At 72.0% G+C, this 57,534-nt stretch carries 49 protein-coding genes and 1 pseudogene (2 of these 50 only partly in view); 29 read left to right on the plus strand and 21 right to left on the minus strand.

What is annotated here, in order from left to right:
* Both ACFZAX_RS24715 and ACFZAX_RS24720 read right to left on the minus strand, forming a co-directional pair.
* On the minus strand, positions 1-1,127 hold the 5' portion of the coding sequence (locus tag ACFZAX_RS24715; protein WP_390964233.1) for a TerD family protein. Its footprint begins 124 nt before the window's first position; the window shows 1,127 of its 1,251 coding nt (coding positions 1-1,127); it begins with the start codon at positions 1,125-1,127; the stop codon falls past the left edge of the window.
* A 151-nt stretch (positions 1,128-1,278) separates the two neighbouring features.
* Positions 1,279-2,088 (minus strand): NAD-dependent epimerase/dehydratase family protein, encoded by an 810-nt coding sequence (locus ACFZAX_RS24720; RefSeq protein ID WP_390964404.1) that lies wholly within the window; start codon positions 2,086-2,088, stop codon positions 1,279-1,281.
* Positions 2,089-2,343: 255 nt separating this feature from the next.
* Here ACFZAX_RS24720 and ACFZAX_RS24725 point away from each other — a divergent pair, with 255 nt between their 5' ends.
* The 14 genes from ACFZAX_RS24725 to ACFZAX_RS24790 all read left to right on the plus strand — a co-directional run bounded on the left by ACFZAX_RS24725 (position 2,344) and on the right by ACFZAX_RS24790 (position 19,990).
* Positions 2,344-3,303 carry a 5-dehydro-4-deoxyglucarate dehydratase gene (locus ACFZAX_RS24725; protein ID WP_390964235.1) on the plus strand — a complete coding sequence of 320 codons (960 nt, stop codon included), beginning with the start codon at positions 2,344-2,346 and terminating at the stop codon, positions 3,301-3,303.
* Positions 3,300-4,490, plus strand: coding sequence for a hypothetical protein (locus tag ACFZAX_RS24730; protein ID WP_390964237.1), 1,191 nt, complete (start codon positions 3,300-3,302; stop codon positions 4,488-4,490). Before ACFZAX_RS24725 ends, ACFZAX_RS24730 begins: the two co-directional genes overlap by 4 nt.
* Positions 4,491-5,028: 538 nt before the next feature.
* Positions 5,029-5,706, plus strand: a complete 678-nt coding sequence (locus tag ACFZAX_RS24735) for an FCD domain-containing protein (protein ID WP_390964239.1) — start codon at positions 5,029-5,031, stop codon at positions 5,704-5,706.
* Between the two features lie 26 nt (positions 5,707-5,732).
* A complete protein-coding gene (locus ACFZAX_RS24740; RefSeq protein WP_390964241.1) occupies positions 5,733-6,635 on the plus strand; it encodes a dihydrodipicolinate synthase family protein in 903 nt (300 codons plus the stop codon).
* A complete protein-coding gene (araD, locus tag ACFZAX_RS24745; protein WP_390964243.1) occupies positions 6,632-8,359 on the plus strand; it encodes an L-arabinonate dehydratase in 1,728 nt (575 codons plus the stop codon). The genes ACFZAX_RS24740 and araD overlap by 4 nt, the downstream gene beginning before the upstream one ends.
* Before the next feature lie 129 nt (positions 8,360-8,488).
* The gene (locus tag ACFZAX_RS24750; protein ID WP_327175087.1) at positions 8,489-9,418 is read left to right on the plus strand and encodes a sugar ABC transporter permease; all 930 of its coding nucleotides are present in this window, start codon (positions 8,489-8,491) and stop codon (positions 9,416-9,418) included.
* Positions 9,415-10,323: an ABC transporter permease subunit gene (locus tag ACFZAX_RS24755; protein WP_390964246.1), complete on the plus strand. Its 909-nt coding sequence runs from the start codon at positions 9,415-9,417 to the stop codon at positions 10,321-10,323. Before ACFZAX_RS24750 ends, ACFZAX_RS24755 begins: the two co-directional genes overlap by 4 nt.
* Positions 10,324-10,329: 6 nt before the next feature.
* Entirely contained in the window at positions 10,330-11,490 is a 1,161-nt protein-coding gene (locus ACFZAX_RS24760; protein ID WP_390964248.1) for a Gfo/Idh/MocA family oxidoreductase, read from the plus strand.
* Complete coding sequence (locus ACFZAX_RS24765; RefSeq protein ID WP_390964250.1) at positions 11,487-12,311, plus strand: DUF6807 family protein; 825 nt, start codon at positions 11,487-11,489, stop codon at positions 12,309-12,311. Before ACFZAX_RS24760 ends, ACFZAX_RS24765 begins: the two co-directional genes overlap by 4 nt.
* Positions 12,308-13,849: a family 43 glycosylhydrolase gene (locus ACFZAX_RS24770; RefSeq protein WP_390964252.1), complete on the plus strand. Its 1,542-nt coding sequence runs from the start codon at positions 12,308-12,310 to the stop codon at positions 13,847-13,849. The genes ACFZAX_RS24765 and ACFZAX_RS24770 overlap by 4 nt, the downstream gene beginning before the upstream one ends.
* Positions 13,850-14,160: 311 nt before the next feature.
* The gene (locus tag ACFZAX_RS24775) at positions 14,161-16,191 is read left to right on the plus strand and encodes a pectinesterase family protein (protein ID WP_390964254.1); all 2,031 of its coding nucleotides are present in this window, start codon (positions 14,161-14,163) and stop codon (positions 16,189-16,191) included.
* A 62-nt stretch (positions 16,192-16,253) separates the two neighbouring features.
* Positions 16,254-17,588 carry an extracellular solute-binding protein gene (locus ACFZAX_RS24780; protein ID WP_390964256.1) on the plus strand — a complete coding sequence of 445 codons (1,335 nt, stop codon included), beginning with the start codon at positions 16,254-16,256 and terminating at the stop codon, positions 17,586-17,588.
* Positions 17,589-17,732: 144 nt separating this feature from the next.
* Entirely contained in the window at positions 17,733-18,557 is an 825-nt protein-coding gene (locus ACFZAX_RS24785) for a GDSL-type esterase/lipase family protein (protein WP_390964258.1), read from the plus strand.
* Positions 18,558-18,664: 107 nt separating this feature from the next.
* Entirely contained in the window at positions 18,665-19,990 is a 1,326-nt protein-coding gene (locus tag ACFZAX_RS24790) for a polysaccharide lyase family 1 protein (RefSeq protein ID WP_390964260.1), read from the plus strand.
* Positions 19,991-20,143: 153 nt separating this feature from the next.
* Here the strand turns inward: ACFZAX_RS24790 and ACFZAX_RS24795 are convergent, their stop codons facing one another.
* A complete protein-coding gene (locus ACFZAX_RS24795) occupies positions 20,144-20,857 on the minus strand; it encodes a hypothetical protein (protein ID WP_390964262.1) in 714 nt (237 codons plus the stop codon).
* Positions 20,857-21,432 carry a SigE family RNA polymerase sigma factor gene (locus tag ACFZAX_RS24800; protein ID WP_390964264.1) on the minus strand — a complete coding sequence of 192 codons (576 nt, stop codon included), beginning with the start codon at positions 21,430-21,432 and terminating at the stop codon, positions 20,857-20,859. Before ACFZAX_RS24800 ends, ACFZAX_RS24795 begins: the two co-directional genes overlap by 1 nt.
* Before the next feature lie 233 nt (positions 21,433-21,665).
* Between ACFZAX_RS24800 and ACFZAX_RS24805 the strand changes: the two genes are divergently transcribed.
* Positions 21,666-23,144, plus strand: a complete 1,479-nt coding sequence (locus ACFZAX_RS24805) for a solute carrier family 23 protein (protein WP_390964266.1) — start codon at positions 21,666-21,668, stop codon at positions 23,142-23,144.
* Between the two features lie 204 nt (positions 23,145-23,348).
* Positions 23,349-24,179: a glycoside hydrolase domain-containing protein gene (locus tag ACFZAX_RS24810; protein WP_390964268.1), complete on the plus strand. Its 831-nt coding sequence runs from the start codon at positions 23,349-23,351 to the stop codon at positions 24,177-24,179.
* 73 nt (positions 24,180-24,252) lie between these two features.
* Here the strand turns inward: ACFZAX_RS24810 and ACFZAX_RS24815 are convergent, their stop codons facing one another.
* On the minus strand, positions 24,253-25,704 hold the full coding sequence (locus ACFZAX_RS24815) for a penicillin-binding transpeptidase domain-containing protein (RefSeq protein ID WP_390964269.1): 1,452 nt from the start codon (positions 25,702-25,704) through the stop codon (positions 24,253-24,255).
* Positions 25,705-25,805: 101 nt separating this feature from the next.
* On the minus strand, positions 25,806-26,576 hold the full coding sequence (locus ACFZAX_RS24820; protein WP_358761354.1) for an IclR family transcriptional regulator: 771 nt from the start codon (positions 26,574-26,576) through the stop codon (positions 25,806-25,808).
* Between the two features lie 180 nt (positions 26,577-26,756).
* Between ACFZAX_RS24820 and ACFZAX_RS24825 the strand changes: the two genes are divergently transcribed.
* Together ACFZAX_RS24825 and ACFZAX_RS24830 are read left to right on the plus strand one after the other, a co-directional pair.
* The gene (locus tag ACFZAX_RS24825; RefSeq protein WP_390964271.1) at positions 26,757-28,268 is read left to right on the plus strand and encodes an aldehyde dehydrogenase family protein; all 1,512 of its coding nucleotides are present in this window, start codon (positions 26,757-26,759) and stop codon (positions 28,266-28,268) included.
* Positions 28,269-28,273: 5 nt separating this feature from the next.
* Positions 28,274-28,885: a DUF1349 domain-containing protein gene (locus ACFZAX_RS24830; RefSeq protein WP_390964273.1), complete on the plus strand. Its 612-nt coding sequence runs from the start codon at positions 28,274-28,276 to the stop codon at positions 28,883-28,885.
* Positions 28,886-29,071: 186 nt separating this feature from the next.
* Here the strand turns inward: ACFZAX_RS24830 and ACFZAX_RS24835 are convergent, their stop codons facing one another.
* A complete protein-coding gene (locus ACFZAX_RS24835) occupies positions 29,072-29,608 on the minus strand; it encodes an AAA family ATPase (RefSeq protein WP_390964274.1) in 537 nt (178 codons plus the stop codon).
* 126 nt (positions 29,609-29,734) lie between these two features.
* On the opposite strand from ACFZAX_RS24835, the gene ACFZAX_RS24840 reads away from it, so the two are divergent.
* On the plus strand, positions 29,735-30,220 hold the full coding sequence (locus tag ACFZAX_RS24840; RefSeq protein ID WP_390964275.1) for a GNAT family N-acetyltransferase: 486 nt from the start codon (positions 29,735-29,737) through the stop codon (positions 30,218-30,220).
* Between the two features lie 16 nt (positions 30,221-30,236).
* On the opposite strand, the gene ACFZAX_RS24845 is transcribed toward ACFZAX_RS24840, so the two are convergent.
* Positions 30,237-30,920, minus strand: coding sequence for a 2-phosphosulfolactate phosphatase (locus ACFZAX_RS24845; RefSeq protein ID WP_390964277.1), 684 nt, complete (start codon positions 30,918-30,920; stop codon positions 30,237-30,239).
* Between the two features lie 246 nt (positions 30,921-31,166).
* Between ACFZAX_RS24845 and ACFZAX_RS24850 the strand changes: the two genes are divergently transcribed.
* Positions 31,167-31,898, plus strand: a complete 732-nt coding sequence (locus ACFZAX_RS24850) for a DsbA family protein (RefSeq protein WP_390964279.1) — start codon at positions 31,167-31,169, stop codon at positions 31,896-31,898.
* Positions 31,899-32,009: 111 nt separating this feature from the next.
* Here the strand turns inward: ACFZAX_RS24850 and ACFZAX_RS24855 are convergent, their stop codons facing one another.
* Positions 32,010-32,606 carry a hypothetical protein gene (locus tag ACFZAX_RS24855; RefSeq protein ID WP_390964281.1) on the minus strand — a complete coding sequence of 199 codons (597 nt, stop codon included), beginning with the start codon at positions 32,604-32,606 and terminating at the stop codon, positions 32,010-32,012.
* Between the two features lie 223 nt (positions 32,607-32,829).
* On the opposite strand from ACFZAX_RS24855, the gene ACFZAX_RS24860 reads away from it, so the two are divergent.
* On the plus strand, positions 32,830-33,924 hold the full coding sequence (locus ACFZAX_RS24860) for an aminotransferase class V-fold PLP-dependent enzyme (protein ID WP_390964282.1): 1,095 nt from the start codon (positions 32,830-32,832) through the stop codon (positions 33,922-33,924).
* Between the two features lie 22 nt (positions 33,925-33,946).
* Here the strand turns inward: ACFZAX_RS24860 and ACFZAX_RS24865 are convergent, their stop codons facing one another.
* The 4 genes from ACFZAX_RS24865 to ACFZAX_RS24880 form a co-directional block, all read right to left on the minus strand.
* Positions 33,947-34,999 (minus strand): substrate-binding domain-containing protein, encoded by a 1,053-nt coding sequence (locus ACFZAX_RS24865; protein WP_390964283.1) that lies wholly within the window; start codon positions 34,997-34,999, stop codon positions 33,947-33,949.
* Positions 35,000-35,067: 68 nt separating this feature from the next.
* A complete protein-coding gene (locus ACFZAX_RS24870; RefSeq protein ID WP_390964285.1) occupies positions 35,068-35,970 on the minus strand; it encodes an ABC transporter permease subunit in 903 nt (300 codons plus the stop codon).
* Positions 35,967-36,893, minus strand: a complete 927-nt coding sequence (locus ACFZAX_RS24875; protein ID WP_390964286.1) for an ABC transporter permease subunit — start codon at positions 36,891-36,893, stop codon at positions 35,967-35,969. Before ACFZAX_RS24875 ends, ACFZAX_RS24870 begins: the two co-directional genes overlap by 4 nt.
* Positions 36,890-38,209, minus strand: a complete 1,320-nt coding sequence (locus tag ACFZAX_RS24880; RefSeq protein ID WP_390964288.1) for an extracellular solute-binding protein — start codon at positions 38,207-38,209, stop codon at positions 36,890-36,892. The genes ACFZAX_RS24875 and ACFZAX_RS24880 overlap by 4 nt, the downstream gene beginning before the upstream one ends.
* Positions 38,210-38,515: 306 nt before the next feature.
* On the opposite strand from ACFZAX_RS24880, the gene ACFZAX_RS24885 reads away from it, so the two are divergent.
* Positions 38,516-40,549, plus strand: a complete 2,034-nt coding sequence (locus tag ACFZAX_RS24885) for a beta-galactosidase (RefSeq protein WP_390964291.1) — start codon at positions 38,516-38,518, stop codon at positions 40,547-40,549.
* Between the two features lie 201 nt (positions 40,550-40,750).
* The gene (locus tag ACFZAX_RS24890) at positions 40,751-42,247 is read left to right on the plus strand and encodes a glycosyl hydrolase 53 family protein (RefSeq protein ID WP_390964406.1); all 1,497 of its coding nucleotides are present in this window, start codon (positions 40,751-40,753) and stop codon (positions 42,245-42,247) included.
* Positions 42,248-42,747: 500 nt separating this feature from the next.
* Here ACFZAX_RS24890 and ACFZAX_RS24895 read toward each other — a convergent pair whose 3' ends face one another.
* Positions 42,748-43,362 carry an RraA family protein gene (locus ACFZAX_RS24895; RefSeq protein ID WP_390964293.1) on the minus strand — a complete coding sequence of 205 codons (615 nt, stop codon included), beginning with the start codon at positions 43,360-43,362 and terminating at the stop codon, positions 42,748-42,750.
* A 355-nt stretch (positions 43,363-43,717) separates the two neighbouring features.
* On the opposite strand from ACFZAX_RS24895, the gene ACFZAX_RS24900 reads away from it, so the two are divergent.
* Complete coding sequence (locus tag ACFZAX_RS24900) at positions 43,718-44,122, plus strand: GNAT family N-acetyltransferase (protein ID WP_390964294.1); 405 nt, start codon at positions 43,718-43,720, stop codon at positions 44,120-44,122.
* A 118-nt stretch (positions 44,123-44,240) separates the two neighbouring features.
* Positions 44,241-45,092 carry a rhodanese-like domain-containing protein gene (locus ACFZAX_RS24905; protein ID WP_390964296.1) on the plus strand — a complete coding sequence of 284 codons (852 nt, stop codon included), beginning with the start codon at positions 44,241-44,243 and terminating at the stop codon, positions 45,090-45,092.
* 93 nt (positions 45,093-45,185) lie between these two features.
* Here the strand turns inward: ACFZAX_RS24905 and thpD are convergent, their stop codons facing one another.
* The 5 genes from thpD to ACFZAX_RS24930 form a co-directional block, all read right to left on the minus strand.
* A complete protein-coding gene (gene thpD / locus ACFZAX_RS24910) occupies positions 45,186-46,079 on the minus strand; it encodes an ectoine hydroxylase (RefSeq protein ID WP_390964298.1) in 894 nt (297 codons plus the stop codon).
* A 2-nt stretch (positions 46,080-46,081) separates the two neighbouring features.
* A complete protein-coding gene (locus tag ACFZAX_RS24915) occupies positions 46,082-46,480 on the minus strand; it encodes an ectoine synthase (RefSeq protein WP_327175054.1) in 399 nt (132 codons plus the stop codon).
* A 97-nt stretch (positions 46,481-46,577) separates the two neighbouring features.
* Positions 46,578-47,843: a diaminobutyrate--2-oxoglutarate transaminase gene (ectB, locus tag ACFZAX_RS24920; protein WP_390964300.1), complete on the minus strand. Its 1,266-nt coding sequence runs from the start codon at positions 47,841-47,843 to the stop codon at positions 46,578-46,580.
* Between the two features lie 151 nt (positions 47,844-47,994).
* The gene (gene ectA, locus ACFZAX_RS24925; protein ID WP_390964407.1) at positions 47,995-48,459 is read right to left on the minus strand and encodes a diaminobutyrate acetyltransferase; all 465 of its coding nucleotides are present in this window, start codon (positions 48,457-48,459) and stop codon (positions 47,995-47,997) included.
* Between the two features lie 530 nt (positions 48,460-48,989).
* The gene (locus tag ACFZAX_RS24930) at positions 48,990-50,096 is read right to left on the minus strand and encodes an aminotransferase class V-fold PLP-dependent enzyme (RefSeq protein ID WP_390964408.1); all 1,107 of its coding nucleotides are present in this window, start codon (positions 50,094-50,096) and stop codon (positions 48,990-48,992) included.
* 117 nt (positions 50,097-50,213) lie between these two features.
* On the opposite strand from ACFZAX_RS24930, the gene ACFZAX_RS24935 reads away from it, so the two are divergent.
* Together ACFZAX_RS24935 and ACFZAX_RS24940 are read left to right on the plus strand one after the other, a co-directional pair.
* Complete coding sequence (locus ACFZAX_RS24935; RefSeq protein ID WP_390964302.1) at positions 50,214-51,338, plus strand: amidohydrolase family protein; 1,125 nt, start codon at positions 50,214-50,216, stop codon at positions 51,336-51,338.
* Positions 51,339-51,485: 147 nt separating this feature from the next.
* Positions 51,486-51,747, plus strand: a pseudogene (locus ACFZAX_RS24940) (cupin domain-containing protein); the annotation flags it as partial.
* Here the strand turns inward: ACFZAX_RS24940 and ACFZAX_RS24945 are convergent.
* Positions 51,735-53,729 (minus strand): PH domain-containing protein, encoded by a 1,995-nt coding sequence (locus tag ACFZAX_RS24945; RefSeq protein ID WP_390964304.1) that lies wholly within the window; start codon positions 53,727-53,729, stop codon positions 51,735-51,737. The pseudogene ACFZAX_RS24940 and the gene ACFZAX_RS24945 overlap by 13 nt on opposite strands.
* 1 nt (position 53,730) lies before the next feature.
* Between ACFZAX_RS24945 and ACFZAX_RS24950 the strand changes: the two genes are divergently transcribed.
* On the plus strand, positions 53,731-54,966 hold the full coding sequence (locus tag ACFZAX_RS24950) for an SCO1860 family LAETG-anchored protein (protein WP_390964306.1): 1,236 nt from the start codon (positions 53,731-53,733) through the stop codon (positions 54,964-54,966).
* 138 nt (positions 54,967-55,104) lie between these two features.
* Here the strand turns inward: ACFZAX_RS24950 and cobC are convergent, their stop codons facing one another.
* Positions 55,105-56,679 (minus strand): Rv2231c family pyridoxal phosphate-dependent protein CobC, encoded by a 1,575-nt coding sequence (cobC, locus tag ACFZAX_RS24955; RefSeq protein WP_390964308.1) that lies wholly within the window; start codon positions 56,677-56,679, stop codon positions 55,105-55,107.
* Positions 56,680-56,854: 175 nt separating this feature from the next.
* Between cobC and ACFZAX_RS24960 the strand changes: the two genes are divergently transcribed.
* Positions 56,855-57,534, plus strand: the 5' portion of a protein-coding gene (locus ACFZAX_RS24960) for a ZIP family metal transporter (RefSeq protein ID WP_390964310.1). Its footprint extends 43 nt past the window's final position; the window shows 680 of its 723 coding nt (coding positions 1-680); its start codon is at positions 56,855-56,857; its stop codon lies off the right edge, out of view.

The following is a 57,534-nucleotide window of genomic DNA, read 5'->3' on the forward strand; positions in this document are numbered from 1 at the left end:
GTCTGCGGCTCCGTGCTGCTCAGGTCGAAGCGGACCAGCTCCTCGCCGGTGGCCGCGTCGAGCAGCCGGCAGTACGCCTTCGCCACCTCGGTGAACTTCTGGCCGGTGAAGGAGTTCACCGTGAAGACGAGGCCGGTGGCCTCCGCGGGGATGCGACCGAGGTCCACGACGATCACCTCGTCGTCCCCCGCCCCCTCACCGGTGAGGTTGTCGCCGGAGTGCTTGATCGCGCCGTTGAGGATGGACAGCTTGCCGAAGTAGCAGCTGTCCAGGTGCTTGCGGTCGGGGCCGTAGGCGATCACCGAGGCGTCCAGGTCGATGTCCTTGCCCCGGAACGCGGGCTCCCAGCCGAGGCCCATCTTGACCTGCGAGAGCAGGGGACGGCCGCCCTTGACCAGCGAGACCGTCTGGTTCTTCCGGAGGCTGACCCGGCCCTTGTCGAGGTTGATCTTCCCGGAGGCCGCGGGGGCCGGCGGGGCGGCCGGGGGCGCGGGCGGCACCGGCGGCATCGGCGGCGCGACCCTCGGGTCCGCGGGCGCGGCCTGCGGGGACGCGGGTGCGGCCGGGGGAGCCGTCTGCGAGGACGCCTGCGCTGCGGGGGCCGGGGGAGCGGGCTGGGCGGCGGGCTCCTCGACCGTCACGCCGAAGTCCGTGGCGATGCCGGCCAGGCCGTCGGCGTACCCCTGGCCGACCGCGCGGGCCTTCCAGGCGCCCTGGCGGCGGTAGATCTCGATGACCACGAGCGCCGTCTCGGTACCCAGGCGCGGCGGGGTGAAGGTCGCGAGGGCGCTGCCGCTGTCGGCGTCGCGCACGGTGGCGGTGGGCTCGATGCCCTGGAAGGTCTGGCCCGCCGCGTCGGGGCTCGCGGTGACGACGATCTTCTCGATCCCGGGCGGCACCGCCGCGGTGTCGACCACGATCGAGTCCGGCGCCGTGCCGCCGCCGGAGCGGTAGGTCACGCCGGGACCCGAGGGCTGGTTGTAGAAGATGAAGTCGTCGTCGGAGCGGACCTTGCCGTCGGCGGAGAGCAGCAGGCCCGAGACGTCGAGCCGCACCGGGGCGGCGACGTCCACCGCCACGCGGACGGCGGAGAGAGGGATGTTCGAGCCGGGGGTCATTGCGGTCATGACCGGGGTAACGAACGACCCGGCTTTGCCGTTCCCTTACCTTCCGTCCCTTCCGTGCCCTCCACATCAGTACCCGTACGGGGGAGCGCGCCGGAGGGGGCCGCGCGCCCCTCCGGCCGGGCCCCGGGGGCTCTTCGCCGGTTTCGGAGGCTCAGTACGGCCAGATCGGCGGGTCGGTGACGAAGGGGCCACCGACGTGCGTCTGGGCCGGGTCGGCCGGGTCCAGCTCACCGAATTCGGCGACCAGCTTCTCCGCGAACCGCTCCGAGTCGTCCTGCGGCTCGTACCCGAGCGCCCGGGCGGTCGACAGGTCCCACCACAGCCGGGTGTTGGCGGAGGAGCCGTAGACCACCGTGTGGGCGACGTCCGGGGCGGTGAGCGCCGCGTGGAAGAGGCGGGCGCCGTCCTCGGGGCTCATCCAGACCGAGAGCATCCGCACCGACGTCGGCTCGCGGAAGCAGGAGCCGATGCGGACCGAAACGGTCTCGATGCCGTGCTTGTCCTGGTAGAGCTGGGCCAGGTCCTCGCCGAAGGACTTGGAGAGGCCGTAGAAGGTGTCGGGGCGCCGGGGCGTGCCGACCGGGATGAGCGGCTCACCGGCGGCCGGTGCGGGGGTCCAGCCGATCGCGTGGTTGGAGGAGGCGAACACGATCCGGCGCACGCCCTCCTCGCGGGCCGCCTCGTACAGGTTGTACGTGCCCTCGATGTTGGCGCGCAGGATCTTGTCGAAGGAGGCTTCCAGCGAGATGCCGGCGAGGTGGATGATCGCGTCGACGCCCCGTACCGCCTCGCGCAGCGCCTCCCGGTCGGCCAGGTCGCCGACGATCGCGTCGGGCTCGCCCTCGACGGGCATGAGGTCGAAGAGGCGCAGCTCGTATCCGTACGCCGGGAGCAGCTCGCGCATCAACGTGCCGAGACCGCCGGCGGCTCCGGTGAGCAGAATCGTGCGGGGAGCGGGCAAACCGGGCACTGGGCCTCCTCAGCGCGGCGGGGAGTGCACCGCAGCACGCCAGATTCATGGACGACATTCACATGCGTGGACAACGTAGGGACGGGTGGTGTTCTTCGTCAAGGGGGGAGGGGTGCGTCGAACTCGCTTCACCCGTCGCGGCTTCCGCCTTGACCGGCCCCCGGAGGCTGCCCTAGCGTGACGACGTTCATGAATATGGACATCAATCAGAATTGTGTACGCCTGGAACCCGCTCAGGGAGCGCCCGTGACCTCAGCCCCCCTCGCCGCCCGGCTCACCGCAGTCGCCGGGCCGCTCTTCTTCCCCGTCACCGCGTACGGCCCGGACGGGGACGTGGACCTCGCCGCGTTCCGCCGTCACGTCCGTGCGGGCATCGACGCCGGCGCGGCGGCGGTCTTCGCCTGCTGCGGCACCGGTGAGTTCCACGCGCTGACCCCCGCCGAGTTCGGGCGGGTCGTCGCCGCGGCCGTCGAGGAGACCGCCGGACAGGTACCCGTCGTCGCCGGCGCCGGCTACGGCACCGCGCTGGCGGTGGAGTACGCCAAGCTCGCCGAAGCGGCCGGCGCGGACGGGCTCCTCGCCATGCCCCCGTACCTCGTCGTCGCCGACCAGCGGGGACTGCTCGCGCACTACACCGCGCTCGCCGCGGCGACCCGGCTGGAAACGATCGTCTACCAGCGGGACAACGCCGTCTTCACTCCCGAGACCGTGGTCGCCCTGGCCCGCACGCCCGGCATCATCGGCCTCAAGGACGGGGTCGGCGACCTGGACCTGATGCAGCGCATCGTCAGCGCCGTCCGCACCGCGCTGCCCGGCGGCGACTTCCTGTACTTCAACGGCCTGCCCACCGCCGAACTCACCGGGCTCGCCTACCGGGGCATCGGGGTCACGCTCTACTCCTCCGCCGTCTTCGCCTTCGCCCCCGACATCGCGCTCGCCTTCTACCGCGCCCTCGCATCGGGCGACGACGCGTTCGCCGACGCCCTGCTGGACCGGTTCTACCGGCCGCTGGTCGAACTGCGCGCCAAGGGGCGCGGCTACGCCGTCTCCCTGGTCAAGGCCGCGGTGCGGCTCCAGGGGCTCGACGTCGGCGAGGTGCGCACCCCGCTCACCGAGCCGCCCGCAGCGCACGTCAAGGAGCTCGCCCAGATCATCGACGACGGCCGGGCCCTGCTGGCGGAGCGCGCCGTGGGAGGCGGCGCGTGAAGACCTCGGCGTTCCTCTACCCCTGGGACGTCGTCGGCGACCCGGACGCCGCCGCCCGTATCGCGGACCTCGGCGTCCAGCAGGTGACCCTCGCCTCGGCGTACCACTCCACCCGGGCGCTCACCCCGCGTCACCCGGCGACCCGGATCGTCACCGCCTCGTACGCGGCGGTGCTCTACCCGCCGGACGAGAAGCGGTGGGCGGGGCGGGAGCCGGCGCCCAGGCGACAGAAGTGGACTCCGGGCGAGGACCCTTGGGGCGTCGCCGCCGAGGCGCTCTCCGACGCCGGTCTGGAAGTGCACAGTTGGGTCGTCCTCGCGCACAACTCCCGCCTCGGTGAGGAGTTCCCCCGGACGTCCGTGGTCAACGCCTACGGGGACCGCTATCCGTGGGCCCCGTGCATCGCCCGGCCGGAGGTCCGCACCCACCTCGTCGACCTGGCCGCCGAGGCGGCCACCCGGCCCGGCGCGCGCGGCACCGAGCTGGAATCCTGCGGCTGGTACGGTTTCGCGCACCTGCACGGCCACGACAAGGTCCAGGGGGTGACGCTCGGCGAAGCGGCCCAGTACCTGATGTCGCTCTGCTTCTGCGCCGCGTGCGCCGCCGGGTACGCGCGGCACGGGCTCGACCCGGACGGAGCGCGCGCCGCCGTGCGCCGCGCGCTGGAACCGGTGTGGACGGGGGTCGAACCCGCATCGGGCTGGGCCGGGGTGGAGGAGCTGCTCGGCGCCGGAACCGCGGCGGCCACCCTCGGATGGCGCCGCGAGGTCGCCCACGGCCTCCAGGGGGCCGCCGTCGACGCCGTACGGGAGGCCGCGGCCGGAACGCCGGGCGAGGAGGGCTTCCAGGTCCTGTTGCACGCGGACCCGGCGTTCCACCGGACCGGCGCCAACGTCGGCGTCGACCCCGCGCACATCCTCTCCGTCGCCGACGGCGTGGTGCTGCCGTGCACCGGGGGCGACGCCGCCCGCGAGGCGGTCCTCGGGCCGTTCGCGGACCACCGGGGCGTGCTCGCCGCCAACTTCGGCGTGGTGTCCGGCATGGGCGGCAGCCCTGCCACCCTGGAACGCGACGCCGCCCACGCCGCGTCCCTGGGGGCCACCGAACTCCGGCTCTACCACGCCGGACTGGCCTCCGACGCCGACCTCGCGGCCGTCTCCGGCGCGCTGGGACGCATCGCCGGATGAGCCGGACCGGCCGCACGGGCTGACGCCCGCCGGGGCGTGAGCGGGCCCGTACCGGATTCCGGTACGGGCCGCACCGGCCGCCCCGACACGACGACCGGCGGGAGACCTGACCTCCCGCCGGCCGTCGGCATGCCCGCGTCGAGGGGCGCGTGCCGCCCGAAGAGCCCCGTGCCGAAACCCGTACGCCGTACCGCAGGTGGCCGTCAGCGCTCCGCCCCACCGTGGCGCGCAGCCCCTTCCCGCACCCCGTCCCACCGCGGTGCGCAGCCTCTTTCCGCGCTCCGTCCCGCCGTGGTGCGCAGCCCCTTCCCGCGCCCCTTCGGCGCCCGCCTCCGCGCCCGCTTCGACCTGCGCTCCAGCGGTCCGTGGATCGCGTACCGGTCAACGCCGGTGCCCGCCGAACCGCATGGCGCTCGCGAAGTCGAGCGAACTTCTTCTGTCCGAAGCGTTGACGAAACATCTCGCCCGCTTTAGCTTCATCGCGTCGTACTTCGTACGTCATATATGAGACGCGATACGCGAGATGCGAGAGCCCTTCATGACTTTTGCGCCCACCCCGATCCCGTCCAGGACGCAGTTCGTGCTGGAGGCGATCAAGCACGCGATCCTGACGGGCCGGCTCCAGCCGGGGCAGGCACTCGTGGAGACCGAACTCGCCGCGCGGTTCGGTGTGTCGAAGACGCCGGTACGCGAGGCGCTGAAGACGCTCGCCGGTACCGGCCTGGTGGTCATGAGCCAGTACAAGGGCGCCACCGTCCGCCTCGTGGACGCCGAGATGGCGCGCGAGGTCTACGACGTACGGCTGTTGCTCGAACCGGAGGCGCTGCGCCGCACGATCGCCTGCGGAGCGTCCCTGGACGCGGCCCAAGAGGCCCTGGAACGGGCCGACTCGGCGCCCGACAAAGCCGAACGCTCGTTGGCCAACCGGGACTTCCACCGCGCTTTGTACCTGCCGTGCGGCAACCCGCTGCTGGGCCGGATGCTCGACGAGGTCCGCGACCAGGCGGCGCTCGTCTCCACCGTGGCCTGGGCGAGCAACCCGTCCTGGGAGCGCGAGGCGGCCGAGCACCGGGAGATCCTGCGGCTCGCGCTCGGCGCGGACGCCGCGGGCGCGGCGGCCGCTCTCCACGGACACATCGCGTCGTTCGTGCGCCGCGCCTTCCCCGACGGCTCAGCCGGCACCGCCGCCGACGCCATCGAGGGCGGTCAGGCGTGAACCACATCGACGAAAGGCCAGTTGGCATGGACCTCATCCCGCTCAAGGCGGCCCTCGCCGACGTCGTGGCGATCCCCGTGACCCCGTTCGCGGAGGACGGGACGATCGACAAGGACACCCACCGGGCGCTGCTGCGGCGGCTCCTCGACGGCGGCGTCCGCATCGTCACGCCCAACGGCAACACCGGGGAGTTCTACGCGCTCACCCCGAAGGAGCGGCGGGCCGTCACCGAGCTGACCATCGACGAGGTGAGAGGCCGGGCCACCGTCCTGGTCGGTGTCGGGCACGACATGCCCACCGCCGTCGCCGCAGCCGAGCACGCCCGGGACGCGGGCGCCGAACTGGTCATGGTGCACCAGCCGGTCCACCCGTACGTCTCCCAGGACGGCTGGGTCGACTACCACCGCGCGATCGCCGAGGCCGTCCCGGAGGCCGGGGTCGTCCCGTACATCCGCAACCCGCTGCTCGCCGGTGAGAAGCTCGCCGAACTCGCCGACCACTGCCCCAACGTGATCGGCGTCAAGTACGCCGTCCCGGACGCCGCCCGCTTCGGCGCCTTCGCCCGGGACGCGGGGCTGGACCGGTTCGTGTGGATCGCCGGCCTCGCCGAGCTGTACGCCCCCTCGTACTTCGCCACCGGCGCCACCGGCTTCACCTCCGGCCTCGTCAACGTCGCCCCCGCCGTCTCGCTCGGCATGCTGGAGGCGCTGCGGGCCGGCGACTACGCCGCCGCGATGAAGATCTGGGAGCGCATCCGCCGCTTCGAGGAGCTGCGCGCCGACCGGCAGTCCGCCAACAACGTCACCGTGGTCAAGGAGGCGCTCGCGGTCCTCGGCCTCTGCCGCCGCGACGTCCGCGCCCCCAGCCGGGTCCTGCCCGAGGCGCAGCGCGCCGAGGTCGCCGACCAGATCGCCGGGTGGTCGGTGTGAACACCCGCATCGCTCCCGAGGAGCTCCGCAGCCACCAGTGGTACGGCACCGACGGACTCCGCTCGTTCAGCCACAAGGCGCGCACCCGGCAGCTGGGGTACCTCCCCGAGGAGCACCTCGGCAAGCCGGTGATCGCGATCCTCAACACCTGGTCCGACATCAACCCCTGCCACGTCCATCTCCGCGACCGGGCGCAGGCCGTCAAGCGCGGGGTGTGGCAGGCGGGCGGCTTCCCGCTCGAATTCCCCGTCTCCACCCTGTCGGAGACGTTCCAGAAGCCGACCCCGATGCTCTACCGCAACATGCTCGCCATGGAGACCGAGGAGCTGCTGCGCTCCTACCCGGTCGACGGGGCCGTGCTGATGGGCGGCTGCGACAAGTCGACACCCGCGCTGCTGATGGGCGCCGCCTCCGTCGACCTGCCGACCGTCTTCGTACCGGCCGGACCGATGCTGCCGGGCCACTGGCGCAACGAAGTCCTGGGCTCCGGCACCGACATGTGGAAGTACTGGGACGACAAGCGGGCCGGGATCATCGGCGACTGCGAGATGGCCGAACTGGAGAACGGGCTCGCCCGCTCCCCGGGCCACTGCATGACGATGGGCACCGCGTCCACCCTGACGGCCGCCGCCGAGGCGCTGGGCGTCACCGTCCCGGGCGCCTCCTCCATCCCGGCCGTCGACTCCGGCCACGACCGGATGGCCGCGCAGTCCGGTCTCCGTATCGTCGAACTGGTGTGGCAGCAGCGAACGCTGTCGCAGATCCTCACCCCGGAGGCGTACGAGGACGCCGTCGCCACCGTCCTCGCGCTCGGCGGCTCCACCAACGCCGTCATCCACCTCATCGCGATGGCCGGCCGCTCCGGCATCAAGCTCTCCCTCGACGACTTCGACCGCATCGCCCGCACCGTGCCGGTGCTCGCGAACCTCCGCCCCGGCGGCAAGTACCTCATGGAGGACTTCCACTTCGCCGGCGGACTCCCCGGCTTCCTCTCCCGGCTCACCGACGTCCTCCACCTGGACCGGCCCACCGTCGCCCACGACACCCTGCGCGAACAGCTCGACGGGGCCCTCGTGCACGACGACGACGTCATCCGGGACCGCGGGAAGCCGCTCGCCGACGAGGGCGGGGTCGCGGTGCTCCGCGGCAACCTCTGCCCGGACGGCGCGGTCATCAAGCACATCGCGGCCGAGCAGCACCTGCTCCGCCACACCGGCCCCGCCGTCGTCTTCGACGACTACCGGGAGATGCAGCGCACCATCAACGACCCGGCCCTGGCCATCACCCCGGACCACGTGCTGGTGCTCCGCAACGCCGGACCCAAGGGCGGACCCGGGATGCCCGAGTACGGCATGCTGCCGATCCCGGACTACCTGCTGAAGCAGGGGGTGCGCGACATGGTGCGGATCTCCGACGCCCGCATGAGCGGCACGAGTTACGGGGCGTGCGTGCTGCACATCGCGCCCGAGTCGTTCGTCGGCGGCCCGCTCGCCCTCGTCCGCACCGGCGACCTCATCACCCTGGACGTGACGGCCCGCCGCCTCAGTCTCGACATCGACGACGAGGAACTGGAGCGCCGCCGCGCCGCCTGGACCCCGCCGCCCGCCCGGTACGGCCGCGGCTACGGCGCGCTCTACCAGGACCAGATCACGCAGGCCGACACCGGCTGCGACTTCGCCTTCCTGGCCCGCGAGGGCGACGTACCCGACCCGTACGCCGGCTGACACCGGCTCCGCAGCATCCCGGCGCACCCCCTCCTCCCCAGAAGCCCTCCGGGGCCTCGCACGGCAAGGAGAAAGCGCTTGCAGCAGGACCGCACCACGACCGGAAACACGAGAGAACGGAGAGGTGTCATGGCACAAGCTGCCGCCGTGGCCAAACCGCCCAAGGTGCCCAGGCGCCGTTCGGCGAACCCCCGCAAGCTGCCCTATCTGCTGATCGCGCCCGCCGGTCTGCTGATGGTGGGGTTCATCGCCTATCCGGTCATCAGCGTCTTCTACTACAGCCTGCAGAACTACAACGTCACGAAGCCCTGGCGGAACGGCTTCGCCGGCCTGGACAACTACACCAGGATCTTCACCGACGACGACCAGTTCTGGACCACTCTCGGTTTCAGCGCCCAGTGGGTCGTCACCCAGGTCAGCCTCCAGCTCGTGCTGGGACTCGCCCTGGCGCTCATCGTCAACCAGTCCTTCATCGGCCGCGGCATCTCCCGCGCGATGGTCTTCTCGCCCTGGGCCGTCTCCGGCGTGCTGACCAGCACCATCTGGATCCTGCTCTACAACTCCTCGACGGGATTCAGCCGTTACCTCGCGGACGCCGGAATCGGCGACTACGGCACCTCGGTCCTCTCCGACACCGGGACCGTCTTCTGGGCCGCCACCGTCTCCGAACTCTGGCGCGGCGTCCCCTTCTTCGCCATCCTGATCCTCGCCGACCTCCAGTCCGTCTCCAAGGAGCTCTACGAGGCGGCCTCGGTGGACGGCGCCGGACGGTTCCGGCAGTTCTTCCACATCACCCTGCCGCACCTGCGGGACGCGATCGTCCTCTCCACACTGCTCCGCGCGGTCTGGGAGTTCAACAACGTGGACCTGCTGTACACCCTCACGGGCGGCGGCCCGGCGGGCGTGACCACCACACTCCCGCTCTACGTCGCCAACACCGGCATCGACGGACACGACTTCGGCTACGCGTCCGCGCTGACCACCGTCGCCTTCGTCATCCTGCTCTTCTGCTCGATCGTCTATCTGCGCCTGAGCAAGTTCGGAGGCGACCACAAATGACTGCCGCACTCGCCGAGAAGACCGGCACCGCCCCGCCTCCGGTCGCCGACGTGCCGCCCCCGGCCGGCAACCGCCGCCGTGGCCGCGAGCGCTCGTACGACGACGTCCCGCGCTGGCAGATCTACGTGCCCCTCGGCATCTATCTGCTCTTCACGCTCATCCCGTTCTACTGGATGCTCCTCTTCGCCGTCCGTCCCGCGGGCTCCACCTCGCTGGTGCCCTGGCCGATGACCGGCGAGCACTTCGAGAAGGTATGGACGGAACGCAGCTTCGCCGTCTTCTTCCAGAACAGCATGATCGTCGGCATCGCCACCCTGATCGCCACCACCCTGGTCGCGCTGGCCGGCGGATACGCCCTGGCCCGCTTCGACTTCAAGATCAAGGGCGCCTTCATGCTGGCGCTGCTCTGCTCGCAGTTCATCCCGGGCGCGCTGATGCTCGTACCGCTCTTCGAGATCTTCAAGAACCTCCAGATGATCAACTCGCTGGGCAGCGTGGTCATCGCGGAGACCGTCTTCCAGCTCCCCCTGTCGATCATCCTCATCAGCGGGTTCATCAAGAACGTGCCCGTCACGCTGGAGGAGGCCGCGTGGGTGGACGGATGCTCGCGTTTCCGCGCCTTCTGCGCCGTCGTCCTCCCGCTGCTGCGGCCCGGGCTGATCGCCGTCGGGTCCTTCGCCTTCGTGCACAGCTGGAACCACTTCCTGTTCGCCCTGATGTTCCTCAGCGAGCAGGACAAGCAGACGATCCCGGTCGGCCTGAACACCCTCATCGGCGCGGACAGCGTCGACCTGGGCGCGCTGGCCGCGGGCGGAGTCATCGCCGCGGTCCCCGTGGTGATCGTCTTCGCCTTCATCCAGAAATGGCTGATCACCGGCTTCAGCGCCGGTGCGGTGAAGGGCTGACCCGCGATGACCACCCCCCTCCCCCTCGTCCTCGCCGGCGCCAGGGGCCACGGCCGCTGGCACCTCGCCAACATCGAACGCCTCCAGCGCCAGGGCGTCGTCCGGCTCGCCGGGGTCTGCGAACTCACCCCCCTGACCGAGGCCGAACTCGGACCGTTCGCCGGTCAGCACGTCCGGCAGTCCTCCGACTTCGGGGAGCTGCTCGACTCCACCGGCGCCCGCGCGGCCGTCGTCTGCACGCCGATCCCCACCCACACCGACCTCGCCCTCACCGCCGCGCGGCGCGGCGTCCACCTCCTCCTGGAGAAGCCCCCGGCGGCCACCTTCGCCGACTTCACCCGGATGAGCGACGGTGTACGGGAGGCGGGCACCGCCTGCCAGATCGGCTTCCAGTCCTTCGGCTCGCACGCCGTGCCCGCCATCCGCGCACTCGTCGCGGACGGCGCCATCGGGTCGCTCCGGGGAATCGGCGCGGCCGGCGCCTGGGTGCGCGAGGAGGCCTACTACCGGCGTGCGCCCTGGGCCGGGCGCCGCCGGCTCGGCGGCGCCGACGTGGTCGACGGGGTCCTCACCAACCCGCTCGCCCACGCCGTCGCCACCTCCCTCGAACTCGCGGACCGGGGCACCGCGGCCGACGTCGCCGACATCGAGACCGAGCTCTTCCGGGCCCACGACATCGAGGCCGACGACACCAGCAGCCTCCGCGTCACCACCGCCGACGGCCTGACCGTCACGGTCTGCGTCACCCTCTGCGCCGAACGCGCCGCCGAACCGTACGTCGTCGTCCACGGCGACCGGGGCCGGATCACCTTCTGGTACAAGCAGGACCGGGTCCTCCTCCAGCGCGCCGGACACGGCCCCGAGGAGACCGTGCACGGCCGCACCGACCTGCTGGAGAACCTCGCCGCCCACCTCGACCACGGCACCCCCCTCCTGGTCCCCCCGCACCGCACCGGCGCCTTCATGCGCGTGGTCGAGGCGGTACGCACCGGAGCCGAGCCCACCGCACTGCCCGCCGACGCCTGGTACAGCGAACCCGCCACCCAGGGGCCCCGGCGCGTGGTCAAGGGCATCGATGCCGTGGTCGACGCGGGCGCCGACTCCCTCTCCCTCTTCTCCGAACTCGGCGTCCCCTGGGCCCGCTCCCGCGAGGTGAGCGCCTCGTGACCACGCTCCGCCTCAGCTGCGCGGGCCGCCCCGTGGGCCGCTACGGCCACCACGCCGACGACCACGGCCGCCCCTACCTGCACCCCGTCACCACCCTGGGGGGCACCCCCGTCACCGAGGAGCACCCCGCCGACCACCTGCACCACCTCGGCGCCTCGGTCGCCGTACCCGACGTCGCCGGGTACAACTTCTGGGGCGGACGCACCTACGTCCGCGACCAGGGCCCCACCGCGCTCGACAACCACGGGGTGCAGCGGCACCTCGGGTGGAAGCTCCGCGACCCGGACGGCTTCGTCGAAGAGCTCGGCTGGGAGGCCGGCGGTACCGAACTGCTCCGTGAGCACCGCACGGTGGCCGTCGTCCCGCTGACCGGCACCGCCTGGGCGCTGGACTTCTCCTTCTCCCTCACCAACCGCGGCGGTACCGCCCTGTCCATCGGCAGCCCCGCCACCAACGGCCGGCCCGGCGCCGGGTACGGCGGCTTCTTCTGGCGGGCCCCCAAGGAGGACCGGGCACCCGAGGTGTTCAGCGCCACCCGCGAGGGCGAGGAGGCGGTGCACGGCGCACGGGCCGACTGGCTGGCCCTGGCCGGCGACGGCTGGACCCTCGTCTTCGCCGGGGCGACCGGGGAGACCCGGCGAGACCCGTGGTTCGTCCGCACCGCGGAGTACCCGGGCGTCGGCTCCTCCCTCGCGGCCGAGGACCGGCTGCCGGTGGATCCCGGTGCGACCGTCGTACGGCGGATCGTCACCGTCGTCGCGGACGGGAAGCTCGGCCGCGACGAGGCGGCGGCCCTCGTCCGCAAGGTGGTGACGGCATGAACCCCGGCCCCTGGACCGCCGACCTCGGCGACGGCACCTACCGCAACCCGGTGCTCAACGCCGACTGGTCCGACCCGGACGTCGTCCGCGTCGGCGACGACTACTACCTCACCGCGTCCAGCTTCGGCCGCGCCCCGGGGCTGCCGCTGCTGCACTCCCGGGACCTGGTCAACTGGTCCCTGATCGGACACGCCCTCGACACCCTGGAACCGGCCGCCGACTTCGCGGTCCCGCGCCACGACCGGGGCGTCTGGGCGCCCTCGATCCGCCACCACGCGGGCCGGTTCTGGATCTTCTGGGGCGACCCCGACCACGGCATCCAGCAGATCAACGCCGAGGACGTACGCGGGCCGTGGAGCGCGCCGCACCTGGTGAAGGCGGGCAAGGGCCTGATCGACGCCTGCCCGCTCTGGGACGAGGAGACGGGCGAGGCCTACCTCGTCCACGCCTGGGCCAAGTCCCGCTCCGGGATCAAGAACCGGCTCACCGGCCACCGGATGAGCGCCGACGGCCGTGAACTCCTCGACGAGGGAACGACGTTGATCGACGGGGACCTGATCCCCGGCTGGTTCACCCTGGAAGGCCCCAAGGCCTACCGGCACGAGGGCGAGTTCTGGATCCTCGCCCCGGCGGGCGGGGTGACGACGGGCTGGCAGGGCGCGTTCCGGTCGAAGGACTTCTTCGGTCCGTACGAGGAACGCGTCGTCCTGGCCCAGGGCCGCACCACCGTCAACGGCCCCCACCAGGGCGGCTGGGTCCGCACCCCGGCGGGCGAGGACTGGTTCCTGCACTTCCAGGAGCGGGGCGCGTACGGCAGGGTGGTCCACCTCCAGCCGATGCGCTGGGACGGCGAGGGCTGGCCGGTCCTCGGCGACGAGGGTGAACCGGTCCTCACGCACGCCAAGCCGATCGCACCCCGGCAGCCGGTGGAGGCACCGGCGTTCGCCGACGGCTTCCCCGGCGGCCGGTACGGCAGGCAGTGGCAGTGGACCGCCAACCCGCGGGCCGGCTGGACCGTCGAGCACGCCGGGGACGGCCTGCGCCTGGCCTGCGTCCGCACCCCGCACGCGCACGACCTGCGGACCCTGGCGAACGTACTCGTCCAGCGGCTGCCCGCCGAAGAGTTCACCGTGGAGGTGGAACTCGCCCTCGGCAGCGACGTACCCGGAGCCAAGGCCGGACTCGCCGTCCTCGGCGACGCGTTCAGCTGGATCGGTCTCGAACGGGGCGAGGACGGCGCGGTGTCGCTCACGCACCGGTACGCGGAGAGCGTCGCCGAACACGAGCGGGACGCCGCACCGGGCCGCCCCGCACCCGAAGGGCGGGCCCGGCTCCGCGTCGAAGTGAGCGCCGGAGCCCGGTGCCGCTTCCACGCCGACACCGGGGACGGCTTCCGCCCCTCCGGCCAGGTCTTCGCCGCCGAACCGTGGCGCTGGGTCGGCGCCCTGCTCGGCCTCTTCGCCACCGCCCCCGCCGGTACGGGCCCCGCGGGCACCGCCGAGTTCACCGCCTTCGGCACACCCGCACCGCCCGCCTGACCCGCACCACCGCTGTACCCGCCGGACTGCCTGCCCCGTACGACCGCATGACCGCACCACCCGCACCACCCGCAGCACCCGAGAAACCCGCACCGCCGCCCGTACGCGCACCGCCGCACGTACGGGCACCACCGCACACCGGTCGCCCCGCACCACCGCACGTCACGCACCTTCGCACCGGCACCTCGCACCGTCCGCACCTCACGCACCGCCGCACCTCACGCACTGCCCGCACGGCCACACCTGCACCACACGCACGGAACGCCGCACCGCAGCACGGACACATCTGCACCGCACGTATGGGAGCCGCAATGACGCACCTCCGTACCTCGCGCACCCGGGGAAGCACGCTCGCCGCGGTGCTCGCCCTGGCCGGGGCCTTCCTCCTGCCCGCGAGCCCGGCAGCCGCGGCGGCCCCGGCAGCCGCACCCGCCCCGCCGTCCGCACCGGCCGGCGCGGGGCCCGCCGCACAGCACGGCACCTGGTCCGACACCCCGCACGGGTTCGCCTCCCTGGCGGGCGGGACCACCGGAGGGGCGGGCGGCCCGGTCGTCACCGTCACCACCCCCGCCGGTCTGGCGCAGTACGCCGGTGCCGAGGGGCCGTACACCATCCGGGTCGCGGGCTCACTGGCCGTCGAACCCTTCGGCCACGACATCGACGTGACCTCGGACAAGACCATCGTCGGCGTCGGGGACACCGCCGAGATCGTCCACGGCGAACTCCACCTGAACCCCGGCACCCACAACGTGATCATCCGCAACCTCACCATCCGCGACTCGTACATCGAGGGCGACTGGGACGGGAAGACCACGGACTTCGACGCCATCCAGATGGACACCGCCGACCACGTCTGGATCGACCACAACCGCTTCACCCGCATGGGCGACGGGCTGCTCGACATCCGCAAGGACAGCCGGTACATCACCGTCTCGTACAACCAGTTCGCCGACCACAACAAGGCGTTCGGGATCGGCTGGACGACGAACGTCACCACCGAGATCACCATCGACCACAACTGGTTCACCGGCACCAAGCAGCGCAATCCCTCGGCCGACAACTGCGCCTACGCCCACCTCTACAACAACTACGTCTCCGCGCAGGTCGCGGACGGCGACCCGGTGTGGACGTACGGCAACTGGGCGCGCGGCGCCACGAAGATGGTGATCGAGAACAGCTACTACAGGGACGTCCAGCACCCGTACCAGGCCGACGCCACCGCCCAGCTCGTCCAGCGCGGCTCGATCCTGAAAAACACCACGGGCCGAACCGACGCCCGGGGCGCGGCCTTCGACCCGCACGCCTTCTACCCGTACCGGCTGGACCGTGCCGCCGACGTGCCGGGGATCGTCACCCGCGACTCCGGCCCGCAGAAGGACATCGGCACCGACACCGTGCTGCGGGTGCCCGCCGACTACGCCACCGTGCAGGCGGCCGTCGACGCCGTGCCGCAGGGCAACGACGGCCGGATCACCGTGCGCCTGGCGCCCGGCACCTACCGGGAGCACGTCCGTGTCGGCAAGAACCAGCCGTACGTCTCCCTCGTCGGCACCGGCAAGCGCCGCTCCGACACCCTGATCGTCTTCGACACCCCGCAGGGCGCACTCAAGCCGGACGGCACCACCCAGGGCTCCACCGGCAGCGCCACCGTCCTGGTGGAGGGCCACGACTTCACGGCCGAGAACCTCACCTTCTCCAACGACTTCGACGAGGCCGCCGTGGAGATCAGCGGCGAGCAGGCGCTCGCCGTGAAGACCACCGGCGATCGCCTGACCTTCAAGAACACCGCGTTCCTCGGCAACCAGGACACCCTGATGACCGACACCCCGGCGCTCACCCAGAAGGCCCGCGTCTACGTCACCGACTCGTACGTCGAAGGCGACGTCGACTTCCTCTACGGCCGCGCCACCACCGTCGTCGAGAAGTCCGTGATCAAGGCACTCAGCCGCGGCTCGGACACCAACAACGGCTACATCACGGCCGCTTCGACCTGGAAGGAGAACCCGTACGGCATCCTGATCACCCGCAGCCGGGTCATCAGCGACGCCCCCGCGGGCACCTTCCACCTCGGCCGCCCCTGGCACCCGAGCGGCAACCCGGACGCGATCGGCCAGGTGCTGATCCGCGAGACCTCGCTGCCCGCCGCCGTCAAGGCGAGCCCCTGGTCCGACATGAGCGGCTTCCCCTGGCGGGAAGCCCGGTTCAGCGAGTACCGGACCCACGGTCCCGGCGCCGCCGCCACCACGGACCGCCCCCAGATGTCCCCGGCCGACGCCGCGCTCCACGAGGTGGACGACTACCTCGCGGGCGACGACGGCTGGGCACCGCACCGCCGGCGCTGACGCCCCCCACCTGCACGGCGTACACGGCACACCTGTACCCACCCACAGAGAAGAGCAGAACCATGAGCATGTTCAAGAAGTACCGGGGGCGCGCCGCGGCAGCGGTCTCGCTGACCGCGATGCTCGCCCTGACGGCCACCGCCTGCGGCGACGACGGCAGCGGGTCCGGCACCGAGGGCAGCGGCAAGGGCGAGATCACCTTCTGGGACAACAACGGCGGACCGCGCACCGCCATCTGGACCGAGATCATCAAGGATTTCGAGAAGGAGAACCCGGACATCAAGGTGAAGTACGTCCCGATCCCGATCGCGGACGTGCAGTCCAAGTACGACACCGCGATCGCCGGCGGCGGCCTGCCGGACGTGGGCGGCGTGGGCACCGCCTACCTCGCCAACATCGTCTCCCAGGAGGCGCTGGAGCCGGTCCAGGACCGGATCGAGAAGTCCTCGCTGAAGGGCAAGCTCGTCGAGGGCATGGTCGCGAGCGTCAAGGACGCCGGCGGCCGGGGCGACGACATGTACTCCGTGCCGACCTCCGCGAACAACGGAACGCTCTGGTACAGAACCGACCTGTTCAAGGCCGCGGGGCTGGAAGCCCCCGCCACCTGGGCGAAGTTCTACGACGCGGCCGACAAGCTGACCGACTCCAAGAACAACAAGTTCGGCTACACCATCCGAGGCGGGGCGGGCTCCATAGCCCAGGCCCTGGACGCCGCCTACGGCCAGTCCGGCATCACCGACTTCTGGAACGGAGACACGACGACGGTCAACGACCCGAAGAACGTCGCCGCGCTGGACAAGTACGTCGGCCTGTTCAAGAAGGCGACGCCGTCCGCCGACGTCAACAACGACTTCACCAAGATGGTCGCGCAGTGGGACACCGGCACCATCGGGATGCTCAGCCACAACCTCGGCTCCTACCAGGACCACGTGAAGGCGCTCGGCGCGGACAAGTTCGCCGGCATCCCGAACCCGGTCGGTGACAGCGGCACCCGCGTCCAGGTCTCCAACCCGGTCGACGGACTCGGCCTCTTCCGCAGCAGCAAGAACAAGACCGCCGCCTGGAAGTTCATCGAGTTCGCCGCCTCGCACGCCTCCAACAGCAAGTGGAACGAGTCGGCCGGCGCCATCCCCGCCAACACCGAGGCCGCGCAGGACCCCTGGATCACCGCCTCCGAGCCGACCGCGCTCGCGGCGAAGGCCCTCACCGACGGCTCCACCAAGATCGTGAACCTGCCCTACTACCTGCCCGACTGGAACAACATCAGCAAGGCCGACAACGAGCCCGAGTTCCAGAAGCTGCTGCTCGGCAAGGTCTCCGCGAAGGACTTCCTCGACAAGATCGCCAACGAGCTGAACGCCGCCCAGAAGGAGTGGAAGGAACTGGGCAACGGCTGATCCACGCCCGCCCGTTCCTCGCACCCCACCACCCCGTGTGCCGGGGCCGGCGGCGGCCCGGGACCACCCACCGCCGCCGGCCCTCTCCACCCAGCCCCCTCCACCCCGCCCTTTCCCCCTCCCGTCCAGTGAGGCAGGTACACCGTGTCACTCACCCGCAGACGGACGGTGGCCGCACTCGCGGCCCTGCCCCTGGCCCTCGCCGCCACACCGGCGACGGCGAAGAGCGCCGGACGGCGCCCCCGCCCCCGCACCCTGCACATCGCCGGCGACTCGACTGCGGCCCAGAAGTACGCGGACGCGGCGCCCGAGACCGGCTGGGGCATGGCCCTGCCGTTCTTCCTCGGCCCCGGCCTTCGGGTCGCCAACCATGCGATGAACGGCCGCAGTTCGAAGAGCTTCATCGATGAAGGGCTGCTCGCCGCACTGCTCGGGGACGTCCGCGCCGGTGACTTCCTGCTCATCCAGTTCGGGCACAACGACGAGAAGACCACCGACCCGCTGCGCGGCACCGACCCCTGGACCACCTACCAGGACCACCTGCGGACGTACGTCACCCAGGCCCGCGCGCGCCACGCCCGGCCCGTCCTGCTCACCCCGATCGAGCGCCGCCGCTTCGCCGAGGACGGCACCGCCAGGCCGAGCCACGGCGAGTACCCGGCCGCCATGCGGGCTCTGGCCGCCGAGGAACGCGTACCGCTGATCGACGCCCAGGCGCTCACCCTGGCCCGCTGGCAGCAGCTGGGTCCGGACGCCACCCAGGACTACTTCAACTGGCAGGCGCCCGGGGAGTCCCCCAACTACCCGGACGGGGTGCAGGACAACACGCACCTCCAGCCGCGCGGCGCCGTCGACGTGGCCCGGACGACCGCCCGCGCCCTCCTGGACGCCCGCGTACTCGCGCCCGGCGAGGTGCGCCGGCTCGACGCACCCGTCCCCACCGAGTGGATCACCTGGCCGCAGCCATGACCCCCGATCTCCGCCCCACCGGACCACCGCACCACCCCCGGCACCGCCCGTCCCCCCACTCCGTCGCACACCTCACCCCCATCCGTCGCAACGAACGAAGGAACCCCATGCCCGCACGCATGCGTCACATCCGTGCCATCACCGTGGTGATGGGCTGCGCCTCCCTCGCCCTCGCGGTGTCGCTGCCGGCCCAGGCCGCCTCCCGGCCGCACACGAAGCCGGTCGAGCGCGCCGTGCTCCCCGCCCACGACGGCTGGGCCGCCGCGGACGGCTCGACCACCGGCGGTTCGAAGGCCACCCGCGACCACGTCTACACGGTGACCAACCGCGCGGAGCTGATCGCGGCGTTCGAGGACGCCGGTGACGCGCCCAAGATCGTCAAGATAGCCGGGACCGTCCACGGCAACGCGGACGTGAACGGCACCCCCATCGGCTGCGAGGACTACTACACCGGCGGCTACACCCTGGAGAAGTACCTCGCCGCCTACGACCCGGCGGTCTGGGGCACCGACGCCGTGCCCAGCGGCCCGCTGGAGGACGCCCGCGCCGCCTCCGCCGCCCTCCAGGCGGCGGCCGTCAACGTCGAGGTCCCCTCGAACACCACCCTGATCGGCGTCGGCGACGACGCCACCGTCATCGGGGCCAGCCTCCAGATCAAGAACGTCTCGAACGTCATCGTCCGCAACCTGGCCTTCGAGGACACCTACGACTGCTTCCCGCAGTGGGACCCGACCGACACCGACACCGGGGCCTGGAACTCCGAGTACGACAACCTCGTCGTCACCGGCTCCTCCCACGTCTGGGTCGACCACAACACCTTCAGCGACGGCGACCGCCCCGACTCGGCCCAGCCGCACTACTTCGGCACGGTCTACCAGCAGCACGACGGGCTCTTCGACATCGTGCGCGGCGCCGACCTGGTCACCGTCTCGTGGAACGTCCTCAAGGACCACGACAAGACGATGCTCATCGGCAACAGCGACAGCGCGGGCGCGACCGACCGGGGCAAGCTCCGGGTGACCCTGCACCACAACCTCTTCCAGGACGTGAAGGAGCGCGCCCCGCGCGTCCGCTTCGGCCAGGTCGACTCGTACAACAACCACTTCGTGGCCACGGCGGGCAGCCCGTACGGCTACACCTACGGCATCGGCATCGAGTCCCAGCTCGTCGCCGAGCACAACGCGTTCACCCTTCCCCCGGGCTACGACCCGGCGCTCGTCCTCAAGAAGTGGAAGGAGTCCCCGCTGACGGCCGGCGACAACTACGTCAACGGGAAGAAGACCGACCTGATCGCCGTCCACAACGCGGGCGTCCCCGCCGAACAGCTTGCCTCGGGCGCCGGCTGGACCCCCGTCCTGCGGACCAAGGTCGACTCGCCGCGCGCCGTTCCCGCGCTCGTGGACCGCGAGGCCGGAGCCGGCGGCCACTGCTGACCCCGTCCGCCCGGGGCCGCCGCCCGGCGGCCGGCCCCGGGGCGGACCTCCACCGGCGGGAGAGGGTGCGGACTGTGCGGGTCCGCGCCCTCTCCCGCTCCACGCTCCGGCGAGCCCGAGCCCGAGCCCGCCGCGTCCTCGGGCCGCGCCCGCTCAGCCGGTGGGCGCGAACACCCCGCCGCTCGCCGACACACCGGTGTCGAAGGTGCTGTGCACGGTGAAGTCGTCGCCGCTCGCGTCCCGTTCGCCCTCCGCGTGGTTGTACTGCCCCGCGAAGGTGAGGGTGGTCGCCGGGGCGGTACGTCCCGGGAGCAGCGTCCAGCGGAACACGAGGAAGCCGCCCTCCTCACCGATGGAGAGCGTGTAGTCCTCCTTGTGGCCGGACGTCCACGCGTCCGTCTTGGTCACCCCGCCGGTCAGCGCGACCCGCAGCTCCACCGTGAGGGAGGTGAGCGGCCGGGTCGCGGTCACCAGCACGTCGCTCTGCGCCCAGTACGCGTTGGACCCGGGGTCCACCACGCCCCGGGTGGACACCGGGCCGTTCGCCGCCGGGAGCTGGGCGCCGCGCTCCCCGGAACGGGCGGCCGCCGTCCCCGTACGGCTGGGCGAGGCCGCCGCCGGCTGCCCGGAACCACCGTCGCGGGTTGTCCCCGCGACGGCGAGAGGAACCGCCAGGAGCACCCCGCAGACCGCCGCCGTCGCCGCCGCGATCCGCAGCCTCGGCATCGGCGCGCGCGGCGGGCGGGCGACGCGTCCGGGCGGCGGGTCCTGCGTCATGCCACGCTCGACCCGCGCCCACATCCGCTCGCGGTCCGGGCGGTGCTCCCGCGCCGCGCCGCGCAGGCGCTCCCGCAGCTCCTCGTCCATCAATGCCTTCCTCCGCCGGGCTGCCCCGCCACGGCCACCCGTGCCGGAGCCGGGCCCGCCCCGGGGCCGAGCAGCCGCTGCAACTCCGCCAAGCCCCGGGAGGTCTGGCTCTTGACCGTACCGACCGATATCCCGAGGACCAACGACGTGTCCCGCTCGGACAGGTCGAACGCGTGCCGCAGCACGACGCAGGCCCGCTTCCTGAACGGCAGCTTACGCAGGGCCTCTTGGACGTCCACCACGGTGGTCACGTCGGGATCCTCCACGGCGAACCCGTCGCCGGCCCCGGAGCGCGGCGCCCAGAACAGCGCGATCCGGCGGCGCTCGCGCACCGCGCCCCGGATCCGGGTGCGCGCCAGGTTGGCGACGACCCCGCGCGCGTACGCGACGGGATGATCGGCCTCCCTCATCCGGTCCCAGCGGTGCCAGAGGGCCATCAGAGCGTCGGCGGCCAGGTCATCGGCCGCGTCCGCCTCGCCTGTCAACAGGTATGCGAGACGAGCCAGTTCGGCGTAGTGCGCCTCGAAGAACTGATGGAACTCGGCGGCAGCGGCAGCGTCGACCACAGTGCCCACGGGTACCTCTCCCTGCTCTCGAATCCCGGTACGCGAACCGCGGTGGCTGTGTACGTTCCCTCAGCGGCACCCAGGGGTGCGAGCGGTGCGAGAGCGTACCAGCGCACCCCGGAAGCGCTGTGAAGCGGGTGTCACCCCAAGTAAGGCGTAACACGGCGAAAACCTGAACCCCCTTTCCACGGGGGAACATGCAGTCACTCGTCCCGCGGACCACCGACATCCCGAGGAGCGCCATGCCGGAAGCACCACAGGCACCCGCAGCACCCGAAGTACCCGCAGCACCCGCACCGCTGGGGACCGCTGCCCCGAAGAACGCGCTGGACCGCTACTTCGCGATCACCGCCCGCGGATCGAGCATCGCCCGCGAGATACGCGGCGGCTTCGCGACCTTCTTCACGATGGCGTACATCCTGGTCCTCAACCCGATCATCCTCGGCTCGGCCGAGGACAAGTTCGGCGCCCACCTCTCCACGCCCCAACTCGTCACCGTCACCGCGCTGGTGGCCGCGGTGATGACCGCGATCATGGGGCTCGGCGGCAATCTCCCGCTCGCCATCGCCGCAGGCCTCGGCCTCAACGCGGTCGTCGCGTTCCAGATCGCCCCGCTGATGAGCTGGCCCGACGCGATGGGCCTCGTCGTCCTCGAAGGGCTCATCATCTGCGTGCTGGTCGTCACCGGGCTGCGCGAGGCCGTGATGCGCGCGATCCCGGCCGCCCTCAAGCAGGCGATCAGCGTCGGCATCGGGCTCTTCATCGCGTTCATCGGCTTCGTCGACGCCGGGTTCGTCACGCGCATCCCCGGTGAGACCGGCTCGACGCCCGTACAGCTCGGCTCGGTCGGCCACCTCACCGGCTGGCCGGTGCTGGTCTTCTGCGTCGGCGTGCTGCTCACCGTCGCGCTGATGGCCCGCAAGGTGAAGGGTGCCATCCTCATCAGCATCGTCGTCAGCACCGTCCTGGCCGTCGTCGTCAACTCGATCGCCGACATCGCGCCGACCGCCTGGGGCCTGACCGTCCCCGAGGTGCCCGAGGACCTCGTCGCCGCTCCCGACTTCGGGCTCGTCGGCTCCTTCAGCCTCTTCGGCGCCTTCCAGCAGGTCGGCGTGGTCACCATCGTCCTGCTGATCTTCACCCTGATCCTCAGCGACTTCTTCGACACCATGGGCACGGTCGTCGGCGTCTCCCAGGAGGCCGGGCTGCTCGACGAGAAGGGCGACGTACCGAACATCGGCCGTGTCCTCCTCATCGACGGGGCGGCCGCCGCCGTGGGCGGAGCCGCCTCGGCCTCCTCCAACACCGCCTACATCGAGTCGGCGGCGGGCGTCGGCGAGGGCGCCCGCACCGGCTTCGCCTCCCTGGTCACCGGCGCCCTCTTCGCCGTCGCCCTCTTCCTGACCCCGCTGGCCACCGTCGTCCCGGCCCAGGCCGCGGCCCCGGCGCTCATCGCGGTCGGCTTTTTGCTGATGGCGCAGGTCCGCCACATCGAGTGGGAGAGCTACGAGATCGCCATCCCGGCGTTCCTGACGATCGCCGTCATGCCGTTCACCTACTCCATCACCAACGGCATCGGCGCGGGCTTCCTCGCCTACGTCGTCATCAAGGCGGCCCTCGGCAAGGCACGGGAGGTCCACTGGCTGCTCTGGGCCACCTCGGCGCTGTTCGTCGTGTACTTCGCGATCGACCCGATCGAGCAGTTGCTCGGCGTGAGGTAGGTCCCCTGGCGCACAGTCGGCCGACCCGGCGGCGGGCGTCCGCGCCGAAGGGCGGACCCGCCGCCGGTCATGCCGGTGAAGTCGGATATCGTGCCACCCGCTCCGCACGCCCGTCCACGGGCGCCGTCACCGTGTCCCGGCAGCACTCCGACCACGCCGGGCACGGCTCGCGGCCGGAGGAACGAATCCGAATGGGGTGGGGGATTGTCCAAGCACCGTTTGTCCAAGAAGGGCCGTTACATCGCCTGGGGGGCGGCGGCCACCGTCGCCGTCGTGGGGTCCGGGGTCGTGGCCCAGACCTCTATGGCGGCCACCACCTGGCCCGCGCAGAAGACCTTCACGGGCCAGGCCTTCGACACCTGCACCGCGCCGTCGCTCGCCGCGATGAAGGCGTGGAAGGCCGACAAGTTCTACGGCGGCGCCGCCGTCTACATCGGGGGCAGGAACCGGGGCTGCGCCCAGCCCAACCTGACCTCGTCCTGGGTGAAGTCGGTCAACTCCGCGGGATGGAAGCTCATCCCGCTCTACGTGGGCGCCCAGCCGCCGTGTCAGAAGAGCTCGAACCCGGAGAAGCTGACCGCTGCCACGGCCGCATCCCTCGGCGTCAAGGACGGCAACGACGCGGTCGCCAAGGCCGCGGCGCTCGGCATGAAGGCCGGCAGTCCGATCTACCTCGACATGGAGCCGTACACGATCACCGACAAGGCGTGCAACGACGCGGTCCTGACCTACGTGCGCTCGTTCACCAAGACCCTGCGCGCCAAGACCTACCGCGGCGGGTTCTACGGCTTCAGCAGCTCCAGCGCCAAGGCGATCGCCACGGCGACCAACAAGACCGATCTGCCGGGCAACCTCTGGTACGCCCTCTGGGACGGCAAGTCCACCACCACGACCGACTGGCCGTGGAGCAAGACGCTCTTCACCGACCACAGCCGGGCCCACCAGTACAAGGTCAACAGCAAGGAGAAGCGCGGCGGGTACACCCTCACCGTCGACCGCGACGCCTGGGACGCCCCGGTCGCCATCGTCGGCTGACCCGCGCCACCCGCTCGACCCGTACCGCACGGAGAAACGGGCCGGGCCCCGTACCACGGGGCCCGGCCCGCCCTCATCGCGCGAGCGCCGCCTTCATCATCTTCTGCGCGACCGGCGCCGCCAGGCCGTTGCCGCTGACCTCGGAGCGGGCCGCCCCCGAGTCCTCCACGACCACGGCGACCGCCACCTCCTTGCCGGAGGCGGCGTCCTTGGCGTACGAGGTGAACCAGGCGTACGGGGTGTTCCCGTTGTCCACGCCGTTCTGGGCCGTACCCGTCTTGCCGCCCACCTCGGCGCCGGCGATCCGCGCGTTGGTGCCCGTACCGTCCTCGACCACCGTCACCATCGCGCTGCGCACCTGGGCGGCGGTCCGCTCCGACACCACGCGCTCGGTGTCGCCGTCCGCGTACTCCCGCAGCGGCGAGCCCTTGGCGTCGGTCACCGAGGAGACCATGTGCGGGGCGGCGAGTTCACCGCCGTTGGCGAGCGCCGCGGAGACCATGGCCATCTGCATCGGGGTGGCCGTCACCTCGAACTGGCCGATGCCGGTGAGCGCGGTCTGCGCGCTGTCCATCTTCTTGGGGTACACGCTCGCCGAGGCGCGCACCGGCACGTCCAGCTTCTCCACGTCGAACCCGAACTTCTCCGCCATCGCCCGCAGCTTCTTCTGCCCGAGGTCGGCCGCCACCTTGGCGAAGACGTTGTTGCAGGAGTACTGGAGCGCGGTGCGCAGGGTGGCGTTCTCGCAGGGCGCGGAGGCGCTCTCGTTCCGCAGGACGGTCGTGGTGCCGGGCAGGGTGAAGGGGTCGGGGCTGTCGGTGGCCTGGTCCACTGAGTCGTACAGGCCGTTCTCCAGCGCGGCCGACGCCACCACCAGCTTGAACGTCGAACCCGGCGCCAGCGGCTGCCGCAGCGCGCGGTTGACGAGCGACTTGTCGGGGTCGTCCAGCAGCTTCTGCCAGGCGGCCTGGTCCGTGGTCCCGCTGATCGTCGACGGGTCGTACGACGGGGTGGAGACCATGCCGAGGATGCGGCCGGTCTTCGGGTCCATCGCGACCGCCGCGCCCTTGTCGTCGCCGAGCGCCTCGTACGCGGCCTTCTGCACGTCCGGGTCGATCGTCGTCAGCACGTCGCCCGGCTCGGCCTGCTCGCCGGTGATCACGTCGGCGGGGTCCTTCAGCCGGTCGTCGGTGCCGTCGAGCACCGAGCTGTAGATGCCCTCCAGCTGGGTGGCGCCGTACGCCTGCGAGCTGTAGCCGGTGACGGCGGCATAGAGCGCGCCGTTCTCGTAGGTGCGCCTGTACGCGAGATCTCCGCTCTCCGTCCTCTGCGATCCGGTGACCGGGGAACCGGCCACGATGATGTCACCGAGCGGCCGCGCGTACTGCGCGATGGTGTTCCGCCGGTTGTCGTCGTTCTCCGCGAGCGCCTTCGCGTCGTACACCTGCACCCAGCTCGCCCGCGCCAGCAACGCGAGCACCAGGAGCAGACAGAAGACCGAAGTGCGCCTGATCGTCTTGTTCATCCCGTTGAGGGACGAGCGGCGGAGCGCCGGATGTTCCCGGTCGTGCCGCTTCTCACCGATTTCTCAGGCGGCCCGACCGGCGGTACGGGGGATGCGTCCCGTCAGAGGCGGCGGGTCGCCAGCGTCAGCCGGTCGCGGGCGTCGAAGAGGGCGTCCTTCACCGTCTGCTCGTGGGCGGGGGTGAGGCGGGCCACCGGAACCGAGCAGCTGATGGCGTCGCGCGAGGGAGTCCGGTACGGGATCGCCACACCGAAACAGCGCAGCCCCAGCGTGTTCTCCTCGCGGTCCACGGCATACCCCTGTTCGCGGATGGTGTGCAGCTCCTCGATGAGCCGCTCGCGGTCGGTCAGGGTGTGCTCGGTCAGCGCCGGGAGCGTCTCCGGGAGCATCTTGCGCACCTGCTCGTCGCTGTAGGTGGCCAGCAGCGCCTTGCCCAGGGAGGTGGAGTGGGCGGGCAGCCGGCGGCCGACGCGGGTGAAGGGGCGCAGGTAGTGCTGGGACTGCCTGGTGGCGAGGTAGACCACGTTGGTACCGTCGAGCCGGGCCAGGTGGATGGTCTCCGTGGTGTCGTCGGAGAGCCGGTCGAGGGTGGGACGGGCCGCCGCCACCACTTCGTCGCCGTCGATGTACGAGGTGCCGACCAGCAGGGCGCGCACCCCGATGCCGTACCGGGTACCGGTGGCGTCGGTCTCCACCCAGCCGAGCTCGACGAGGGTGCGCAGCAGCATGTAGAGACTGGACTTGGGGTAGCCCACCGCCTCCTGCACGGCGGCGAGGGAGTGCATCCCGGGGCGCCCCGCGAAGTACTCGAGGAGCTCCACCGTCCGTACCGCGGACTTGACCTGCGCCCCACCAGACTCGGCAGCCGACATCGCCCTCGCCCCTTCCACACTTCTTCGAAATCCCGTGACTTCGCTGTGACTTCTTGCCTGTGACTTCTTGCCAACGCGGAACGCCCGGAAATAGAGTTCCAGGACATTCACGATGAGGAACGCTGTTCAGAATACCGAACAACTTCCTGGCGTGTGGCAGAGAGTACGGAAGGGAAAACGGTGGCAGCAGCACCAGTCTGGAGCGTCGACCCCCGCACCGGGAACCCGCGCGAGCAGGTTGCGGTGGAGGCTACAGCGGAGGAGGTCGACCGTGTGGTACGGGCGGCGCACGCCGTCCGCGACGCCCTCGCCGACCGCACCGTCCGCGCCGCCTTCCTGCGCACCGCGGCCGACCTGCTCGCCGGGGCCCAGGATTCCGCCGTCGCGACCGCCGATGCCGAGACCGCGCTCGGAACGGCCCGGCTGACCGGCGAACTCGCCCGCACCGCGGAGCAGTTGCGGGCCTTCGCCGAGGTCGTCGACGAGGGCGCGTTCCTCGACATCCACATCGACCACGAGGACGCCGGCCGCACCCCGCCCTGGCCCGACCTGCGCCGCTGGAAGATCCCGCTCGGGGTCGTCGCCGTCTACTCGGCCAGCAACTTCCCGTTCGCCTTCTCCGTCGCCGGCGGCGACACCGCGAGCGCACTGGCCGCGGGCTGCCCGGTCGTCGTCAAGTCGCACCCCGACCACCCGGCCACCTCCGAGCTGGCCGCCTCCGTGCTCCGCCGCGCCGCCGCCGCGCACGGGCTGCCCGAGGACGTCGTCCAGCTCGTGCACGGCTTCGAGGCCGGCGTCGAACTCGTCCGCCACCCGCTGATCTCCGCAGCCGGCTTCACCGGCTCGATCCGCGGCGGACGCGCCCTCTTCGACGCGGCGGCGGCCCGCCCCGCGCCCATCCCCTTCCACGGCGAACTCGGCTCCCTCAACCCCGTCGTCGTCACCGAGGCCGCGGCGGCCGAGCGCGGCGAGCAGATCGGCGCCGGACTCGGCTCCTCCATGACCCTGGGCGCCGGGCAGTTCTGCACCAAGCCCGGCCTGGTCCTGGTCCCGGCGGACGAGAACGGCGACGGACTGGTGAAGACCCTCACCGCGACCGTCGGCGACACCGTCCCCGCCGTCATGCTCGACCACCGGATGCGCGACGCCTTCATCGCCGGAGTACGCGACCGGGCCGCCCTCCCCGACGTGGAAGCGCCCGTCACCCCCGGCGACGGCGGCGAACACGCCGTCGCCCCCGGCTTCCTCACCGTCCCGGCCGCCCGGCTCACCGAGGACGGCCCGCACGAAGCGCTCCTGGAGGAGTGCTTCGGCCCGGTCACCGTCGTCGCCCGGTACGCCTCCGAGGACGAGGTCACCGCCGTGCTCGGCCGCCTCCCCGGCAACCTCACCGCCACCCTGCACATCTCCGCCGAGGAAGAGGCCGGCGGCGCCGCCGGGCTCCTCGCCGCCCTCACCCCGCTCGCCGGGCGCGTCCTCGTCAACGGCTGGCCCACCGGCGTCGCCGTCGCCCCGGCCCAGCACCACGGCGGCCCGTACCCGTCGACCACCTCCACCTCGACCTCGGTCGGCGCCACCGCCATCGAGCGCTGGCTGCGCCCGGTGACGTACCAGTCGACTCCCGAGGCCCTGCTCCCGCCCGAGCTCCGCGACGACAACCTGCTGGGCCTGCCCCGCCGGGTGAACGGATGACGACCATGACCCTGAGACTTCCCGAACTCCCCTTCGATCTGGAGCCGTTCGGCCCCGAGGGCAAGTGGACCTACGAGGACGGCGTACTGACCGGCCGCGCGGGCGGCCGGCAGGACCGTTTCGTACCGCCCGGCGGCGACTCCCTGGAACCGGCCGGCGACGCACCGCGCCTGCTGGGTACCGCGCCCGCCGGTGACTTCCAGCTGCTCGCCCGGGTCAAGGTCGGCTTCGCCGGCGCCTACGACGCGGGCGTCCTCTACCTGCACGTCGGAGAGCACGACTGGGCGAAGCTCTGCCTGGAACTCTCGCCCGCCGTCCCCACCATCTGCACGGTGGTCACCCGGGGCGTCTCCGACGACGTCAACTCCTTCACCGTGGACGGCGACACCTTCTGGCTCCGCCTCACCCGCAACGGCGGCGCCTTCGCCTTCCACGCCTCGCCGGACGGCGTCACGTGGACCTTCGTCCGCGTCTTCGCCCTCGGCGACCCGGCGGGCACGGCCTCGGCCTCGGTCGGCTTCCTCGTCCAGGCGCCCGTCGGCGACGGCTGCGAGGCGTCCTTCGACGAGATCGCCTTCCGCTCGCAGGGCGTCGCGGACCTGCGTGACGGCAGCTGAGCCGCGCTCGTCGCCACCGCCCCGGCCCCTGCCCGCCGCCTCCGTCCGGCGGGCAGGGGCCGGTCCCGTTCCCCGACATCCCCGCGCTCGAACCGGGTTGACAGCCGCTCCGAGACCGCGAGTGCGTCGACGGACGGGTGGGCAGTGAACTCGTAGCCGTACCTCACCCGCCCGGCTGCCGGCCCCTCAGCGGTCCACCGCCGGGAGCCGGTCCAGCCCGGACTCCCGCAGCACCCGGTCCACCGTGTCCGCGAGGGCGCTCGAAGCGCCGACGACGGTCTCCGTACCGCCGGGCAGCAGATCGAGCGGGCGGTACCAGGAGAGCAGGTCGTCCGCACCGACCACCTCGGCGATCGGCTTGGTGGCGTGCCGCCGCAGCGTCTCCTCGAACGGCACGTCCAGGTAGTACCCGTGCGTCGGACCGCGGTGGTCCGAGCGCAGCCGGGCGAGCATCCGGCCGTAGTGGTCGGCGTACAGGATGCCTTCCAGGACGACGTGGAACCCGGCGTCCAGGGCGTACCGGACCACCGCGTCGATCAGGCCGATGTTCGCCGCCCCGGGCCGGTCGCGCTCCCGCAGCACGGTCCGCCGCAGATTGTCCTGGCCCACCAGCGCCACCCCCCGGCCGAACCGCTCCCGCACCCCCGCCGCGACGGCGGACTTCCCCGAGGCGGAGTTGCCGCGCAGCACGACGAGACGGGTCTGGGCGGTGCCGGTTCTCATCCCGGGAATTGTACGGATGCCGGTTCCCGGGCCCATGGTGGTACGAGGCGGTGCCACTACGCCGGTAGCCCGCGCCGGTACGCGCCGGCGCGGAACCGGCCCCGCGCGCCCCACGTCCTCTGCGGCATGCCCCTCCTCATCCGCACCGCCACCGCCGCCGACCTGGACGCGATCGTCCGCCTGCACACCGAGGCCCGCGCGACCTACTACCGCGGACATCTCGCGCCCGACGCGTACGCGGGCCCCGAGGAGGCCGGCCGGTCCGCCGCGGGCTGGGCGCGCGCCGTGGGCGCGGACCACGCCACCGTTCTCTGCGCGGAACGCGGCGGCGCTCTGGTCGGCGTCGCCGGCCACGCCGTACGCGACGGCGGCACCACCCTCACCCAGCTGCACGTGGACCCCTCGCAGTGGCGTACGGGCGTGGGCACCGCCCTCCACACCGCGTGCACCGACGCCTGGCGCCGGGCCGGCGTCCGTACCGCACGCCTGGAGGTGTTCGCCCCCAACACCCGCGCCCGGGCCTTCTACGCCCACCACGGCTGGACCGCCGACCCGGACACCCCGCGCGACGGCACCCACCTGGTGCTCCGGCTCCTTCTCGGCGACGGCTGAAACCACCGCTCCCGGCTCAGGGCCGAGGCGCCGGGTGCGGGCGCAGGACCATGAGCGAGTCCTCCACGCCCGCCACCATGGCGAACGGGAACCGGTCGAGTTCGAGGCAGAGAGCGACGTCATCGGGGTGGGCCCCCTCGCGCACCCCTTCCCTCAGCTCGGCGGCGGCGAGGGACTTCTCCCCGCGGCGGAGGAACTCGTCGGCGTTCCTTCTGGCCCCGTTGGCCCGCCCCGCGATGTACTGCGCGCACGCGAGATCCTCCTCGGCCCTCCCGCCCTCGCCCGTGACGACGAACGTGACGCTGCCGGTCCCGGTGGCCCGTAGGACCTCGGCCGTCGCCTCCGCCACCACGAAGCCCGCGCACAGCACCAGCGGCGCGTCCCTGACCGCGAGCGCGCCGACCGTCCCCGCCGTGGTCTTCTGCACCACGGTCCGCCCGTCGAGGTCCACGGAGCGCAGCAGAGCGGGCGAGTTGACGGCGTCGAACCCGGGCGCGGGCGGGCCGTCCTTCAGCGTCACCCACTCCGGGTGGCGGGACTTGAGCGTCAGGGACTCTTCCAGCGACCCGCAGAGCACGATCTTCTCGGCTCCCCGGGCGAAGGCCCACGCGGCCACCGTGAAGGCGCGCATCACGTCGACCACGACCGCCACGGACGGGGTGTCCGTCAGGTCATCGATTCCGAGAAAGGAGGCGTCCATGCGGTCATGATCGTGGGGACCACGACTCCCGTCACCCGAAGAGTGGTGCGCATCACACCAGGTGGTGACGGGGAACCGGGAGGCGGCAACCCGGACCGTGACGCGATGCCCGGCGGGAATCCGGGTGGGGACGACGGTGTTGTTCCCCCTGGCGCGGAGGGCTCTCCGCGCGCGTTACCGAGCCCGTCCGGGGAGCGCTCCGCCAGGGGAGAGCTACCTCACGGGAAGAGCTGGAGAGAAGAGAGAATGCGCGTCGAGATCTGGAGCGACATCGCCTGCCCGTGGTGCTACATCGGGAAGGCCCGCTTCGAGAAGGGGCTGGCGGGATTCGCCCACCGCGACCAGGTCGAGGTGGTGCACCGCTCCTTCGAGCTGGACCCGGGGCGCGCCAAGGACGACATCGCACTGGTCGTGGACATGCTCGCGCAGAAGTACGGCCGCACCCGCGAGGAGGTCCTCGCGATGGAGGGCAACGTCGCCGCGAACGCGCAGGCCGAGGGGCTCGGGTACCGCAGCGAGGGCCGTGACCACGGCAGCACCTTCGACATCCACCGGCTGCTCCACCTCGCCAAGGCGCGCGGGCTCCAGGACGAGCTGCTGGCCCTCGCCTACCGGGCCAACTTCGCCGAGGAGCGCTCCGTCTACGACGACGCGGTCCTGGTCGAGCTGGCCGTCGAGGCCGGTCTCGACGAGGCCGAGGCCCGTGCGGTGCTCGCCGACCCGACGGCGTACGCCGACGACGTACGCGCCGACGAGCGCGAGGCGTCCGAACTCGGCGCCAACGCCGTCCCGTTCTTCGTGCTCGACCGGCGGTACGGCATCTCCGGCGGCCAGCCCTCCGAGGTGTTCGCCCAGGCGCTGGAGCAGGCGTGGAAGGACCGCGAGGCCACCGCCCTCACCCCGGTCGGTGACGACGCCGCCGCCTGCGACGCCGACGGCGCCTGCGAGGTCCCGCAGCCGGGCGCGGCGACCACCTGACGGCCGCGCGCGGCGCTGTCGCGGTGGGGGCAAGGCCCGGGGGGGACATGCCCCCGTCCCCACCGCACCGCGCGGGTCGTGTCAGGTGGCTGACGACTTGCGTTCGGTTGCTCAGTTCCGCTGATCCAACGCGTCGGCGAAGGCGCGGAGGGCATCGGCCAGCTCCCGGTCGGTGGGCAGTTCATCCACCTTCTTCTCCAGCTCGTCGATGCGCGCCGTCAGATCCTCCAGGCTCGGCGGAGCCGTGGATCCCCCCGTGGGGTCCGGGGACCCCGACGGTTCCGTTCCGCCCGAGCCGCCGGTGTCCGATCCGCCCGTCTCCGAACCGTCCGAGCTCCCCGTGTCCGCACCCGCGGCGCTGCCCCCGTCGGGAGAGCCGCCATCGGTGGAGCCCCCGTCGGTGCCCCCCTCGTCGGTGCCCCCCGAGCCGCTGACGGAACCACTGTCGCCGCCGCCGGCGTCCGCGCCCTCCGTGACCCCGGCGGTGTCCGAGCCTCCCGTGTCCCCGCCGGTGTCCACGCCCCCGGTGACCCCGCTGGAGTCCGGGTCGGGTGTCGCCGTCACCGGGGTCATGTGCGCCGGACGAGAGCGTCCGCCGTCCTCGGCGGCCACGGCGATCGCCCCGCCGACCCCCAGCACCAGCGCCACGGCCGCGCCGACGAGTGCCACTGTCGTCCTCCGCGCCTGAACCTTCCTCATGTGCGTCATGCGACGGACACTAGCCACGGATCCCCGTGGAAGGATTTGTTCCGAGGAATCGACGCCCCGCCTCCGCCCCGCGCGGGTGCGGGCAGGGAGGGGGCGGACGTCCTCCGCCGGGCCCGGACCGCTCTGCCGGGCCGGTACACACGGGTTGTCGCGCCCGGTCGCCCCGGTGATTCGCTCTCCGGCTCGTTGACGGCCGGGAGGAAGTCGGCTCAGGCTGGGGCGTATGGAGACCACCCCGTTGCACCGGACGACCGAGCCGGGCGAGACAACTCCGCTGGGCCGCGCCGCAGCCGCCGAGTTCGCTCCCACCACCACCTACCTCAACACCGCCTTCGCGGGCCTGCTGCCCCGCCGCACCGTCGCCGCCGTCACCGACCTGGCGCGGGCCAACGCCGAGGGCGGGCCCGTGGGGGCCGGGGAGTCGGAGGTGGTGGACGCCGCGCGGGCCGGGTTCGCCCGGCTGGCCGGAGTCGGAGCCGACCGGGTCGCCGTCGGGACCTCGGTCGCGGTGCACGTCGGGCTGATCGCGGCCTCGCTGCCCGCGTACGCCGAAGTGCTGTGTCCGGAGGGTGAGTTCAGCTCGGTGGTCGCCCCCTTCGCGCACCGGAGGGACCTGCGCGTGTCGTACGCCCCGCTCGCGGAGCTGGCCGACGCGGTGCGGCCCACCACCGCACTGGTTGCCCTCTCCGCCGTGCAGTCCTCCGACGGCCGGGTCGCCGATCTCGCCGCCGTACGGGCCGCAGCCGCCGCGTACGGCGCCCGGGTACTGCTCGACACGACGCAGTCGGCGGGCTGGCTGGCCGTGGACGCCGGGGAGTTCGACTACACCGTGACCGGCGGGTTCAAGTTCCTGCTCTGCCCGCGCGGCGCCTCGTTCCTCACGGTGACCGAACAGGCGCAGGAGTCGCTGAAGCCCATCTACGTGGGGTGGGTCGCGGCCGAGGACACGGAGACCAGCTCCTACGGCCCGATCGACCGACTCGCCGTCTCCGCACGGCGGTTCGACTCGGCACCGGCCTTCCTCTCCTACTACGGCGCGGAGCGGTCGCTCGCCCTGCTGGCGGAGATCGGCACGGAAGCCCTGTACGCGCACGCCACGGGACTCGCCGCCCGCTTCCGCGCCGGGCTGGCGCGCCTCGGGCACCCCGTGGTCGCGGGGGAGTCGGCGATCGTCGCCGCCCCCGGACTCGGCAAGCGGCAGGCGGAGTTGAGCCGGGCCGGTATCAGTGTCTCCGACCGCGCGGGCAATCTGCGGGCCGCCTTCCACCTCTACAACACCGAGGCCGACGTGGACCGGGCGCTCGACGTGCTCGGCTGACGGCGGCGGCCGGCCGGGGCGCCTACGCCGATTCCCGCCGCACCAGTTCGGTGGGGAGGATCACCGCCGCCGGGTCCTCGCCGCCGATCTGGGCCAGCAGCACCCGTACCATCTCGGCGCTGATACGGTCCCACGGCTGCCGGATGGTGGTCAGAGCCGGGCGGGAGTCGAGCGCGGCCGGGGAGTCGTCGAAGCCGCCGACCGCGATGTCCTCGGGCACCCGCCGCCCGGCCCGCTCCAGCGCGGTCAGCACGCCTTGCGCCATCAGGTCGGACGCGACGAAGACCGCGTCCAGGTCGGGGGCGCGCTCCAGCAGCAGTGTCCCGGCTGCCTCGCCGCCGGCCCGGCTGTAGTCGCCCGGGACGATCAGCTCCTCGCTCACGGGCAGCCCGCACTCGGCGAGCGTCTCGCGGTAGCCGGCGAGCCGCTCCACGCCGCCCGGAGTGTCCAGGGGGCCGCTGACCGTACCGATCCGGCGGCGCCCCGACTCGTACAGGTACCGCACCATGTCCCGGGCGCCGTCCCGGTCGTCGGCCGCGACGTAGCTGACCTTCGAGCCCTGCCCGAGGGGCTTGCCGCAGGTCACCACCGGTACGCCGGCCTCGTGGAGCTGGGCGACCACCGGGTCGCCCGAGTGGCTGGAGACCAGCAGCACGCCGTCCACGTGGCCCGCGATGTACCGCATGTTCCGGCGCCGCTCGGCCTCCGTACCCGCGATCATCAGCAGCAGCGGAACGTCGTGCGCGGCGAGCGCGCTCGTGCAACCCCGCAGCAGGACATTGAAGTTGGGGTCCTCGAAGAACCGCTCCTGAGGCTCCGTCAGCAGAAACGCCACCGAGTCGGAGCGGCCGGTGATCAGTGACCGGGCGTGTCGGTTGACGGTGTAACCGGTCTTGCGGATGGCCGAGTTGACCGCTTCGAGGGCGGCCGGGCTGACGTTGTGGCCGCCGTTCAGCACCCGGGAGACGGTCCCGCGCGACACCCCCGCCTCGCGGGCCACGTCGTGGATCGTCGGCGGCCGGCGGCGTCCCCTTCCGGGCTGCCCGGAGGTCGGGGGCGGTTCAGTGCGGCTCATGGTGCGTGTTCTTTCGTTTTCGGGGCCCCCGGGCGAGGGGGCGGGTCCGGCGGCCCCTGAGGGCATGGTCAGGACTTTACGGCGCCGGAGAGCAGGTCGAGACTCCAGAACCGCTGGACCACGAGGAAGAGCGCGATCAGCGGCAGGATCGCCAGCAGCGCGCCGGTGATCACCAGCGTATAGAGGGCCGGCGTGTTCGCGCCCTGCTGGAGCAGGGTGAAGAGCCCGAGGGTGACCGGGAACTTCTCGTCGTCGCTGAGCATGATGTAAGGCAGCAGGAAGTTGTTCCAGATCGCGACGAACTGGAACAGGAACACCGTCACCAGCCCCGGCAGCATCATCGGCAGCGCGATGGTGCGGAAGATCCGCCACTCGCCGCCGCCGTCCATCCGGCCCGCCTCGATCACGTCGGGCGGCACGGCGGCAGCCGCGTAGATCCGGGCGAGGTAGACGCCGTACGGGGAGAGGACGGTGGGCAGCAGCACCGAGAGGTACGAGTCCGTGAGATCGGCCTTCGCGAGCAGCAGGTACTGCGGGACCGCCAGGATCACCGGCGGCATCAGCACCCCGGCGAGCAGGATGTTGAAGATCGACTCGCGGCCCCGGAAGCGGTAGACCGCCAGGGCGTACCCGGAGACCGCCGACACCGCCGTGGAGAGCAAGGCACCCACCCCGGCGTAGAGGGCCGAGTTGCCCATCCACGTCCAGTAGACGCCGTCCCGGTACGCCGACAGGTCGGCGACGTTGTCCGTGAACCCGGAGCCGGGCAGGAAGGTGAAGGTGGAGAACAGCTCGCTGCCGGACTTGGTCGACGCCACGACCACCCAGAGCACCGGCAGCAGGCAGTAGACGGCGCCCAGCAGCAGTGCCGCGGTGGGGACCGCGGCGAACCGACGGGGGGTGCGGGCGGTCCGGGACGCGCGGGGAGGACCGGACGTCCGGGCGGTGGCCGGGAGGGTCTGCGTACTCATCGTGCATCACCCTGCTTGGTACGGGAGTTGGCGGCCCGGAGGAAGCCGAAGGACAGGGCGAGGGTGGCGACGGCGATGATGACCGCCTGGGCCGCCGCCGCGTAGATGTCGTTGTTGACGAAAGCGTCCTGGTAGACCTTCATCAGCGGACTCCAGGTGGTGGACAGGGAGTTGGTGAGCGGCTTGAGCGTGGTGGGCTCGCTGAACACCTGGAGGGTGGCGATGATCGAGAAGAAGAACGTCAGCACCAGCGAGGGCGCCACCATCGGGATCTTGATCCGCAGCGCGGTCTGCCACTGCGAGCAGCCGTCCAGCCGGGCCGCTTCGAAAATCTCGGCGGGGATCGCCCGCAGCGAGGTGTAGATGACGATCATGTTGAAGCCGGTGCCGCCCCAGACCGCGATGTTGGCGAGCGAGGCGTAGAGCGGCCCGCCGTCCAGCAGGTCGGGCTGCGGCAGTCCGAGGTGGTCCAGCACCCAGAAGAACGGGCTGACGTCGGGCAGGTAGAGGAATCCCCACATGAGCGCGGCCACCACTCCGGGGATGGCGTACGGCAGGAAGATCGCCAGTCGGGTGAAGCCGCGCAGCCGGACCCGCTCGGTGTCCAGCATCAGCGCGAACAGCAGCGCGAGGCCCAGCATGACGGGCACCACGATCAGGCCGTACCCCAGGATGCGCAGCGCGCCGTGCAGCAGCTCGGAGTCGGAGAGGGCGTCCGTGTAGTTGGCGAGGCCGGCCCAGACCTCGTCGCGGGCGCCCTTGCCGAGACCGAGGCCCTTGACCTCGGTGCGGCGGAAACTGAGGTAGAGCGCGTAGCCGATGGGCAGGGCGAAGAAGAGCAGGAAGAGCAGAGTGGCGGGGACCAGGAAGGCGTACGGGGCGCTCTTGACCCCGTACGACCCGCCGCGGCGTGCGCGTGTCACTCGGAGACTCCGAAGCCCTGCTTCTTCAGGTCGGCGACCGTGGCCTCCTGCATCGCGGTCAGTGCCGCACCGAAGTCCGACTTGTCCTTGGCGGCCTTGGCGAACCCGTCCTTGAAGGCGGTGTACGCGACGTTGACGTTCGGGCCCCAGGCGGCGGGCGCGGTGCCCTGCGCGATCTCGGCGGCCTTGGTGTAGAAGTCCGGCTGGTTGGAGAAGTACGCGGGTGCCTGGGCGAGCGCGCCGCCGGTCTGCGCGGCGGTGGCGGCGGGGTAGATGCCGGACTCCTTCACCAGTGCGGCCAGTGCGGCGGGGTCGGTGTTCAGCCACTTCGCGAACTTCGCCGCCGCGCCCTTGTTCTTCGAGTCGTTGGTGACGGCGGTGGAGGATCCGCCCCAGCTGCCGGTGACGTTCTCGCCCGCCGTCCACTGGGGGAGCGGGGCCATGGCCCACTTGCCCGCCGTGTCGGGGGCCGCCGTGGTCAGGGTGCCGGGGGCCCAGACCGCGCTGACCCACGCGATCTGCTTGCCGGTGTCGAGCGCCTTGTTCCAGGCGGGGGTGTACATCGGCTGGTTGTCGATCGCCCCCTCCTTCACCAGGCCGCCCCAGAAGTCGGCGACCTTCCGCGTCGCCGGGTCGTCGATGGCGACCTTCCACGTGTCGTCGGCGGTGGTCCACCATTGGGCGCCGGCCTGCTGGGCGAGGCCCGCGAAGAGACCGGAGTCGTTCGAGGAGAACGTCGTCAGGTCGGTGTCCGGCGCCTTCTTCTTCAGCGCGCGGGCCGTCTCGGCGAACTCGTCCCAGGTGGTCGGGACGGTCAGCCCGTACTTCTCGAACAGGTCCTCGCGGTAGTAGAACATCAGCGGGCCCGAGTCCTGCGGCAGCGCGTACAGGGCGTCCGTGCCCAGCGTCGCCTGCTGCCAGATCCCGGCCGCGAACGCGCTCTCGGCATCGCCCGCCTCCTTCGATATGTCCGCGAGGACGTCGTTGGAGACCAGTGTGGGCAGCGCCTGGTACTCCGCCTGCACCAGGTCGGGTGCCTTGTGCGCCTTGGCCGCGGTGATGATCTTGGTGACCAGGTCGTCGCCCGACGCCTGCTTCTTCACCGTGACCGTGATGCCCTCCTTCTTGCCCTCGCCCTTGTTCCAGATGTCCGCGACCTTGTCGAGGCCGGGCGCCCAGGACCAGTAGGTGAGCCGAGCGGGACCGGCGGCGGCGGGCGCGTCACCCTTCCCGTCGTCCGACGAGCCGCAGCCGGTGAGGAGGGCGGAGGCGGCGAGGACGACGGCCGTGGACAACGCGACGTTGCGGTGCTTCATGGTTTTCCCCTGACGAGAACCGAGGGTTCAGCGCGGGAACTGCGCTGTGAGCGTTCACAGTAGAGAAACGGAACCGACACTTGTCAATGGTTGTAACTGTGCGGTTATCTTGGGTCCACACCGCCGACCAGTCGTGTGCACGTTCCCAGACTTGTCCACACAGGGGTCCGAGGGGCGTCGTCGCAGGGTGGCGGTGCCACCCCAGGGCCGACCGGTCGGGGTGCATCCGTACCGCCCGGTGGCGGGCCGCCGCCGGACCCGGCGCCGGGCGACCGCCGCCACCGCCGAGAACGCCAGGAGACCCTCATGTCCCACACCGCTCCCCGAGGTCTGGACCGGCTCGCCTTCGGCGGCGACTACAACCCGGAGCAGTGGCCGGAGGAGATCTGGCCCGAGGACGTGCGGCTCATGCGCGAGGCCGGCGTGACCATGGTCAGCGTCGGGATCTTCTCCTGGGCCCTGCTCGAACCCGAGCCCGGCGTCCACGACTTCGGCTGGCTCGACCGCGTACTCGACCTGCTCCACGAAGGCGGCATCCGGGTCGACCTCGGCACCCCGACCGTCGCCCCGCCCGCCTGGTTCTACCGCGCCCACCCCGAGGCGCTCCCGGTGAACCGCGACGGAGTCCGGTACGCCTTCGGCTCACGCGGCGCGATCTGCCACAGCAACCCCGACTACCGCGCCGCCGCCGCCCGCATCACGGAGGAGATCGCCCGCCGCTACGCCGGCCACCCCGCCCTCGCCCTCTGGCACGTCCACAACGAGTACGGCGTCCCGGTCTCCGCCTGCTACTGCGACAACTGTGCCGCCCACTTCCGCCGCTGGCTCACCGCCCGCCACGGATCGGTCGACGCCGTCAACAAGGCCTGGGGCACGGCCTTCTGGGGCCAGCACTACCGCACCCTCGACGAGATCGACCCGCCGCGCACCACCCCCACCGTCGGCAACCCCTCCCAGCAGCTCGACTACCGCCGCTTCGCCGACGCCACCCTGCGGGAGAACTTCACCGCAGAGCGCGACATCCTGCACCGGCTCGCCCCGGGCATCCCGGTCACCACCAACTTCATGACCGCGCTCAGCCAGTGCGACTCCATCGACTACTGGGCCTGGGGCCGCGAGGTCGATCTCGTCACCAACGACCACTACCTGATCACCGACGGCCGCCGCACCCACGTCAACCTCGCCATGGCCGCCGACCTCACCCGATCCGTCGCCGGCGGCGCCCCCTGGCTGCTGCTCGAACACTCCACCAGCGGCGTCAACTGGCAGCCCCGCAACCCTGCCAAGCGCCCCGGCGAGATGGCCCGCAACAGCCTCGCGCACGTGGCCCGCGGCTCGGACGGTGCCATGTTCTTCCAGTGGCGCCAGTCCCGCGGCGGCGCCGAGAAGTTCCACTCCGCGATGCTCCCGCACGGCGGCACCGACACCCGGATCTGGCGCGAGGTCACCCGGCTCGGCGCCGGTCTCGGCCTCCTCGACGGTATCCGGGGCACCCGTACGGTCGCCGACGCCGCGATGGTCTGGGACTGGCAGTCCTGGTGGGCCCAGTCCCTGGAATGGCGCCCGAGCCAGGACCACGACGCCCGCGAGCGCGCCGACACCTACTACCTCTCGCTCTTCGACCGCCACCTCACCGTGGACTTCGCCCACCCCGAGGCCGACCTCTCGGCCTACCCGCTGGTCGTCGTACCCGCCCTCTACCTCGCCACCGAACAGGCGGGGGAGAACCTGCGCCGGTACGTCGAAGGGGGCGGCACCCTCGTCGTCTCGTACTTCTCCGGCATCGTGGACCCCGACGACAACGTCCACCCCGGCGCCTACCCCGGTGCACTGCGCGACGTCCTCGGACTGACCGTCGAGGAGTTCTCCCCGCTCGGCGAGGGCGAAACCGTCCGTCTCGTCACCCCCGAGGGCGCCCCCGAAGGCCCCGCGCTCACCGGCGACCTCTGGTCGGACGTGGTCGTCCCACGCGGTGCCGAGACCGTGTGGTCGTACGCGGACGGGGTCGCCGCCGGCCGCCCCGCCGTCACCCGCAACCGCCTCGGCGACGGCACCGCCTGGTACGTCTCCACCCGGCTCTCCGGTGCTGACCTCGACGCCGTACTGGACCGCGCCTGCGAGGACGCCCGGATCGCCCCGCGCACCTCGCTCCCGCACGACGTCGAGGTGGTCCGCCGCACCGGAGAGACCGGCAGCTACCTCTTCGTCATCAACCACACCGGGAGCGACACCAAGGTCCCGCTCGACGCCCCCGGCACCGAACTCCTCACCGGCGAGCCCGCCTCCGGACACCTCGCCGTCCCGGCGGGCGCGGTCCGGGTCGTACGGCTCGACGCCTGAGACGCACCACCACCGCATCACCAGTGCCACCGAACCACCCGCACCATCCCCGTATCCCGCGCAACGGTCGAAGGGACATCGACGACGATGTACGGAAAGACGCTGTTCGGCAGGACGAAGAACGATCCGGGAGCGGCGGCCCGCCGCACCCCGCGCGGCAGCCGCCGGGCCGCCGCCGCGCTCACCGCCCTCGGCGGGCTGATGCTCGCCGGGCTCCCCGCCCAGGCCGCCCACGCGGCGGCCACCGTCACCAACCCGGGCTTCGAATCGGGCGCCACCGGCTGGACCACCTACTCCGCCGGCGGCCAGACCGCCGCCTCCTTCACCGAGGCCGGCGGCCACGCGGGCACCACCCGGCTCAGCCACTGGTCGGCCTCCGCCTACAAGGTGGAGACGTACCAGTACCTCTCCGGGCTGACCGACGGCACCTACACCCTCAGTGCCTGGGTCCGCTCCAGCGGCGGCCAGACCTCCGCCTACATCGCCCTGCGCAACTGCGGCGCGGCCGAACAGCGCACCGACCTGCCGCCCACCGCCAACGGCGCCTGGATACGCCTGGTGACCTCGGTCAAGGTCACCGGCGGCGCCTGCACCATCAGCCTCAACTCCGACGCGCACGCCGGGGAATGGGCCAACTTCGACGACATCGCCTTCACCCCGGGCACCACCGGCCTCAGCGTCAAGGGCGGCGACCTCTCCACCCTCCCCAAGAACGAGGCCCACGGCGCCGTCTACCGCAGCGCGAGCGGCACCACCGGCGACGCCATGACCCTGCTGCACTCCGCCGGAATGAACTACGTACGCCTCAAGGTGTGGGTGAACCCGGCGGACGGCTACAACGACAAGGCCCACGTCCTCGCCATGGCCAAACGCGCCAAGGCGCTCGGCATGAAGGTCCTCGTCGACTTCCACTACTCCGACGCCTGGGCCGACCCCGGCAAGCAGACCAAGCCCGCCGCCTGGGCCGGCCACAGCTACGCCCAGCTGAAGACCGACGTCTACAACCACACCTACGACGTGCTCAACGCCCTCAAGGCGCAGGGCACCACCGCCGACATGGTCCAGATCGGCAACGAGATCAACGCCGGAATGCTCTGGCCCGAGGGCTCCACCGACAACTGGTCCCAGCTCGCCGGACTCCTCACCTCCGGCGCCAACGCCGCCAAGGCCGTCTCCTCCGGTACGAAGGTCGCCCTGCACCTCGCCAAGGGCGGCGACAACGCCGGAACCCGCTGGTGGTTCGACAACGCCGTCGCCCACGGCGTCCCGTTCGACGTCATCGCCCTCTCGTACTACGGCTACTGGCACGGAGCCCTCTCCGACCTCCAGGCCAACCTGGACGACGCCGCCTCCCGCTACGGCAAACCGGTCCTCGTCGCCGAGACCGCCTACGCCCACACCCTCGCGGACGAGGACGGCCTGGAGAACAACATCGCCACCGCCGACCAGCTCGTCACCGGCTACCCCGCCACCCCCGCCGGCCAGGCCGCCAACCTCCGCGACGTACTCAACGTCGTCGAAGCCGTCCCCGGCGGCCGGGGCCTCGGCGCCGTCTACTGGGAACCCGCCTGGACCGCCGTCACCGGCAGCGGCTGGGACCCGGCCGACGCCTCCTCCGGCAACGCCTGGGAGAACCAGGCACTCTTCGACTACAACGACAAGCTGCTCCCGGCGGCGAGCTGGTTCTCGCACCGGTAGGACACCCGGCGCATGACGACGCCCCGCCGCGCTCCGGGATCCGGAGGCGCGGCGGGGCGCCTTGCCGCGTAGGTGCTTTCAACCAACAAAAAAGCATCAGAGTTGAAATGAGACGACGCTGATGGATGTGGCTGAGTCGTGGTGTGTGCCCGCGCTGGGGAACGGCTGGATTTCCCTCTCCCACGCCTGAGGAAGTCGACCATCATGTTCGAACCGATCACAGAGCTGCCCCTGACCGCCGAGCGTGCCCGTGACCTGTCGCGTGGCGCGGATGATTGCTCGCCTTCCGGAAAGTCGCCCCGGAACGCGGCAAGTTGAGGACCACCGTCCGTCCGGCAGGGAGATCTCCATGAACGCAGTCCTGACCACCGACCACCCCGCTTGGGATACCGACGGAAACGGGCGGCTCGTGAGAGCCGTGCGCACGGGCCTTCCGGAGTACGGGACATACGGGAGCCGGCGCCCGGAGGCGCCCTCGTACGCCCCGTCCCGGGGGCCGGTCAGCCGGTGAAGCCCTGGTCGCTCAGTGCCTTCTCGATGCGGGCGCGGTGGTCCGCCTCCCAGGCGTCGAGGGACTGTTCGGCCTCCTCGGCGAGCTTCGTCCGTGCGGCCGCGAGAATCTCCTCCTGGCGGGCGGCGGGGGTGACGACGATGCCCTCCTCATCCGCGACAACGATGTCACCGGGGTGCACCAGCACGCCGCCGACGCGGGCCGGCTCACCGAGCGCGCCGACCTTCTTCTTCGTGCCGGGGATCGGGATCACGCCGCGTGAGAAGACCGGGAAGCCGGCCTCGCGCACCTCGCCGAGGTCGCGGACGACACCGTCGACGACGAAGGCCGCGACGCCCCGGCGCTGGGCGACTGCGCAGACGTTGCCGCCGGCCAGCGCGTAGTCCACGTCGCCCGACTCCACGACGATGACCGAGCCCGGCTCGGCGCGGTAGATCGCGGCGTGCAGCATCAGGTTGTCGCCGGGCTCGCACCGCACGGTGTAGGCCGGTCCGGCGACCCGCGGCGAGTTCCACAGCGGGCGGATGCCGATGTCCATGATCTGCTCGCGTCCCAGCAGATCCGCCAGGGTGGTTGGGGGAATGTCCTTGAAAGCGGCGTTCATTGTCGTCCCTGTTCCTTTGTGTGACGAGCCGGTCGGCACCGGGCCGACCGCGGTCTTCACCAGGCCGTGAAGGCGGTGTTCCCGGTTGACATCATCGTCGGAGTCCGAGCCGCGCGGGAGGTCGCCTTGCTCACACTGCCGGAGATCGCCGAAGACCCCGGTGTCCTGACGCACCGCCTGGAACTGGCCGACGGCTGTCTTCCGCCCGCTCGTCCGGACCGACGCCCGGCCTCTGGCGCGCTTCCTGGGGGACCTGTCGGCCGAATCGAGGCGTCTCAGCACATTCGACGGCTACGGCGTCGCGGCTGCCCGGGAACTGTGCGACGCGATCGCGCACTACGACAAACTCAGACTGGTGCTGGAGGACGTGCAGTCCTCCCGGATCGTCGGCCTCCTCGAACTCGCACTCGCCCTCACCCCCGCCGACATCGCGCGGTATCGGGAAGCGGGCGTGCTTCTCGACGAACTGACCGACTGCCGCTTCGGCCCCACCCCGGCCGACGACCACCAGGGGAGGGGAGTCGGAACGCGGGCCTTCCCCCTGGTGACGCAGGCCGTACGGAGGCTCGGCAGGTCGAGGGTCATCCTGTGGGGCGGCGTCCTCGCCGACAACGCCCGCGCCATCCGGTACTACGAGAAGAACGGCTTCCGGCCCTTCGGCTCCTTCGTCGGGGCGGACGGTTCGCGCTCGCTCGAGATGATGCTCGATCTCCGCGAGGTACCGGACCGCGAACGGGACCCGGCAGTCCCACAGGCGTGACACCGAGGCCCATGAGCAGCCCTCCGGCGCCCGGCCGCCCATACCTCCGCCTCACCGTCGTCTTGCCATACGGGACGTCATTGCTCGAATGGTGGACTGATCGTTAGCGTCCGGAACCATGACTGAACTCGTGGATGTCCCGCCGTTCGCGCGGGTCGAGGAGCTGGACGGTCTGCCGGGGCGCGTGGTCCTGGCGGACGTGAGGTGGTATCTGGACGGGCGCTCGGGGCGTGCCGCGTACGAGGGGGGACACCTGCCGGGCGCGGTCTTCGCGGACCTCGACCGCTGGCTGACCGGCCCTCCCACGGCGGTGGGCGGGCGTAATCCCCTTCCCGCTCCGGAGTCGTTCGCCGAGGGCATGCGGGGACTGGGCATCGGTGACGACGACATCGTGGTGGCCTACGACGACCAGGGCGGGGTCATCGCGGCCCGGCTGGTGTGGATGCTCCGGGCCACCGGGCGCCGTGCGGCGATCCTCGACGGCGGTCTCGCCGCCTACCTCGACGCGCACCCCGACTCCCTGACGACCGAGGAACCGGAGCCGGAGGAGGGCGAGTTCTCCGTACGCCCCTGGCCCGCGGCGGCCCTGGTGGAGGCCGACGGCCTGGTGGGGCCGGACGTCCTGACCGTCGACGCCCGCAACCGGGACCGCTTCGTCGGGGCCCAGGACCCGGTCGACCCCCGCCCGGGCCACGTGCCCGGTGCGGCGAACGTCCCCTGCCGGGAGAACCTGGACGGGCTCGGCCGGCTGCTGCCCGTTCAGGCGATCCGGGACAACTTCGCCGCCGGAGGCGTGGACGCGGACACCGCGTCGAAGGTCGTCTCCTACTGCGGCTCCGGTGTGACGGCCTGCCACAACCTCCTGACCCTGGAACACACCGGGCTCGGCCGGGGCCGGCTCTACGTCGGCGGCTGGTCCGCCTACAGCCGTGACGACGCCCGCCCGGTGGAGACCGGACCCGCCCGCTGAGACGGCGGCCCACGACTCCGTGTCCGGCGCGTACGCGACGGGCGGGGCGGGACGGTGTGAAACCGTCCCGCCCCGCCCGCTGCTCGACTTCCGCTACCGCACCGGGGTGAAGTCGCGGGCCCCGATGAACGCGGGGCGGCGCACCGGGGCCTGGAAGGGTTCCTGCGCCGGGTTCTCCACGCTGTTGAAGACGATGAAGACGTTGCTGCGCGGGAACGGGGTGATGTTGTCACCCGATCCGTGCATGGCGTTGCAGTCGAACCAGGTCGCCGAACCCGCCCTGCCCGTGAAGAGCTTGATGCCGTGTGCGTCGGCCATCCGGGTCAGGGCCTCGTCGGACGGGATGCCCGCGTCCTGCATCTGGAGGGACTTCTTGTAGTTGTCGGTCGGCGTCTCGCCCGCGCAGCCGAGGAACGACCGGTGCGAACCGGGCATGATCATCAGCCCGCCGTTGGAGTCGTGGTTCTCGGTCAGCGCGATCGAGACGGAGACGGTCCGCATGTTCGGCAGGCCGTCCTCCGCGTGCCAGGTCTCGAAGTCCGAGTGCCAGTAGAAGCCCGAGGCGCCGAAGCCCGGCTTCACGTTGATCCGGGACTGGTGTACGTACACGTCCGAGCCGAGGATCTGCCGGGCCGCGCCCACCAGCCGCTCGTCCGAGACCAGCCGGGCGAACGCCTCGCTGATCCGGTGCACCTCGAAGACGGAGCGTACCTTCCGGGAGTGCGGCTCGACGATCGACCGCTCATCGGCACGGATCGCCGGATCGGCGATCAGCCGCTCCATCTCGGCTCGGTAGTGCGTGACCTCCTCCGCGGAGAGCAGCTGGTCGACGGCGAGGAAGCCGTCCCGCTCGAACGTGAGAAGGCTCTCCACGGGTACGGGCCCCGGGGCGCCCGGCGCGGACCAGACGACCGGGTCCCGGCGGGGAGTGATCGTCTCGGCGGCACCGCGCGAGGGGTACAGATCGGTGCGCGCGTACGTGGTCATGGTCAGGCCTCCTCGGTCAGCAGCGGGTAGACGCCGTTCTCGTCGTGGTCCTCCCGTCCGGTGACCGGCGGGTTGAAGACGCAGACGCAGTGGAAGTCGGTCTTCGGCCGGAGCGTGTGGTGCTCGTGGCCGTTGAGCAGGTACATGGTGCCGGGGGTGATCCAGTGCTTCTCACCGGTGTCGTCGTTGGTGAGTTCGGCCTCCCCCTGGGTGCACAGCACGGCCTCGATGTGGTTCGCGTACCACATCGACGTCTCCGTGCCCGCGTACAGGATGGTCTCGTGGAGCGAGAAGCCGACCTTCTCCTTGGCGAGCACGATGCGCTTGCTCTCCCAGGTCCCGGAGGCGGACTTCACGTGCCGGTCGGTGTTCTCGATGTCGCTGAACGAACGGACGATCACGGTGGTGTGGTGCCTTTCTCTGCGGCGGTTCTCTCGGTACCCGACCCGTCCCGGAAGTCCCGGGCCCGGGCGGGGGGTTCGGGGTGGAACGGGCCGGTCAGGCGGCCGTTTCGCGGACGGACCGGGCCAGCGTGCGCAGCCCCTCGTCCAGTTCCTCGGGCGTGATGGTCAGTGGCGGCAGCAACTTCACGACCTCGCTCTGCGGGCCCGAGGTCTCCAGCAGCAGCCCGAGCTCGAAGGCGCGCGCGGTGACCGCCGAGGCGCGCGCGGGGTCGGTGAACTCCAGACCCCACACGAGGCCCCGGCCCCGGAAGGAGGCGGTGGGCTCCTCGGCGCAGAGGGAGAACAGGGTCTGCTCCACCTGCTCGCCGCGGGCCCTCGTCTGCCGCTCCATGTGGCCGTCCGCCCAGTAGGCGTCGAGTGCGGCGGCGGCGGTGACGAACGCGGGGTTGTTGCCGCGGAAGGTGCCGTTGTGCTCGCCGGGCTCCCAGACGTCCAGCTCGGGGGTGAACAGGCAGAGGGACATGGGCAGTCCGTAGCCGCTGATGGACTTCGACAGGGTGACGATGTCCGGGACGATGCCCGCCTCCTCGAAGGAGAAGAAGGCACCGGTCCGCCCGCAGCCCATCTGGATGTCGTCGACGATCAGCAGCATGTCCTGCCGGTGGCACAGCTCCTGGAGCGCGCGCAGCCACTCGGCGCGGGCGACGTTGATTCCGCCCTCGCCCTGGACGGTCTCCACGATCACGGCGGCGGGCTTGTTCAGGCCGGAGCCCTGGTCCTCCAACAGTCGCTCGAACCAGAGGAAGTCGGGGACCTGGCCGTCGAAGTAGTTGTCGAACGGCATCGGCGTGCCGTGCACCAGCGGGATGCCCGCACCGGCCCGCTTGAACGCGTTGCCGGTCACCGCGAGCGAGCCGAGCGACATCCCGTGGAAGGCGTTGGTGAAGGAGACCACGGACTCGCGGCCCTTCACCTTGCGCGCCAGCTTCAGTGCGGCCTCGACCGCGTTGGTGCCGGTCGGGCCCGGAAACATCACCTTGTACGGCAGATCGCGCGGACGCAGGATCACGTTCTGGAAGGTCTCCAGGAAGGCGCGCTTCGCGGTCGTCGCCATGTCCAGGCCGTGGGTGATGCCGTCCCGCTCGATGTAGTCGATCAACGCCCTTTTCAGGACAGGGTTGTTGTGGCCGTAGTTGAGTGATCCGGCACCGGCGAAGAAGTCCAGGTAGGTGTGGCCGTCCTCGTCGGTCAGCCGGGCGCCCCGCGCGTGGTCGAACACGGCGGGCCAGCTCCGGCAGTAACTCCGGACCTCGGACTCCAGGGTCTCGAAGACGCTCAGGGCGGGCGGGGTGATGGTCACGGCGATCTCCTGAGGGTTGTGGGGGGATGCGGGGTGGCGGCGCGAGGGGCCAGGCGGTCGCGGAAGGGCGGGGCGGCGGTTCCGCCGTGGCCGCCGACCGGCCGGCCGGGGCGCTGCCGGGCCACCGCTGAGCTGGGTCGGTGGCCGTCCGTCAGCTTCCGAACGGCCCGATGCGGTAGAGGACTTCGGGGAGATGCGAGTCCTCGGGGAACAGCTCGCCGGCGAAGAGCACCTCGCGTTCCAGCCCCACGTCGTGGCGCTGCGCGTACGAGGTGAAGAGCCGGTTCGAGGCGGCGTTGTCGGGCGTGACGGTCGTCTCCACCGCGATCAGCCCCTGCTCGGCGGCGACCCGCTCGGTCAGCGCGTCCAGCAGGGCGGCGGCCAGTCCCCGGCCCCGGTACGCACCATCGACCGCCACCTGCCAGACGACGAGCGTCTGTGGGCGGTCCGGGCGTACGTACCCCGTCACGAAGGCGACCGGCGCGCCGTGCTCGTCCCGGGCGACCGCCGAGGTCGCCGCGAAGTCGCGGCACCAGAGCAGGTAGCTGTACGAGGAGTTGAGATCGAGGACTTCGGAGTCGCGGGCGATCCGCCACAGCGCGGCCCCGTCCTCCACGCGCGGCGCGTCCACGGTGAGGAGCGTGCTCGGCGCGGACGGCGCGTTCGGCGCGGACGGCGCGGACGGCGCGGGGTTGTCCTGAGAACTGAGGTCGTGGGAAGGGAAGTCGCGGGATTCGATTCGGGCACGGGCAAGGTCTGCTGGTGCGGCGCTCATGCCAGGGAATTTACCCAGCAAATTTCGCAATTGCATCGGTGGAAAGGGTTGGGTGGTGGAGGTCCACGTGTTATCACGCGAGTGCGAGTCCGACCGATCGGTCGCGCGTTTTCCGGTGATTCGTGGGGTATTTATCCGGCATAACGCCTGCCGTGTGGAGTCCGTCACAGCCCCTTAACTCCCGTGACGCGCCCCCCTACCGCTTCTCCGCACCCCTCCCGGGCCCGCGCGTTTACGTACAAGGAACTCGGGCACAAGAATGCGGGGAGCTGCTCACCGGAACTATCGGTGAGCAGCTCCCCGCATTCATTGCATTCGGTTCGCCGGGAAATTCACCCGGCGGGCGCCCGGAATGTGCGGCGCCCGGGGACTCACGCGCTCGGCCAGGTTTCCCCGACGGCCTTGCGGGCAGCTTCAAGATCGACCTGCCGGCCGGCCCCGGCCAGCGCCGAACCCAGTGCCGCGAGGGAGGCGAGGACCGCTCCGCGTGTCGCGTCCACCCCGTAGTGATTGACCCGGACCATCTCCCCGGACAGCGCCCCGCCGCCCGCGATCAGCGGCAGCGAGGGCTCCGCGAGCAGCGCCCGCGCCACCAGCGCGGAGGCGTCCATCCCGTCCGGCACACGCAGCGTCGTGGCGACCGGCGCCGCGTCCCGCGCCTCGTGGACGAACGGCGTCAGCCCGCCGCCGAGCGCGACCGCACCCGCCCGGGTGGCAGCGGCGGCGGCCGAGTGACGGGCCATGACGGCCTCCAGACCCTCCGCCTCGATCCGTTCCACGCACGCCTCCAGCGCCAGCATCTCCAGCTGCGCCGGGGCGTGCAGCAGCGCCTTGCGGCCACCGTCGATCCAGCGCTGCTTCCAGTCCAGCAGGGAGAGGTAGGAGTGGCGCGGAGCCTGCGGGTTGGCGGCGATCCGCTCCCAGGCGCGCGCGCTCACCGAGACGGCCGAGACGCCGGCCGGGCCGCCCATCGCCTTCTGCGCGCCGATCACGCACAGGTCCACGCCCCAGGCGTCCGGCAGCAGCGGCTCGGCGCCCACCGAGGCCACCGCGTCCAGCATGAAGAGGGCACCGTGGGCCCGGACGACCTCACCGATCCCGGCGACCGGGTTGGTGTTCCCGGTCGCGGCCTCGGCGTGCACCAACGAGACGAAGTCGATCGCCGGGTGCTCGGCCAGGGCGGCGGCGACCTGCTCGGCGGTGACGGCCGTGTGGAACGGCACCGCGAGGTCGACGACCTCGGCGCCGCAGTCGCGCAGCCAGTTGCCGAAGGTCTGGCCGTACGGGCCGGTGACGACGTTGAGCGCGGTCGTACCGGGCCGGGCGGCGCCCCGGATGCAGCCCTCCAGGGGCAGCAGCGCCTCGCCCTGCATGATCACCACGTCCTGCTCGGTGGCGAGGAGGCCGGCCACCCGCTTCTCGATGGCCGCGAAGTGGGTGGCGGTGAGCGGGGCGAGGTCGAGGAAGGGGTGTGTCACGGCGGTGCTCTCTCCGGTTCGGTCAGTCATTCTGCGGGCCTCTGTACGAACAGATGCGGGCCTGTGTACGAACAGCGCTCGGTTTGAGAGTACCGACCGCCTCGTACAGTGCCGCACATGAGCGATCACAGCGACCAGCGCGACCACCGCGACCGGGACCGGCGCGTGCTGCGGGTGAGGGGACGGGTGCTCGTCGGCCCGGACGAAGCACGGGACGAACTGTGGGCCGTGGACGGCCGGATCACCTACGAGCGGCCCCCGGGCGCGGACGGGGCGGACACCGTCGAAGGCTGGGTACTGCCCGGTCTGGTGGACGCGCACTGCCACGTCGGCCTCGACCGGCACGGCCCCGTCGACGCGGCCACCACCGAGAAGCAGGCGCTCACCGACCGGGAGGCCGGCGCCCTGCTGCTCCGCGACGCCGGATCGCCCACCGACACCCACTGGACCGACGACCGCGAGGACCTGCCGAAGATCATCAGGGCCGGCCGCCACATCGCCAGGACCCGCCGCTACATCCGCAACTACGCCCACGAGATCGAGCCCGGCGACCTGGTGGCGTACGTCGCCCGTGAGGCCCGCCGGGGGGACGGCTGGGTGAAGCTGGTCGGCGACTGGATCGACCGGGAGGCGGGCGACCTCGCCCCCTGCTGGCCACGCGGGGAGGTGGAGGCCGCGATCGCCGAGGCCCACCGGCTCGGCGCCCGGGTCACCGCGCACTGCTTCGCCGAGGACTCGCTGCGCGATCTGGTGGAGGCCGGCATCGACTGCGTCGAGCACGCGACGGGGCTCACCGAGGACACCGTCCCGCTCTTCGCCGAGCGCGGGGTGGCGATCGTGCCGACCCTGGTCAACATCGCCACCTTCCCGCACCTGGCGGACGGCGGAGAGGCCAAGTTCCCCCGCTGGTCGGCACACCTGCGCCGGCTGCACGCCCGCCGCTACGACACCGTGCGCGCGGCGTACGACGCGGGCATCCCGGTGTTCGTCGGTACGGACGCCGGCGGATCGCTTCCGCACGGCCTGGTGGCCGCCGAGGTCGCCGAGCTGGTCAAGGCCGGTATCCCGCCCCTGGAAGCGCTCGGCGCGACCACGTGGGCGGCGAGGCGCTGGCTCGGCCGCCCGGGCCTGGACGAGGGCGCCCCGGCCGACCTGGTCGTCTACGCGGAGGACCCGCGCGCCGACGTACGGGCCCTGGCCGCGCCCCGCCACGTGGTGCTGAACGGCCGGGTGGCCGGCTGACACGGCGTGTCCGGCGGTTCACGGGACCCGGAACGCCCGCCGGTAGGCGCCCGGGGGCGCGCCCGTCCCGGAGCGGAAGCGGCGGCGCAGGCTGACGGCGGAGGCGAGGCCGACGCGGGCCGCGATCGCCTCGACCGGCAGTTCCGTCTGTTCCCCGGGATCCGGCTGCGTCCCCTGTGGAGAGGACAGGGCGGCGCGCACGCCGAGGTGCTTGATGGATGCGGGTACCTCCTGGCCGCGCCGCGACGTCCACGAGCCCGGCCCGGCGGAGGTCCACGTCGTCGCCGGCGCCTTCGACGACGGAGCGCGCGACCACCCCGCCGGCACGTTCCTGCCCGCCCCGGCCGGGTCGTGGCACGCGCCTTCCACCCTCACCGGCCGCACGCTGCTCCTCTTCTACCGGGAGGGCCAGGTGTTCTGCCCACGGAGGTCGGTGACGCGGTTGATCGGGGCCGGCCGCCCTCCGGCCGCGTCCCCGACCTCACGGCAGGACACCCGGCGTGCGCGGGACCCGGTCCCCGCGGGGACCGGTACGTGCCGCAGGGCGCGCAGGATCCGGGCCAGGTCGCCGGGTGCGGCGGCGAGGCGGACCGAGGTGCCCGCGTCGTCCAGCTCGGCGACGTGCCAGCCGCCGGAGACCTCGTCCCCGTCCTCGCCCCGGACCCGCCGCACGCGCACCACGGTCAGCCGCTCCACCGGGACCCGCTTCACCCCGAACCGCCCGGGGCCGGAGTGCGGCGCCACCGCGAGCACCTCGCCCCCGCCCAGCACCACATGGGTGCCGAAGTGGTACGGGTTGTACTCCGTGGCCTCCAGGAAACGGGCGGACAGGAACACCTCCTCCCCGTCGGCCCCCTCCGCCCCGTCCGCATCGACGGACCCGTCCGTCCCGAGGAGGCCGGGAGACCGGACGCGGGCGGCGCGGAAGGCCAGGACGAGCAGCGCCACCGTCGCCGCCGTGCCCGCCACCGCCCACGCGGTCGTCACGGGCGAGCCGAGCGGGTCCGTGGGGTGCAGGACGACGAGCGGCAGCAGCCACAGGGCGGTCGCGACCAGGGCGCCCGCGAAGGGGAGGGCCGAGGGGAGCACCTCGTCGTCCGGCAGCCGGCGTGTGCGCACCCGCTGTACGGCAAGGGCGACGGGGTAGCAGGCGCCGAGCGCGAGCGCCACCGCGAGGGCGAGCAACTGACCTGCCGGAGCCCGGTATTCGTGCCACGAGCCGTGCGCGCCGACGAAGGACCTCGGCCTGCCCCGCCAGAAGGTCACCTCGACCCGGTCGCCCGGCGTGTACGCCCGCGCCGTCTCGTAGGGCACGTAGATCCGCCCGGTGTCCCGGCCGGCTTCGATGTACACGAAGTTGTGCCTCTTGGACCGGTCTGCGCCGGTGCGTGAAATCACCCCGGGACGCGTGGCCAGGCATTCGCCGAGCTCGGCGACCGGCGTCGCGGAGGTGCACGGGACGGCCCTCGGCCACGCGCGGGCGTCCGACAGGGCCTGGGGCACCGCCCAGAGGGCGACGATCAGTGCCACGACGAGCAGGGGAGCACTCCAGGCGATCGGCCCGAACAGGCGGTGCCCTCCGGTGCGCGTGGTGATGACGTGCAGGTGGTCCGGTTCGGCGGGGGCCCCGTGCATCCGGCACAGCGCCCGCAACTCCTCGACTCCGGCGTCGAATGCGGGGTCCCAGGTCCGGTAGCTCCGGGGCTGGGGCAGGTTGCGGACGCCTCCGTCTCGCAGGAGCAGGCTGACCCGACGCCATTCCTGGTGGCGGGAGTTGACGCGAGCCCGGTGGACGCGCACGGCCACCACGTCCGGCCACGGCACACTCCGGCGCCGCGACGGAGTCCGGTAGCGCACTCCGTCGGCGTCGGCGTGCGTGACGGGAGCGGCGCCCCCGAGTCCGACGAGCGACCACGCTCTGCCGAATCCGGAACGGTAGGTCAGCCGCGGGTCATCGCTCATGCGCACAGCTTGCCACCGGCTCGATCCGCGCTCTTGTCCAGGACGCGGCAGAGTTCCGGGTTCCGGCCTTGCCGACTTCGTCCCCGGCGTGGGCGGTGTTCCCGGTGGCGACCAGGACACCGCGTCGCCGCGCATCCGCGTTGACAGGCAGTGACGATCGGAGGCCCCGCTCGTTGAGATTGCTCGATCCGTGCCCTCAAGGCCCCTGTACGCCACCAGCGTTCGGTGAAACGGGTGACCCCGAGGAACGTACGTGCCGCAAGATTCGAATACGTACGCTAAAACCCCCCTTTGGGGTGAACTGACGCCAGGTATCCGCCTGTTCACTCTTCGTGCGTAAAGATTCACGGAGTCGAGGCCGCCGGCGCACGCGATGTCCCCCATTGGACGGTGCCGGTGGCTCCATGTCTCTTGTGGGGGTTCCACCATCTTGAACAGCAACACCTTCCGTCTCGCAGCCCTGGCGGTCGCCGCCGCTCCCGTCGCCCTGTTCGCCGCGTTCCCCGCGCAGGCCGCAGTTCCGGCGACCACGGGCACGGACGAGGGCAGGGCGAGTGCGGTCGTGCTCCGGGCGGCGCTCGACGTCTCGCTCGCCAACAGGACCGTCGACGTGCCGCTCAAGGCCACGCTCAACGAGGTCGACGCCCCGGAGAGCGCCGAGAAGACCGCGCTCTCCGTGAAGCTGGACGGCGTCACCGACGGGCCGGTCCAGGTGCTGCGGGCCGACGTCGCGACCTCGGGCGCCACGGTCGACGCACGCCGCGCGGAGGGGCACAGCAACCTCGTCAAGGCCCGGGTGCAGGTCCCCGGTCTGCCGCTGCTCTCGCTCATCGAGGTCGAGAAGGTCAGCTCGAAGGCCGTCTGCGAGGTCGGCAGGAAGCCGGTCGCGTCCTCGAACGTCCTCGGGCACGTGACGGTCCTCGGCAAGCGGATCACGCTCACCGCGGGCGGCAGGACCGAGGTGGACCTGCCCGGCGTCGGCAACGTGACCCTCGACCTGTCGAAGACCGGCACCACCTCGAAGACCGCTGCCGCGGCTGCACTTCAGCTGCGGATCTCCGTCAACCCGGGCAAGCTCAACGTCGCCGACGTCCAGGGCGAGGTGACCCTCGCGGAGGCGACCTGCACCACGCCGGGCTCCGGCCACGGCGGCTCCGGCGGCGGCTCGGGGCACGGCGGTTCGGGCAACGGCGGCTCGGGGCACGGTGGTTCGGGCAACGGCGGCTCGGGCAACGGTGGGCACAGCGACGGTGGTTCGGGCAGCGGCGGCTCCGGCGGCGGCGGTACGGACGACGGCGGCGCGACGACCGGCGACAGCGGTACGACGGGCGACACCGGCTCCACGGAAGGGGGGTACGAGGACGGCGGCGCCACGGACGGCGGCGCGAGCGGTGACGGCTCCACGGGCGACACTGCCACCAGCGGTGCCACCGGCGACACCTCGGGCAACACCGGCTCCACGAACAGCACCTCCGGCAGCGGCACCACCGGTGGCGACGTGAAGACGCAGACCGGGGCCGACGACACCCCGGCCACCGTCTCCGGGGACGACCTCGCGGAGACCGGCAGCAGCTCCAGCACCCCGCTGATCGCCGGGGGCGCGGCCCTGCTCCTGGCGCTCGGCGCCGGGGCGACCGTCCTCGCCCGCAGGCGCGCCCAGGACTGACCCGGTCCGCGACCGGCCGGACGGAGCACGACGACCCCGGCCGGTCCGCGCGCTCGGGCGGGCGCGCGGGCCGGCCGGCCGGTACCGGCCCTCGGATGACCACGGCACGGCCCGGGGCGACCCTGCCTCACCCTCCGGTCACCCCGCCCCCACCGGCAACGCCTGGAGCGCCAGGTCCAGCGCCTGGAGGAAGCGGTTCGTCGTCACCCGGTCCCGGACCGCGAGTCGCAGCCAGTCCGGCCCGAGCCCCGGGAAGGTGTCCCCGCGCCGGGCTGCGAACCCCAGGGAACGCAGCCCTTCCCGCAGCTCGGCCGCACCATCCAGGCGGATCAGCACGAACGGCCCCTGGGCCGGGGCCACGACCTCGATCTCGCCGAACTCCGCGATGCCCGCGAGCAGATGGGCCCGGTCCACCGCGATCCGGTCCGCCGCGCAGGCCGCCTCCGCCAGAGCGCGCGGCTCCATGCACGCCTCGGCCGCCGCCAGCGCCGGCGAGGACACCGGCCACAGCGGCTGCGCCTCCTCCAGCAGGGCGATCACCGCGGGGTCGGCCAGCACGTAGCCGATCCGCAGCCCCGCCAGCCCCCATGTCTTGGTGAGGCTGCGCAGCACGACGAGGCCGGGGATGTCCGTACGCCCGCAGAGCGCCTCGCGCTCCCCGGGCACGGCGTCCATGAACGCCTCGTCGACCACCAGGGTCCGCCCCGGTCTCGCCAGCGCTTCCAGCACACCGGCGGGGTGCAGCACGGACGTCGGATTGGTCGGGTTGCCGACGACCACCAGGTCGGCGTCCTCCGGCACCGTCGCGGGGTCCAGCCGGAACCCGTCCTCCGCCCGCAGGAGGACCCGCCCCACCTCGTGCCCGGCCGCCCGCAGCGCCGCCTCCGGTTCCGTGAACTGCGGGTGCACCACGACCGGCCGGCGGGCCGGCAGCGCCCGGGCGATCAGCACGAACGCCTCGGCCGCCCCGGCGGTGAGCAGCACCCGGTTCGCCGGGAGGCCGTGCCGGGCGGCGACGGCGGCCCGCGCCGCACGGCCGTCGGGGTAGGCGGCGAGCCCGCCGAGGGAGGCCGCTATGCGCTCCCGCAGCCAGTGCGGCGGGGTGTTCGTCCGGACATTCACGGCGAGATCGGTCAGGTGCCTGCCGCGTACCTCGGCGTCGCCGTGGTGACGAAGGTCGGGGCCGCCGCTCTCGGTGTACCGCGTGGGGGGTGTCATGGCTGCCATGGTGGTGGGCGCGGCGCCTCCCGTCACCGGCGCGGCTGAAGATTCCGCTTCCGGGGGAACCACGCGCGGCCCGATCCGCCTGGCCACCGCGCAGGTGGCCCGCGCCGATCTCGTCTTCGGGACGACCAGTTCGTCCGCCGCGCAGAGCGCCGCCGCCTCCGCCACCGAGACCGTACCGACGAGCGCGGCGACCGTCTCGGACGCACCGGGCACCGGTACCCGGGTCAGCTCCGCCGCCGACCGGCCGCGCAACGGCACCCCGAGCCGCGCCGCCGCCGCGACGATGCCGGGCTCCGCGGTCTTCGCCTCGACGGTGGCCAGTTCGACCACGTCGGAGACCGCGAGGCCCGCCGTCCGCAGCACCTGTTCGATCAGCGCGGACACCTCCTCGCCCGGGACGCCCCGGCGGGCGCCGACGCCGACGACGAGCGCCGCCCCGGCGGCGGGTTCGGGAGAGTGGTCCGGGGCCCCTGCGCTTGCGGTCACGGGCAGTCCTTTCGTACGGGCCGCCACCGCCGGGGGGCCTCGGGCACCCGGCAGGGCGTACGGCGCTCCGGCGGAGACGGCACAGATCGGGGAGACGGCGGAGATCGGGGAGACGGCACAGATCGGGGAGACGGCGGAGATGCGGGCAACCGGCCCGATCGGCTAGCAAGGGCCCATGGCGGTGTTCGTCGCGCTCGGCGCGTTCCTGATGACTCTGGCCGGCGGCTGGGTCGCGCAACGCGTCACCGACCGCCGCCACCTGGTGCTCGGCTTCGCCGGCGGACTGATGCTCGGCGTGGTCGGCCTCGACCTCCTGCCGGAGGCGATCGACGCGGCGGGGCGGCCCGTGGCGGGGGTGCCCGCCGCCCTGCTGTTGTTCGTGGGGGGCTTTCTGCTGGCCCATCTGGTGGAGCGTCTGCTCGCCGTGCGCCAGGCGGCACACGGGGCGGGCGAGGAACGCGTGCCCCAGGTGGGTCTGACGGCGGCAGCCGCGATGGTGGGCCACAGCCTGATGGACGGGGTAGCGCTCGGCGCCGCCTTCCAAGTCGGCGCCGGCATGGGGGCGGCCGTCGCGCTCGCCGTCATCACCCACGACTTCGCCGACGGATTCAACACCTACACCCTTACCAGTCTCTACGGGAACAATCGCCGCAAGGCGTTCTTCATGCTCTTCGCGGACGCGATCGCCCCGATCGTGGGCGCGGCGACCACCCTCGTGTTCACTCTTCCGGAGGAATTGCTCGGCGCGTATCTCGGCTTCTTCAGCGGGGCGCTGCTCTACCTCGCCGCCGCCGAGATCCTCCCCGAGGCCCACCACGACCATCCGGCCCGTTCCACCGTGCTCTGCACGATCGG

Source organism: Streptomyces sp. NPDC008125 (genome assembly GCF_042957125.1).
Classification (GTDB): Bacteria; Actinomycetota; Actinomycetes; order Streptomycetales; family Streptomycetaceae; genus Streptomyces.

Coding starts and splice junctions, on each gene's coding strand:
- ACFZAX_RS24945 (WP_390964304.1), bottom strand. CDS start 53,729: ATGGTGGAACCCCCACAAGAGACATGGAGCCACCGGCACCGTCCAATG.
- ACFZAX_RS24870 (WP_390964285.1), bottom strand. CDS start 35,970: ATGAGTACGCAGACCCTCCCGGCCACCGCCCGGACGTCCGGTCCTCCC.
- ACFZAX_RS24820 (WP_358761354.1), bottom strand. CDS start 26,576: ATGTCGGCTGCCGAGTCTGGTGGGGCGCAGGTCAAGTCCGCGGTACGG.
- ACFZAX_RS24845 (WP_390964277.1), bottom strand. CDS start 30,920: ATGGACGCCTCCTTTCTCGGAATCGATGACCTGACGGACACCCCGTCC.
- thpD (WP_390964298.1), bottom strand. CDS start 46,079: ATGACCACGTACGCGCGCACCGATCTGTACCCCTCGCGCGGTGCCGCC.
- ACFZAX_RS24850 (WP_390964279.1), top strand. CDS start 31,167: ATGCGCGTCGAGATCTGGAGCGACATCGCCTGCCCGTGGTGCTACATC.
- ACFZAX_RS24865 (WP_390964283.1), bottom strand. CDS start 34,999: ATGAGCCGCACTGAACCGCCCCCGACCTCCGGGCAGCCCGGAAGGGGA.
- ACFZAX_RS24775 (WP_390964254.1), top strand. CDS start 14,161: ATGACGCACCTCCGTACCTCGCGCACCCGGGGAAGCACGCTCGCCGCG.
- ACFZAX_RS24760 (WP_390964248.1), top strand. CDS start 10,330: ATGACCACCCCCCTCCCCCTCGTCCTCGCCGGCGCCAGGGGCCACGGC.
- ACFZAX_RS24740 (WP_390964241.1), top strand. CDS start 5,733: ATGGACCTCATCCCGCTCAAGGCGGCCCTCGCCGACGTCGTGGCGATC.
- ACFZAX_RS24815 (WP_390964269.1), bottom strand. CDS start 25,704: ATGAACAAGACGATCAGGCGCACTTCGGTCTTCTGTCTGCTCCTGGTG.
- ACFZAX_RS24885 (WP_390964291.1), top strand. CDS start 38,516: ATGTCCCACACCGCTCCCCGAGGTCTGGACCGGCTCGCCTTCGGCGGC.
- ACFZAX_RS24835 (WP_390964274.1), bottom strand. CDS start 29,608: ATGAGAACCGGCACCGCCCAGACCCGTCTCGTCGTGCTGCGCGGCAAC.
- ACFZAX_RS24905 (WP_390964296.1), top strand. CDS start 44,241: ATGACTGAACTCGTGGATGTCCCGCCGTTCGCGCGGGTCGAGGAGCTG.
- ACFZAX_RS24840 (WP_390964275.1), top strand. CDS start 29,735: ATGCCCCTCCTCATCCGCACCGCCACCGCCGCCGACCTGGACGCGATC.
- ACFZAX_RS24855 (WP_390964281.1), bottom strand. CDS start 32,606: ATGACGCACATGAGGAAGGTTCAGGCGCGGAGGACGACAGTGGCACTC.
- ACFZAX_RS24770 (WP_390964252.1), top strand. CDS start 12,308: ATGAACCCCGGCCCCTGGACCGCCGACCTCGGCGACGGCACCTACCGC.
- ACFZAX_RS24890 (WP_390964406.1), top strand. CDS start 40,751: ATGCTCGCCGGGCTCCCCGCCCAGGCCGCCCACGCGGCGGCCACCGTC.
- ACFZAX_RS24830 (WP_390964273.1), top strand. CDS start 28,274: ATGACCCTGAGACTTCCCGAACTCCCCTTCGATCTGGAGCCGTTCGGC.
- ACFZAX_RS24935 (WP_390964302.1), top strand. CDS start 50,214: ATGAGCGATCACAGCGACCAGCGCGACCACCGCGACCGGGACCGGCGC.
- ACFZAX_RS24750 (WP_327175087.1), top strand. CDS start 8,489: ATGGCACAAGCTGCCGCCGTGGCCAAACCGCCCAAGGTGCCCAGGCGC.
- ACFZAX_RS24790 (WP_390964260.1), top strand. CDS start 18,665: ATGCCCGCACGCATGCGTCACATCCGTGCCATCACCGTGGTGATGGGC.
- ACFZAX_RS24880 (WP_390964288.1), bottom strand. CDS start 38,209: ATGAAGCACCGCAACGTCGCGTTGTCCACGGCCGTCGTCCTCGCCGCC.
- ACFZAX_RS24780 (WP_390964256.1), top strand. CDS start 16,254: ATGAGCATGTTCAAGAAGTACCGGGGGCGCGCCGCGGCAGCGGTCTCG.
- ACFZAX_RS24895 (WP_390964293.1), bottom strand. CDS start 43,362: ATGAACGCCGCTTTCAAGGACATTCCCCCAACCACCCTGGCGGATCTG.
- ACFZAX_RS24755 (WP_390964246.1), top strand. CDS start 9,415: ATGACTGCCGCACTCGCCGAGAAGACCGGCACCGCCCCGCCTCCGGTC.
- ACFZAX_RS24860 (WP_390964282.1), top strand. CDS start 32,830: ATGGAGACCACCCCGTTGCACCGGACGACCGAGCCGGGCGAGACAACT.
- ACFZAX_RS24735 (WP_390964239.1), top strand. CDS start 5,029: ATGACTTTTGCGCCCACCCCGATCCCGTCCAGGACGCAGTTCGTGCTG.
- ACFZAX_RS24795 (WP_390964262.1), bottom strand. CDS start 20,857: ATGGACGAGGAGCTGCGGGAGCGCCTGCGCGGCGCGGCGCGGGAGCAC.
- ACFZAX_RS24805 (WP_390964266.1), top strand. CDS start 21,666: ATGCCGGAAGCACCACAGGCACCCGCAGCACCCGAAGTACCCGCAGCA.